At 61.1% G+C, this 54,448-nt stretch carries 56 protein-coding genes and 2 pseudogenes (2 of these 58 only partly in view); 32 read left to right on the forward strand and 26 right to left on the reverse strand.

Going from position 1 to position 54,448, the window contains the following annotated elements; translation table 11 throughout:
• Both PSV38_RS06760 and map read right to left on the reverse strand, forming a co-directional pair.
• Window positions 1–1,495: the 5' portion of a [protein-PII] uridylyltransferase gene (locus tag PSV38_RS06760; protein ID WP_300546115.1), read on the reverse strand. The gene continues 1,097 nt to the left of window position 1, outside the view; 1,495 of the gene's 2,592 nt are visible here — the first part of the coding sequence; its start codon is at window positions 1,493–1,495; the stop codon falls past the left edge of the window.
• Window positions 1,496–1,509: 14 nt separating this feature from the next.
• Window positions 1,510–2,319, reverse strand: a complete 810-nt coding sequence (gene map, locus PSV38_RS06765) for a type I methionyl aminopeptidase (RefSeq protein WP_300546116.1) — start codon at window positions 2,317–2,319, stop codon at window positions 1,510–1,512.
• 115 nt (window positions 2,320–2,434) lie between these two features.
• Here map and PSV38_RS06770 point away from each other — a divergent pair, with 115 nt between their 5' ends.
• Together PSV38_RS06770 and purL are read left to right on the forward strand one after the other, a co-directional pair.
• Window positions 2,435–3,175, forward strand: coding sequence for a hypothetical protein (locus tag PSV38_RS06770; protein ID WP_300546117.1), 741 nt, complete (start codon window positions 2,435–2,437; stop codon window positions 3,173–3,175).
• Between the two features lie 64 nt (window positions 3,176–3,239).
• The gene (purL, locus tag PSV38_RS06775) at window positions 3,240–7,271 is read left to right on the forward strand and encodes a phosphoribosylformylglycinamidine synthase (protein WP_300546119.1); all 4,032 of its coding nucleotides are present in this window, start codon (window positions 3,240–3,242) and stop codon (window positions 7,269–7,271) included.
• A 22-nt stretch (window positions 7,272–7,293) separates the two neighbouring features.
• On the opposite strand, the gene PSV38_RS06780 is transcribed toward purL, so the two are convergent.
• Complete coding sequence (locus tag PSV38_RS06780) at window positions 7,294–7,608, reverse strand: DUF2322 family protein (RefSeq protein ID WP_300546120.1); 315 nt, start codon at window positions 7,606–7,608, stop codon at window positions 7,294–7,296.
• A gap of 160 nt (window positions 7,609–7,768) precedes the next feature.
• Between PSV38_RS06780 and PSV38_RS06785 the strand changes: the two genes are divergently transcribed.
• The 6 genes from PSV38_RS06785 to PSV38_RS06810 all read left to right on the forward strand — a co-directional run bounded on the left by PSV38_RS06785 (window position 7,769) and on the right by PSV38_RS06810 (window position 13,299).
• Window positions 7,769–9,427 carry a CTP synthase gene (locus PSV38_RS06785; RefSeq protein WP_300546121.1) on the forward strand — a complete coding sequence of 553 codons (1,659 nt, stop codon included), beginning with the start codon at window positions 7,769–7,771 and terminating at the stop codon, window positions 9,425–9,427.
• On the forward strand, window positions 9,424–10,278 hold the full coding sequence (gene kdsA / locus PSV38_RS06790; RefSeq protein WP_300546122.1) for a 3-deoxy-8-phosphooctulonate synthase: 855 nt from the start codon (window positions 9,424–9,426) through the stop codon (window positions 10,276–10,278). Before PSV38_RS06785 ends, kdsA begins: the two co-directional genes overlap by 4 nt.
• A gap of 51 nt (window positions 10,279–10,329) precedes the next feature.
• On the forward strand, window positions 10,330–11,613 hold the full coding sequence (gene eno / locus PSV38_RS06795; protein WP_300546123.1) for a phosphopyruvate hydratase: 1,284 nt from the start codon (window positions 10,330–10,332) through the stop codon (window positions 11,611–11,613).
• 63 nt (window positions 11,614–11,676) lie between these two features.
• Window positions 11,677–12,006 carry a cell division protein FtsB gene (gene ftsB, locus PSV38_RS06800; RefSeq protein WP_300546124.1) on the forward strand — a complete coding sequence of 110 codons (330 nt, stop codon included), beginning with the start codon at window positions 11,677–11,679 and terminating at the stop codon, window positions 12,004–12,006.
• Window positions 12,006–12,665, forward strand: a complete 660-nt coding sequence (gene pnuC / locus PSV38_RS06805; RefSeq protein ID WP_300546398.1) for a nicotinamide riboside transporter PnuC — start codon at window positions 12,006–12,008, stop codon at window positions 12,663–12,665. The genes ftsB and pnuC overlap by 1 nt, the downstream gene beginning before the upstream one ends.
• Window positions 12,637–13,299 carry an ATP-binding protein gene (locus PSV38_RS06810; protein WP_300546125.1) on the forward strand — a complete coding sequence of 221 codons (663 nt, stop codon included), beginning with the start codon at window positions 12,637–12,639 and terminating at the stop codon, window positions 13,297–13,299. The genes pnuC and PSV38_RS06810 overlap by 29 nt, the downstream gene beginning before the upstream one ends.
• 12 nt (window positions 13,300–13,311) lie before the next feature.
• Here PSV38_RS06810 and PSV38_RS06815 read toward each other — a convergent pair whose 3' ends face one another.
• Together PSV38_RS06815 and PSV38_RS06820 are read right to left on the reverse strand one after the other, a co-directional pair.
• Window positions 13,312–14,304 carry an Hsp33 family molecular chaperone HslO gene (locus tag PSV38_RS06815; RefSeq protein ID WP_300546126.1) on the reverse strand — a complete coding sequence of 331 codons (993 nt, stop codon included), beginning with the start codon at window positions 14,302–14,304 and terminating at the stop codon, window positions 13,312–13,314.
• A 5-nt stretch (window positions 14,305–14,309) separates the two neighbouring features.
• Window positions 14,310–14,849 carry a gamma carbonic anhydrase family protein gene (locus PSV38_RS06820; protein ID WP_300546127.1) on the reverse strand — a complete coding sequence of 180 codons (540 nt, stop codon included), beginning with the start codon at window positions 14,847–14,849 and terminating at the stop codon, window positions 14,310–14,312.
• A 104-nt stretch (window positions 14,850–14,953) separates the two neighbouring features.
• Between PSV38_RS06820 and yaaA the strand changes: the two genes are divergently transcribed.
• The 3 genes from yaaA (at window position 14,954) to PSV38_RS06835 (ending at window position 16,919) form a co-directional block, all read left to right on the forward strand.
• Window positions 14,954–15,730 (forward strand): peroxide stress protein YaaA, encoded by a 777-nt coding sequence (gene yaaA, locus PSV38_RS06825; protein WP_300546399.1) that lies wholly within the window; start codon window positions 14,954–14,956, stop codon window positions 15,728–15,730.
• A gap of 18 nt (window positions 15,731–15,748) precedes the next feature.
• Window positions 15,749–16,585 carry a 2OG-Fe(II) oxygenase gene (locus PSV38_RS06830; RefSeq protein WP_300546128.1) on the forward strand — a complete coding sequence of 279 codons (837 nt, stop codon included), beginning with the start codon at window positions 15,749–15,751 and terminating at the stop codon, window positions 16,583–16,585.
• Between the two features lie 133 nt (window positions 16,586–16,718).
• Window positions 16,719–16,919 carry a hypothetical protein gene (locus tag PSV38_RS06835; RefSeq protein WP_300546400.1) on the forward strand — a complete coding sequence of 67 codons (201 nt, stop codon included), beginning with the start codon at window positions 16,719–16,721 and terminating at the stop codon, window positions 16,917–16,919.
• Between the two features lie 69 nt (window positions 16,920–16,988).
• On the opposite strand, the gene PSV38_RS06840 is transcribed toward PSV38_RS06835, so the two are convergent.
• Window positions 16,989–18,371, reverse strand: coding sequence for a DEAD/DEAH box helicase (locus PSV38_RS06840; protein WP_300546129.1), 1,383 nt, complete (start codon window positions 18,369–18,371; stop codon window positions 16,989–16,991).
• A 285-nt stretch (window positions 18,372–18,656) separates the two neighbouring features.
• Here PSV38_RS06840 and dnaX point away from each other — a divergent pair, with 285 nt between their 5' ends.
• Genes dnaX through PSV38_RS06860 form a run of 4 tightly spaced genes read left to right on the forward strand, consistent with a single transcriptional unit; the run spans window position 18,657 to window position 21,945 of the window.
• Window positions 18,657–20,510, forward strand: a complete 1,854-nt coding sequence (dnaX, locus tag PSV38_RS06845; RefSeq protein WP_300546130.1) for a DNA polymerase III subunit gamma/tau — start codon at window positions 18,657–18,659, stop codon at window positions 20,508–20,510.
• A 53-nt stretch (window positions 20,511–20,563) separates the two neighbouring features.
• Window positions 20,564–20,890, forward strand: coding sequence for a YbaB/EbfC family nucleoid-associated protein (locus PSV38_RS06850; RefSeq protein ID WP_230180824.1), 327 nt, complete (start codon window positions 20,564–20,566; stop codon window positions 20,888–20,890).
• A gap of 16 nt (window positions 20,891–20,906) precedes the next feature.
• On the forward strand, window positions 20,907–21,494 hold the full coding sequence (gene recR / locus PSV38_RS06855) for a recombination mediator RecR (protein ID WP_300546131.1): 588 nt from the start codon (window positions 20,907–20,909) through the stop codon (window positions 21,492–21,494).
• A 55-nt stretch (window positions 21,495–21,549) separates the two neighbouring features.
• Window positions 21,550–21,945 carry an MAPEG family protein gene (locus PSV38_RS06860; protein ID WP_300546132.1) on the forward strand — a complete coding sequence of 132 codons (396 nt, stop codon included), beginning with the start codon at window positions 21,550–21,552 and terminating at the stop codon, window positions 21,943–21,945.
• A 22-nt stretch (window positions 21,946–21,967) separates the two neighbouring features.
• Here PSV38_RS06860 and PSV38_RS06865 read toward each other — a convergent pair whose 3' ends face one another.
• Together PSV38_RS06865 and gloB are read right to left on the reverse strand one after the other, a co-directional pair.
• Window positions 21,968–23,617, reverse strand: coding sequence for a transglycosylase SLT domain-containing protein (locus PSV38_RS06865; protein WP_300546133.1), 1,650 nt, complete (start codon window positions 23,615–23,617; stop codon window positions 21,968–21,970).
• Window positions 23,614–24,399, reverse strand: a complete 786-nt coding sequence (gene gloB / locus PSV38_RS06870) for a hydroxyacylglutathione hydrolase (protein ID WP_300546134.1) — start codon at window positions 24,397–24,399, stop codon at window positions 23,614–23,616. The genes PSV38_RS06865 and gloB overlap by 4 nt, the downstream gene beginning before the upstream one ends.
• Between gloB and PSV38_RS06875 the strand changes: the two genes are divergently transcribed.
• Entirely contained in the window at window positions 24,398–25,222 is an 825-nt protein-coding gene (locus PSV38_RS06875) for a class I SAM-dependent methyltransferase (protein ID WP_300546135.1), read from the forward strand. The two genes, gloB and PSV38_RS06875, sit on opposite strands and share 2 nt — an antisense overlap.
• On the forward strand, window positions 25,215–25,664 hold the full coding sequence (gene rnhA, locus PSV38_RS06880) for a ribonuclease HI (protein ID WP_300546136.1): 450 nt from the start codon (window positions 25,215–25,217) through the stop codon (window positions 25,662–25,664). The genes PSV38_RS06875 and rnhA overlap by 8 nt, the downstream gene beginning before the upstream one ends.
• A 7-nt stretch (window positions 25,665–25,671) precedes the next feature.
• Here the strand turns inward: rnhA and PSV38_RS06885 are convergent, their stop codons facing one another.
• From PSV38_RS06885 to PSV38_RS06905, 5 genes are all read right to left on the reverse strand, one after another.
• Complete coding sequence (locus PSV38_RS06885) at window positions 25,672–26,223, reverse strand: GNAT family N-acetyltransferase (protein WP_300546137.1); 552 nt, start codon at window positions 26,221–26,223, stop codon at window positions 25,672–25,674.
• A complete protein-coding gene (mobA, locus tag PSV38_RS06890) occupies window positions 26,210–26,839 on the reverse strand; it encodes a molybdenum cofactor guanylyltransferase MobA (protein ID WP_300546138.1) in 630 nt (209 codons plus the stop codon). The genes PSV38_RS06885 and mobA overlap by 14 nt, the downstream gene beginning before the upstream one ends.
• Window positions 26,832–27,959, reverse strand: coding sequence for a GTP 3',8-cyclase MoaA (gene moaA / locus PSV38_RS06895; protein ID WP_300546139.1), 1,128 nt, complete (start codon window positions 27,957–27,959; stop codon window positions 26,832–26,834). The genes mobA and moaA overlap by 8 nt, the downstream gene beginning before the upstream one ends.
• Before the next feature lie 82 nt (window positions 27,960–28,041).
• Window positions 28,042–28,800 carry a C40 family peptidase gene (locus PSV38_RS06900; protein WP_366526645.1) on the reverse strand — a complete coding sequence of 253 codons (759 nt, stop codon included), beginning with the start codon at window positions 28,798–28,800 and terminating at the stop codon, window positions 28,042–28,044.
• A 121-nt stretch (window positions 28,801–28,921) separates the two neighbouring features.
• Window positions 28,922–29,344, reverse strand: coding sequence for an organic hydroperoxide resistance protein (locus tag PSV38_RS06905; protein WP_300546140.1), 423 nt, complete (start codon window positions 29,342–29,344; stop codon window positions 28,922–28,924).
• Window positions 29,345–29,536: 192 nt separating this feature from the next.
• Between PSV38_RS06905 and PSV38_RS06910 the strand changes: the two genes are divergently transcribed.
• Window positions 29,537–29,845, forward strand: coding sequence for a hypothetical protein (locus PSV38_RS06910; RefSeq protein WP_300546142.1), 309 nt, complete (start codon window positions 29,537–29,539; stop codon window positions 29,843–29,845).
• A gap of 13 nt (window positions 29,846–29,858) precedes the next feature.
• On the opposite strand, the gene PSV38_RS06915 is transcribed toward PSV38_RS06910, so the two are convergent.
• The 3 genes from PSV38_RS06915 to PSV38_RS06925 are packed head-to-tail and all read right to left on the reverse strand — an operon-like array spanning window position 29,859 to window position 33,168.
• On the reverse strand, window positions 29,859–30,683 hold the full coding sequence (locus PSV38_RS06915) for a crotonase/enoyl-CoA hydratase family protein (RefSeq protein WP_300546144.1): 825 nt from the start codon (window positions 30,681–30,683) through the stop codon (window positions 29,859–29,861).
• Entirely contained in the window at window positions 30,680–31,117 is a 438-nt protein-coding gene (locus PSV38_RS06920) for a nuclear transport factor 2 family protein (protein WP_300546146.1), read from the reverse strand. Before PSV38_RS06920 ends, PSV38_RS06915 begins: the two co-directional genes overlap by 4 nt.
• A gap of 26 nt (window positions 31,118–31,143) precedes the next feature.
• On the reverse strand, window positions 31,144–33,168 hold the full coding sequence (locus PSV38_RS06925; protein ID WP_300546147.1) for an NADPH-dependent 2,4-dienoyl-CoA reductase: 2,025 nt from the start codon (window positions 33,166–33,168) through the stop codon (window positions 31,144–31,146).
• 859 nt (window positions 33,169–34,027) lie between these two features.
• Here PSV38_RS06925 and PSV38_RS06930 point away from each other — a divergent pair.
• From PSV38_RS06930 to PSV38_RS06960, 7 genes are all read left to right on the forward strand, one after another.
• A complete protein-coding gene (locus PSV38_RS06930; RefSeq protein WP_300546149.1) occupies window positions 34,028–34,294 on the forward strand; it encodes a hypothetical protein in 267 nt (88 codons plus the stop codon).
• Entirely contained in the window at window positions 34,291–34,608 is a 318-nt protein-coding gene (locus PSV38_RS06935) for a hypothetical protein (protein ID WP_300546150.1), read from the forward strand. Before PSV38_RS06930 ends, PSV38_RS06935 begins: the two co-directional genes overlap by 4 nt.
• Window positions 34,609–34,786: 178 nt before the next feature.
• On the forward strand, window positions 34,787–36,355 hold the full coding sequence (locus PSV38_RS06940; protein WP_300546151.1) for a DUF262 domain-containing protein: 1,569 nt from the start codon (window positions 34,787–34,789) through the stop codon (window positions 36,353–36,355).
• A 97-nt stretch (window positions 36,356–36,452) separates the two neighbouring features.
• A complete protein-coding gene (locus PSV38_RS06945; protein ID WP_300546152.1) occupies window positions 36,453–37,679 on the forward strand; it encodes a hypothetical protein in 1,227 nt (408 codons plus the stop codon).
• Window positions 37,680–37,742: 63 nt separating this feature from the next.
• Window positions 37,743–38,420 (forward strand): hypothetical protein, encoded by a 678-nt coding sequence (locus tag PSV38_RS06950; protein WP_300546153.1) that lies wholly within the window; start codon window positions 37,743–37,745, stop codon window positions 38,418–38,420.
• Window positions 38,421–38,582: 162 nt separating this feature from the next.
• On the forward strand, window positions 38,583–39,128 hold the full coding sequence (locus tag PSV38_RS06955) for a DUF4256 domain-containing protein (RefSeq protein WP_300546154.1): 546 nt from the start codon (window positions 38,583–38,585) through the stop codon (window positions 39,126–39,128).
• Window positions 39,129–39,221: 93 nt separating this feature from the next.
• The gene (locus PSV38_RS06960) at window positions 39,222–39,512 is read left to right on the forward strand and encodes a type II toxin-antitoxin system ParD family antitoxin (protein ID WP_300546155.1); all 291 of its coding nucleotides are present in this window, start codon (window positions 39,222–39,224) and stop codon (window positions 39,510–39,512) included.
• A 130-nt stretch (window positions 39,513–39,642) separates the two neighbouring features.
• On the opposite strand, the pseudogene PSV38_RS06965 reads toward PSV38_RS06960, so the two are convergent.
• The 3 genes and pseudogenes from PSV38_RS06965 to PSV38_RS06975 form a co-directional block, all read right to left on the reverse strand.
• Window positions 39,643–40,098, reverse strand: a pseudogene (locus tag PSV38_RS06965) (YbaK/EbsC family protein); the annotation flags it as partial.
• A 56-nt stretch (window positions 40,099–40,154) separates the two neighbouring features.
• Complete coding sequence (locus tag PSV38_RS06970) at window positions 40,155–41,174, reverse strand: transferrin-binding protein-like solute binding protein (protein WP_300546157.1); 1,020 nt, start codon at window positions 41,172–41,174, stop codon at window positions 40,155–40,157.
• Window positions 41,175–41,267: 93 nt separating this feature from the next.
• Window positions 41,268–41,732, reverse strand: a complete 465-nt coding sequence (locus tag PSV38_RS06975; RefSeq protein WP_300546158.1) for a PACE efflux transporter — start codon at window positions 41,730–41,732, stop codon at window positions 41,268–41,270.
• Between the two features lie 65 nt (window positions 41,733–41,797).
• On the opposite strand from PSV38_RS06975, the gene PSV38_RS06980 reads away from it, so the two are divergent.
• Together PSV38_RS06980 and PSV38_RS06985 are read left to right on the forward strand one after the other, a co-directional pair.
• Window positions 41,798–42,709 (forward strand): LysR family transcriptional regulator, encoded by a 912-nt coding sequence (locus PSV38_RS06980; protein WP_300546160.1) that lies wholly within the window; start codon window positions 41,798–41,800, stop codon window positions 42,707–42,709.
• A 162-nt stretch (window positions 42,710–42,871) separates the two neighbouring features.
• Window positions 42,872–43,570 carry a DUF642 domain-containing protein gene (locus PSV38_RS06985; protein ID WP_300546161.1) on the forward strand — a complete coding sequence of 233 codons (699 nt, stop codon included), beginning with the start codon at window positions 42,872–42,874 and terminating at the stop codon, window positions 43,568–43,570.
• Here the strand turns inward: PSV38_RS06985 and PSV38_RS06990 are convergent.
• Window positions 43,539–43,859 (reverse strand): annotated as a pseudogene (locus PSV38_RS06990) (YbaN family protein); the annotation flags it as partial. The gene PSV38_RS06985 and the pseudogene PSV38_RS06990 sit on opposite strands and share 32 nt — an antisense overlap.
• Window positions 43,860–43,902: 43 nt before the next feature.
• On the opposite strand from PSV38_RS06990, the gene PSV38_RS06995 reads away from it, so the two are divergent.
• Window positions 43,903–44,490: a PadR family transcriptional regulator gene (locus PSV38_RS06995; protein ID WP_300546162.1), complete on the forward strand. Its 588-nt coding sequence runs from the start codon at window positions 43,903–43,905 to the stop codon at window positions 44,488–44,490.
• Here PSV38_RS06995 and PSV38_RS07000 read toward each other — a convergent pair.
• A complete protein-coding gene (locus tag PSV38_RS07000; protein WP_300546164.1) occupies window positions 44,428–45,678 on the reverse strand; it encodes an MFS transporter in 1,251 nt (416 codons plus the stop codon). The genes PSV38_RS06995 and PSV38_RS07000 overlap by 63 nt on opposite strands.
• A gap of 108 nt (window positions 45,679–45,786) precedes the next feature.
• Here PSV38_RS07000 and PSV38_RS07005 point away from each other — a divergent pair, with 108 nt between their 5' ends.
• The 4 genes from PSV38_RS07005 to PSV38_RS07020 are packed head-to-tail and all read left to right on the forward strand — an operon-like array spanning window position 45,787 to window position 49,215.
• Complete coding sequence (locus tag PSV38_RS07005) at window positions 45,787–46,530, forward strand: 1-acylglycerol-3-phosphate O-acyltransferase (protein ID WP_300546165.1); 744 nt, start codon at window positions 45,787–45,789, stop codon at window positions 46,528–46,530.
• Window positions 46,531–46,572: 42 nt separating this feature from the next.
• A complete protein-coding gene (ada, locus tag PSV38_RS07010) occupies window positions 46,573–47,616 on the forward strand; it encodes a bifunctional DNA-binding transcriptional regulator/O6-methylguanine-DNA methyltransferase Ada (protein ID WP_300546167.1) in 1,044 nt (347 codons plus the stop codon).
• A gap of 29 nt (window positions 47,617–47,645) precedes the next feature.
• The gene (locus PSV38_RS07015) at window positions 47,646–48,326 is read left to right on the forward strand and encodes a 2OG-Fe(II) oxygenase (protein WP_300546402.1); all 681 of its coding nucleotides are present in this window, start codon (window positions 47,646–47,648) and stop codon (window positions 48,324–48,326) included.
• On the forward strand, window positions 48,313–49,215 hold the full coding sequence (locus PSV38_RS07020; protein WP_300546169.1) for a 3-methyladenine DNA glycosylase 2: 903 nt from the start codon (window positions 48,313–48,315) through the stop codon (window positions 49,213–49,215). The genes PSV38_RS07015 and PSV38_RS07020 overlap by 14 nt, the downstream gene beginning before the upstream one ends.
• Here the strand turns inward: PSV38_RS07020 and alkB are convergent.
• The 5 genes from alkB to PSV38_RS07045 form a co-directional block, all read right to left on the reverse strand.
• Window positions 49,192–49,827, reverse strand: coding sequence for a DNA oxidative demethylase AlkB (alkB, locus tag PSV38_RS07025; protein ID WP_300546170.1), 636 nt, complete (start codon window positions 49,825–49,827; stop codon window positions 49,192–49,194). The two genes, PSV38_RS07020 and alkB, sit on opposite strands and share 24 nt — an antisense overlap.
• A 52-nt stretch (window positions 49,828–49,879) precedes the next feature.
• On the reverse strand, window positions 49,880–50,146 hold the full coding sequence (locus tag PSV38_RS07030) for a hypothetical protein (RefSeq protein ID WP_300546172.1): 267 nt from the start codon (window positions 50,144–50,146) through the stop codon (window positions 49,880–49,882).
• A 129-nt stretch (window positions 50,147–50,275) separates the two neighbouring features.
• Window positions 50,276–50,734, reverse strand: coding sequence for a MarR family transcriptional regulator (locus PSV38_RS07035; protein ID WP_300546174.1), 459 nt, complete (start codon window positions 50,732–50,734; stop codon window positions 50,276–50,278).
• Between the two features lie 22 nt (window positions 50,735–50,756).
• Window positions 50,757–52,736, reverse strand: coding sequence for an ATP-binding cassette domain-containing protein (locus PSV38_RS07040; RefSeq protein ID WP_300546175.1), 1,980 nt, complete (start codon window positions 52,734–52,736; stop codon window positions 50,757–50,759).
• Window positions 52,737–53,382: 646 nt separating this feature from the next.
• Window positions 53,383–54,448, reverse strand: partial view of an efflux transporter outer membrane subunit gene (locus PSV38_RS07045; RefSeq protein ID WP_300546177.1) — the 3' portion only. It continues 434 nt past the right edge of the window; the window shows 1,066 of its 1,500 coding nt (coding positions 435–1,500); the start codon falls outside the window, past its right edge; the stop codon is at window positions 53,383–53,385.

The following is a 54,448-nucleotide window of genomic DNA, read 5'->3' on the forward strand; positions in this document are numbered from 1 at the left end:
CGCCCCCGCGCCCCTTGGCCACGTCGTGGAACAGCGCGGCGATGTACAGGATCCAGGGCTTGTCCCATTCGGCGGCCAGCTGGGTGCAGAACGGGTACTCGTGCGCGTGCTCCGGGATGAAGAAGCGGCGCACATTGCGCACCACCATGAGGATGTGCTGGTCCACGGTGTAGACGTGGAACAGATCGTGCTGCATCTGCCCGACGATGCGGCGGAACACCCACAGGTAACGACCCAGCACCGAGGTCTGGTTCAGCAGCCGCATCACGCGCGTCAGGCCTTGTGGCTCCTTCAGGATGGCCATGAAGGTTTGCCGATTGACGGGGTCACGGCGGAACTCCGCGTCCATCAGGTCGCGGCCGTTGTACAGCGCCCGCAAGGTGCGGGCAGACAGGCCCTTCATGGTGTTGTCGTGCTGCAGCACCAGGAAGGTTTCCAGGATGGCATGACGGTCGCGCTGGTAGAGGTCATCGCTGACCACTTCCAGGAAGCCGCCCCGATCCAGGAACTTGTCATTGATCGGGCGCATGGGCGCGTCTTGCGAGCCCAGGATGCGCTCTTCAATGTTCAGCATCAGGATCTGGTTGAGCTGCGTGACGGCTTTGGCGGCCCAGTAGTAGCGGCGCATCAGGGCTTCGCTGGCGCGCAGGGCGGGCGTGTTCACATAGCCGAAGGTTTCGGCCACGCCAGCTTGCAGGTCGAACACCAGGCGGTCTTCGCGGCGTCCGGCCACCTGGTGAAGTCGGGCGCGAATCAGCTTGAGCAGGCCTTCATTGCGTTGCAGCTGGCGGGCCTCGAAGGCCGTCAGCAGGCCCTTGACCGCCAACTCGTGCCAGTTTTTACCGAAGCCGGCAGCGCGGGCCACCCACAACACCACCTGCAGGTCACGCAGCCCGCCCGGGCTTTCCTTGCAGTTGGGCTCGAGGGCGTACGGCGTGTCTTCGTACTTGTGATGGCGTTGGCGCAACTCCAGGGTCTTGGCCCGCATGAAAGCGGGCGCATCCATGTGCTGCAGCGTGGCTTCTTTCAGTTCTTCGAAGTGAGCTTTGGAGCCACACAGAAATCGGGCTTCCAACAAGGCGGTCTGGACGGTGACATCCCGCTGGGCTTCCTCGCTGCACTCTTCAACGCTTCGCACGCTGGAGCCGATCTCCAGGCCGATGTCCCAGCAAGCGCTGATGAAGCTTTCAACGCTTTGGGTCAGGCCCTCGTCGCCGGCCACCGAGGGGGAGACCGGCAACAGCACCAGAACATCGATGTCGGAGTGCGGGAACAGTTCACCCCGGCCATAGCCACCCACGGCCACCAGGGCCGCGCCTTTGGGCATGTGGTGGGCCTCCCAGAGCAGTGTCAGGCTGCGGTCCACGGCCTTGGCCGTGTTGTGCAACAGTCGTGTGGCAGAGGCCGCGATGGGACGGGCGTTGGCGAACTGAGTCAGCAGGTCGGTTTTGGCGTTGCGAAGCTGCGTGCGTAACGCCGGGATGTCCAGAGGCATGGGGTAAAACCGCTTCAGGCCTGGGCCGTGATGAATGCTGGGGGGGGCGGGCTGCCAGCGGACACAGTGAGCACTTCGTAGCCGGTCTCGGTGACGAGCACGGTGTGCTCCCATTGGGCCGACAGGGAGTGGTCCTTGGTGACGATGGTCCAGCCATCGGGCAGCGCCTTGATGTCGCGCTTGCCAGCGTTGACCATGGGCTCAATGGTGAAGGTCATGCCGGGCTTCAACTCTTCAAGCGTGCCCGCCCGGCCGTAGTGCAGCACTTGGGGGTCTTCGTGGAAGCGTTGCCCGATGCCGTGACCGCAGTATTCGCGCACCACCGAAAAGCCCTGGTTCTCCACAAAGGTCTGGATGGCGTTGCCAATGTCGCCCAGGCGGATGCCGGGTTTGACTTTGGCGATGCCGCGCCACATGGCTTCGTAGGTCAGGTTGCACAGGCGCTTGGCCGCGATCGAGCCTTCGCCGACGACGAACATGCGGCTGGTGTCGCCATGCCAGCCATCCCTGATGACGGTGATGTCCAGATTGACGATGTCGCCTTGCTTGAGCGCGCGCTCGTTGGGGATCCCGTGGCAGATGGTGTGGTTGACCGAGGTGCAGATGGACTTGGGGTAGGGCGCGTGGCCGCCCGGGGCGTAATTCAAGGGCGCGGGGATGGTGCCTTGTACCTCGACCATGTAGTCGTGGGCCAGCTTGTCCAGCTGTTCCGTGGTCACGCCCGGCTTGACGAAAGGAGTGATGTAGTCCAGAACCTCAGAGGCGAGGCGGCCAGCGAGGCGCATGGCGTCGATTTCGGCGCCGGTTTTGATGGTGATGCTCATGGGCAGGATTATCCGGGTTTCCAGCGCAGCCTGCCACGCCAGGCAAACACGCTGATGACGCTTTGAATTTAACGGGTTTAATGCAGTCTTCACGGTTCAAAAAATGGGCGCGCGGATGAAGTTGCGTCGATTCAATGTCATGGGCTGGATTGGCCCTGTGTTTTTTGGTTTTGCGGCGCTGGGCAGCGCTCATGCCCAGCAGGCCTTGTCGGCGTACAAGGTGGGCGCCACGCTGGCGATGCCTTCCGGTGCCTTGAACAACCTGGGGCAGGTGGCGGGTTTCACGCACAAGCTGGGTGGCTACTGGCCGTCCACGGGTGGTGTTGACGTCTGGTTCGGTGTGACGCTGCCGATCCTGACCACCAGCCGGTCCGAGAAAATCCAGCCGGTCATCTGGAAGAACGGCAAGCCCACACTTTTGCCGCGGTATTGGGGGCTGTATGACGCGCTGGCTTACCAAGTGTCGGACAACGGCTGGGTGGTGGGCACTTCGAGGCCCGAAGACCAGTTGTACGGCCTGAGGACGGTGTTCACCTACAAGGATGGTGTGATTCGCGTGATGCCGGATGTCAACGCGCTGGTCCCGGGCAGTTTTTTGAGGCTGGTCTCGGTGGCGGATGGCGGTGCGGTTTTGTTCTACTGGACGGTGTTTGGCCGAGGCCAAGAGGTGCCGATGCTCTGGCAGGGCGATACCGTGGCCACGGTGGCGTCACTGCTGCCGGTGGGCACGTCGAAGTTCCCGGACGGCTCGCCAGGTCCGGTCGAGGCGTATGACATGAACGACAAGGGACAGATCCTGGCTCAGATCATTTCAGCGGGACAGAAAAACGTGATCTTGAATCCGGTGGCGCCCTGATTCTTGAAACTGGGGCGTTTAAAATGCCGGGTCTTTACCCATGGAGGCCTCCCGGCCTGCCCCGATGTCCAAGCTGATGCATTTCGAGGGCGGCAACGCCCAGGCCCCTCACCAAGTTCAGGCTTTGCTGCCCAAACTGCAGGCCATCAATCCCAAAATCACCGGGGTGCATGCACGTCACGTGCACTGGGTGTCGTCCGACCACAGCCTGTCGGCCAACGAAACGGACACGCTCTCGGGCCTGCTCACTTACGGCGATCCTTACCAAGGGCCGGTGGACGGCGAACTGATCGTGGTCATGCCCCGCCTGGGCACCGTCTCGCCCTGGGCTTCCAAAGCTACAGACATTGCGCACAACTGCGGTTTGAAGATCCGCCGGGTCGAGAGGGTGACTGAATTCCGCCTGACGCTCAAGACGGGCCTGCTTGGGGCGATCACGGGTGGCAGCAAGCCTTTGACGTCCGCCGAGCTGAACACGGCCGCTGCGGTGCTCCACGACCGGATGACCGAAAGCGTGGCCCTGGTCCGCGACGAGGCCACCCATTTGTTCGACGAGAAGCCCGGTCAACCCATGGAGCACGTTGATGTGCTGGGCCAGGGGCGCGGCGCTTTGGAGTCGGCCAACAAGACCTTTGGCCTGGCTTTGTCGGATGACGAAATCGACTACCTGGTCAATGCCTTCACGGGCCTGAAGCGCAACCCGACCGATGTCGAGTTGATGATGTTCGCGCAGGCCAACAGCGAACACTGCCGCCACAAGATCTTCAACGCCCAATTCACCATCGATGGGCAGGCGCAGGATTTGTCGATGTTCGGCATGATCCGCAACACCGAAAAGCTCAACCCGCAACACACGGTGGTGGCTTATTCCGACAATGCTTCGGTGATGGAAGGCCACCAGATCGAGCGCTGGATGCCGGCTGGCTACACCAACGCCCCGCAGTACCAGGCCACGTCCGAATTGGCCCACGTACTGATGAAGGTTGAAACCCACAACCACCCCACGGCGATTTCGCCTTACCCTGGCGCTTCAACAGGTGCTGGTGGTGAGATCCGCGACGAAGGCGCCACCGGCCGGGGTTCGAAGCCCAAGGCAGGTCTGACCGGTTTCTCGGTGTCCAACCTCCACCTCCCCGGCACCGATGAGCCCTGGGAGAAGAACCCGGTTGGCAAGCCTGAGCACATCGCCAGCCCGCTGCAGATCATGATCGAGGGCCCCCTGGGTGGCGCTGCCTTCAACAATGAGTTCGGTCGACCGAATTTGGCGGGCTATTTCCGCGTGTACGAGCAGACCGTGGGCGAGGGCGCACAAGCCATCCGCCGCGGTTACCACAAGCCGATCATGATCGCGGGCGGCCTGGGCACCATCGCGTCCACGCAGACCCACAAGATTCAGTTTCCGGCAGGAACGCTGTTGATTCAACTCAGTGGCCCCGGCATGCGCATTGGCATGGGTGGCAGCGCGGCCAGCTCGATGGCGGCTGGCACCAACGCGGCCGACCTGGACTTTGATTCGGTGCAACGCGGCAACCCCGAGATCCAGCGCCGGGCGCAAGAGGTCATCAACCATTGCTGGCACCTGGGCGCGAACAACCCCATTTTGGCCATTCACGACGTGGGCGCGGGCGGCATCTCCAACGCCTTCCCTGAGCTGGTGGACGGTGCGGGCAAGGGCGCCCGGTTCGATTTGAGCAAGGTGCCTCTGGAAGAGTCGGGCCTGGCCCCCAAAGAGATTTGGTGCAACGAAAGCCAGGAGCGCTACGTCCTGGCCATCGCGCCCGAAAGCCTGCCCATCTTCACCGCCATGTGCGAGCGCGAGCGTTGCCCCTTCGGCGTGGTCGGCGTGACCACCGAAGAATGCCAATTGGTCCTCGAAGACACTACCGCCGCCAACCCCGGTGCAGACCGTCCTATCGACATGCCGATGGACGTGCTGCTGGGCAAGCCGCCCAAGATGCACCGCGACGTCAAGAGCGTGGTGCGCGATGGTGGCGAGGTCCGCCTCACCGGCGTGGCCTTGAGCCAGGTCGCGCTGGACGTGCTGCGCCACCCCACCGTGGCCAGCAAGCGTTTTTTGATCACCATCGGCGACCGCACCGTGGGCGGCCTGAACCACCGCGATCAGATGATCGGGCCCTGGCAAGTGCCCGTGGCCGACTGCGCCGTCACGTTGGCCGACTTCAAGGGCTTCGCGGGCGAAGCCATGAGCTTGGGCGAGCGCACGCCATTGGCTTCTGTCAACGCGCCAGCCTCGGGCCGCATGGCCGTGGCCGAGGCCATCACCAACCTGCTGGCCGCGCCGATTGAGCTGAGCCGCGTCAAGCTGTCCGCCAACTGGATGGCCGCTTGCGGTGAAGCGGGTGAAGACGCTGCCCTGTTTGAGACCGTGCGTGCCGTGGGCATGGAGCTTTGCCCCGCGCTGGGTGTGTCCATCCCCGTGGGCAAGGACTCCTTGTCGATGCGCACCCGTTGGTCTTCGGAACAAGGCGAAACCAAACAGGTCACGGCACCAGTCTCGCTGATCGTGACCGCCTTCGCGTCCATCCCCGACGTGCGCCCCACGCTCACGCCGCAACTGATCACGACCGAGGCTGGTCAAGCGCTGGACACCTCGTTGATCCTGGTCGATTTGGGGCAAGGCCAAGGCCGAATGGGCGGCTCGATCCTGTCGCAGGTGCTGAACCAGTTTGGCAATGCCGTGCCTGATCTGGACAGCCCTGAGTTGCTCAAGCAACTGGTGTCTGCCGTGAACGCCTTGCGCGCTCAGGGCAAGCTGCTGGCCTACCACGACCGCGCCGACGGCGGCCTGTGGGCCACGGCCTGCGAAATGGCTTTTGCAGGCCACACCGGCGTCAGCCTGAACGTGGACATGTTGGTCACCGAGGGCGATGGCATCAGCGACAGCCGTGCCGACATGGGCGACTCGAAGAACTGGGCCGACCAGGTGGGCGAGCGCCGCAAGGAACTGACCTTGAAAGCCTTGTTCAACGAAGAACTGGGTGTGGTGCTGCAAGTTCGCACTGCCGATCGCTATGCCGTGCTGCAGACCTTGCGCGAGCATGGCCTGTCCAAGCACAGCCATGTGATCGGCAAGCCCAACACCAAGGGCGTGGTCGAGGTCTGGCGTGATGCCAAGACCGTGTTCAGCGCGCCGCTGGAGCAGTTGCACAAGACCTGGGACGAGGTCAGCTGGCGCATTGCACAGTTGCGTGACAACCCGGTCTGCGCCGACAGCGAACACGCTGCCGTGGGCTTGACCAGCGACCCGGGCTTGCACGTCAAGCTCAGCTTCGATCCTGCAGAAAACGTGGCCGCGCCCTTCATCAACCACACTCGTCCCAAGGTCGCCATCTTGCGCGAGCAGGGCGTCAACAGCCACCTGGAAATGGCCTACGCCATGCACCTGGGTGGCTTCGACACCTTCGACGTGCACATGAGCGACCTGCAGGCTGGCCGCGCCCGGCTTGATCAGTTCCAGGGCTTCGTCGCCTGCGGGGGCTTCAGCTATGGCGACACGCTCGGAGCCGGTGAAGGCTGGGCTCGTTCGATCATGTTCAACGCCTTGCTGGCCGAACAGTTCGCGGCCTTCTTTGGCCGAACCGACACCTTTGCCCTGGGCATCTGCAATGGTTGCCAGATGCTGGCGGCACTCAGTCCCATCATCCCCGGCGCGCAGGACTGGCCCAAGTTCACGCACAACCAGAGCACGCGCTTCGAAGCACGCCTGAGCTTGGTCGAAGTGATCGAGAGTCCATCCTTGTTTTTCACGGGCATGGTCGGCAGCCGCCTCCCGATCGCCGTGGCGCACGGTGAAGGATTTGCCGACTTCTCGCAGCGCGGCAACGCTCAGCAAGTCAAGCAAGCCATGCGCTTCGTGGACAACATGGGCGCGGCCACCGAGGCCTATCCCTTCAACCCGAACGGCAGCCCCGGCGGCTTGACGGCTGTGACCACGGCCGATGGGCGCTTCACAGCCATGATGCCGCACCCGGAACGCGTCTTCCGCAACGTGCAGATGAGTTGGACCAGTGGTGACAAGAGCGCGCACAGCCCCTGGCTGCGCCTGTTCCAGAACGCCCGCCGCTGGGTGGGCTGAGGCGCTTTCCCTCAGCGGCAGGTCAGGCTGGCAACAGCTTGACCGCCCATTGGCCACCTTGCTCGATCAGGGTGATCAAACGGTCAATGTTGGGGTGCTTGCCGGGGTTGGCTCGGGCATCCCCGGTGTGTTCGGCATAGAGGTCCAGACCGCGTGAGGCGGCTTCGGCATTGATCACGCCGGAGGCGTCGGCCAATGAGGCATAGACGGCCAGCGAACCCGCCTGACCCGGTTTGTTGTCGATCGTGGCCGCCACCGCGCCTGATGCGTCGATCAAATGCAGTCCAGACAGATGAGAGACGGGTGGAAGTTGCTTGAGGTTGTCGCTGAAAGCCATGTTGCTCGTCGGTTGAAAAAATCAGGGAGCCATTGTCTGCGAAGCGATCCGCATTCCCAAGGCAACCGACGCCTTCCTCGCGTATGAGGTATCTCGCATACGCCTATAATGCCGCTTTACCACCGCAGCGTTTGGCGTAATGAGCCAACGCTACAGCGCAATGACCAAGTTTGTCTTCGTCACGGGCGGTGTGGTGTCCTCGCTTGGCAAGGGCATCTCAGCCGCTTCTTTGGCCGCCATTCTCGAATCGCGTGGCCTCTCCGTGACCCTCATAAAGCTCGACCCGTACATCAACGTGGACCCGGGCACCATGTCGCCGTTTCAACATGGCGAGGTGTTCGTGACCGATGACGGGGCCGAAACTGACCTCGACCTGGGTCACTACGAGCGTTTCATCACCAGCCGGATGAGGCGCAGCAACAGTTTTTCTGCGGGCCAGATCTACAAAAGCGTCCTTGAAAAAGAGCGCCGCGGCGAGTACTTGGGCAAGACCGTCCAGGTCATTCCCCACATCACCAACGAGATTCAGGATTTCATCCGCAGGGGCGCACGCTTTGGCCTGCCTGACGCGGTTGATGTGGCCATCGTCGAAATCGGCGGCACCGTCGGCGACATCGAATCCTTGCCCTTCCTGGAAGCCGTGCGCCAGATGAGCCTGAAAATGGGCCCTGGCAACACCGCTTTCGTGCACCTGACCTACGTGCCCTTCATCGCCGCCGCTGGCGAGTTGAAGACCAAGCCCACGCAGCACACCGTGCAAAAGATGCGCGAAATCGGCATCCAACCCGATGCCTTGCTGTGCCGTGCCGACCGCGCCATCCCGAAGGACGAAGCCGAGAAAATCTCGCTCTTCACCAACGTGCCCGAATCTGGCGTGATCTCGGTGTGGGACGCCGACAGCATCTACAAGGTGCCCCGCATGCTGCACGAGCAGGGCCTGGATGACCTCATCTGCGCCAAGCTGCAACTGAGCACCAAGCCTGCCGACCTGTCGCGCTGGGATACGCTGGTCCATGAAGTCGAGCACCCCAAGAGCGCCGTCACCATCGCCATGTGCGGCAAGTACACCGACCTGTCGGACTCGTACAAATCCCTCAATGAGGCGCTGCGCCACGCCGGCATCCACAACCATGCCCGCGTCAACATCGAGTACGTGGACTCCGAAACGCTCACGCCCGAAACGGCCGACACCCTGGCCAAATACGATGCCATCCTGGTGCCTGGCGGCTTCGGCAAGCGCGGTGTTGAGGGCAAAATCATCGCGGCGCAATACGCCCGTGAACACCGCATCCCTTACCTGGGCATCTGCCTTGGCATGCAGGTGGCCACGATTGAGTACGCGCGCCACATGGCTGGCTTGACGGGTGCGAACAGCACCGAGTTCGACCCTGAAAGCCCGCACCCCGTCATCGCCTTGATCGATGAGTGGCTGGACGCCGACGGCACCGTGCAAAAGCGCGATGCGCAGTCCGATCTGGGTGGCACCATGCGCCTTGGTGCGCAAAGCTCCGACGTCAAGCCCGGCACCATCGCGCACGAAATTTACGGCCCCGTCGTGACCGAGCGCCACCGCCACCGCTACGAAGCCAACGAGCGTTACCTCGATCGCCTGCAAGAGGCTGGCTTGGTCATCTCCGCCATCACCCAGCGCGAAAAACTCACTGAAATGGTCGAGTTGCCCAAGTCGGTTCACCCCTGGTACGTCGGCGTGCAATTCCACCCTGAGTTCAAGTCGACCCCGTGGGATGGCCACCCGCTGTTCATCGGCTACATCAAGGCAGCGTTGGAACACCATCAAGCCCAGAAAGGCACGGCATGAAGCTTTGCGGATTCGACGTTGGCCTCGACCACCCCTTCTTCCTGATCGCTGGCCCTTGCGTGGTCGAGTCCGAGCAGCTTCAGATGGACACGGCCGGTGCCCTCAAGGAAATCTGCCTTGAGCTGGGCGTGCCCTTCATCTTCAAGTCTAGCTATGACAAGGCCAACCGCTCGTCAGGCACGTCTTTCCGTGGCCCGGGCATGGAAAAGGGCCTCGAGATCCTGGCCAAGGTCAGGCGCGAACTGAACGTGCCCATCCTGACCGACGTGCACACCGAGGCCGAAGTGCCTTTGGTGGCCTCGGTGGTCGATGTACTGCAAACGCCCGCGTTTTTGAGCCGCCAGACGGATTTCATACGCGCTGTGGCCCAGAGCGGCAAGCCCGCCAACATCAAGAAGGGCCAGTTTCTGGCCCCTGGTGACATGAAGAACGTCATCGACAAGGCCCGTGCCGCCGCGCGCGAAAAGGGCCTGCCCGACGACGTGTTCATGGCCTGCGAGCGTGGTGTCAGCTTTGGCTACAACAACCTCGTGTCCGACATGCGTTCGCTCGCCATCATGCGCGAAACCAACGCGCCAATCGTGTTCGACGCGACCCACTCGGTGCAGTTGCCGGGCGGGCAGGGCACCAGCTCTGGCGGCCAACGTGAATTCGTCCCCGTGCTGGCGCGCGCGGCCGTGGCGGTGGGCATCTCCGGTCTGTTCATGGAGACCCACCCGGATCCCGCCCATGCCATGAGCGACGGCCCCAACGCCGTGCCGCTCAAGCACATGAAGGCCTTGCTCGCCACCTTGGTCGAGCTGGATCGCATCACCAAGAAGAACGGCTTCCTGGAAACCAATTTCAATTGACCAGGTCAGTCTCTTAAATTTTCAACAACAAACCGCTTTGAGGATCACTGGATGAGTGCCATCGTTGACATCATCGGCCGCGAAATCATCGACAGCCGAGGAAACCCCACCGTCGAATGCGACGTGCTGCTGGAAAGCGGCGTCATGGGCCGTGCCGCCGTGCCTTCGGGCGCGTCCACCGGTTCGCGTGAAGCCATTGAATTGCGCGATGGCGACAAGTCCCGCTACCTGGGCAAGGGCGTGCTCAAGGCCGTTGAACACATCAACACCGAAATCGCCGAAGCCGTGTTGGGCCTCGATGCTTCCGAGCAAGCCTTCCTGGATCAGACCCTTATCGACCTCGACGGCACTGAGAACAAGGGCCGCCTGGGCGCCAACGCCATGCTGGCGGTCTCGATGGCCGTGGCTCGCGCTGCCGCTGAAGAGTCCGGCCTGCCCCTGTACCGCTACTTTGGCGGCATGGGCGCCGTGCAATTGCCTGTGCCGATGATGAACGTCATCAACGGTGGCGCGCACGCCAACAACAACCTGGACATCCAGGAATTCATGATCCTGCCGGTGGGCGCGCCCACCTTCAAGGAAGCCATCCGCTACGGCGCCGAAGTCTTCCACGCGCTCAAGAAAATCATCCATGACAAGGGCATGAGTACCGCCGTGGGTGACGAGGGCGGTTTCGCCCCTAATGTGGCCAGCCATGAAGCCGCCATCCAGCTGATCCTGGAAGCCATCGACAAGGCTGGCTTCATCGCCGGCGAACAGATCGCCCTGGGCCTGGACTGCGCTGGCAGCGAGTTCTACAAGGACGGCAAGTACCACCTCGAAGGCGAAGGCCTGAGCCTCACCGCCGAAGAGTGGACTAGCATCTTGGCCACCTGGTGCGACAAGTACCCCATCATCTCGATCGAAGATGCCATGGCCGAAAATGACTGGGCTGGCTGGAAGCACTTGACCGAAGTGCTGGGCAAGAAGGTTCAGCTGGTGGGCGACGACCTGTTTGTCACCAACACCAAGATCCTGAAAGAAGGCATCGACAAGAACATCGCCAACTCGATCCTGATCAAGATCAACCAGATCGGCACGCTGACTGAAACGTTCGCCGCCATCGAGATGGCCAAGCGCGCGGGCTACACCGCCGTCATCAGCCACCGCTCGGGTGAAACCGAAGACAACACCATCGCCGACATCGCGGTGGGTTTGAACGCCGGCCAGATCAAGACCGGTTCGATGAGCCGCTCCGACCGCATCAGCAAGTACAACCAACTGCTGCGCATCGAAGAAGACCTGGGTGGCGTGGCCGTCTACCCCGGCCGCAGCGCGTTCTACAACCTGCGCTGATCCCCAAGAAACGAGGCCTGCGGGCCTCGTTTCGCATTCGATCCTGATTGATAATCCTGTTCCATGCGCGTCGCTACCATCGTCCTTCTGGCCCTTTTGGCCGTGGTGCATGCCGAACTCTGGTTTGGCAAAGGTGGTGTTCCGCGCGTCATGTCTTTGCGAGCCCAGGTGCAGCATCAACAAAAGCTCAACGACCAGGCCCAGGCCGTCAACGAGCAGTTGCTGGCGGAGGTCCGCGACCTGCAGGAGGGCTTGGAAATGGTCGAAGAAAAAGCCCGCACCGAACTGGGCATGATCAAGCCTGACGAGATTTACGTGCAGCTGACCACCACCAAGCAGCCGCCAGCTTCGGCATCGGCCACCGCTGGCGAGGCCTCCGCTGCCGCGCCTTGATGCTCAACAACGCGCCGCTGTCCGACCTGTTTGTCTGGGCTGATCCGTGGTTGGCGCCACTGTTCACCGCCTGGGGTGTGCCCGTCTCGCAGTTGGAGGTCTGGGCTTTCATGTTGTCCCTGGCCATGGTGCTGTTCAACCTGCGCGTCAATCCCTGGGGGTGGCCCTTGGCCATCGTCAGCTCCTTGCTCTATGGCGTGCTGTTCGCGCGCAACAAGCTGTATGGCGAGGCCACCTTGCAATTGGTTTTCGTGGCCTTGTCATGCTGGGGGTGGTGGCAGTGGTTGTGGGGGCGTGATCAATCCAACGCGACTCTGAGGCCGCAAGCCTTGGGCCGCCGCGGTCGCCAGTGTGCGCTGGGCGCGACATTGCTGATGTGGCCGCTGCTGGGTTGGCTGCTTGACCACGCCACCGACTCCGACGTGCCTTACCTTGATGCTCTGCCTACGGCCGCCAGCCTGTTGGGACAGTGGTTGCTGGGGCGCAAATACATCGAGAACTGGTCGACCTGGTTGGTGGTCAATATCGTGAGCATGGTCCTGTTCGGCCAAAAGGGCCTGTGGCTCACCGTCATCCTGTATGGCCTGTTCGCGGTGCTGTCGGTGGCTGGGTGGCAGCAATGGCGGCGCCATGTCGCGCCCATGGCCCAACGTGGTTGAGCAGGGCATTGTCATTGCCATCGTGGGGGCGGAGAGCACGGGCAAAACCACCCTGGCCTTCGGTCTGACCCAGGCCCTACTGGCCGAGGGTGTGAACGCGACGATGGTGCCGGAGGTTCTGCGCGAGTTTTGCGATGACCGTGGCCGCACGCCATACCCGCATGAACAGGTCGGCATCGCGAGGGATCAAACCCAGCGCCTGGTTCAGTCGACGCAAACGCATGACGTGGTGGTGGCCGACACGACCGCCTTGATGACCGCGGTCTACAGCGACCATTTGTTCAACGACCAGAGCCTGTACGCGCAAGCACTGATCGACCACGCTTTCGCCAACCTCACCTTGTTGACCGCCCTTGACCTGCCTTGGCAGGCTGATGGTCTGCAACGGGATGGCGCTCACGTCCGTGAACCGGTTGACGATCTGATTCGACAGCACTTATTGAACGCGGAGCTGCCTTTTTCAGTGGTGGCGGGGCAGGGCGTGCACCGCCTGGATCAGGCGTTGCTCGTGGTCAGGCAGTCGCTGTCGGCTACCCAGCGGGCTCAAGAAAATGCCGTTCGTCCCCGGTGGCGCTGGGTGTGCGAGAGGTGCGATGACGGCGACTGCGAGCAGCACTGGCTGCCCCGCGCCTGACGCTGCTGCCAATCATTGCAAGCTGGTGGAGCCCGGAGGGTGGTCGGTCGTGTCGGTGAACAACTCGGCGGCATCCACGGCATCAAACCGGTAATGCTCTCCGCAGAACTCACATCCCACGTCGATCTGGGCTTGCTCGGTCAGGATGCTTTCAACCTCTTCGCGGCCCAGGTTGCGCAACATGGTGGACACCCGCTCGCGTGAACAGGTGCAGGCGAAGTGCGGCCCTTCCAGGCCCTTCATCGGGTCGAAGCGGATGATGTCCTCTTCCCAGAAGAGCCTGCGCAAGATGGTGTCGGCGTCCAGGGTCAAGAGTTCTTCGCGCGTCAGGGTGGCGGCCAGGTAGGCGATGCGGTTGTACGCCTCGTTCAGGCCGATCTCGTCTTCGTCCAGTCGTTGTGGGCCACCGGCCAAGTTGCCCACGCCTTGCAGGGGCAGGCGCTGGATCAGCAGGCCTGCCGCGATGTTGTCATTGGACGCCAGGATCAGTTTGGTGTCCAGCTGCTCGGACTGCAGCATGTAGTGCTCCAGCACTTCGCTCAGTTGCAGCAAAGGCTCGCGCTGGTCGCCATGCAAAGGCACCACACCCTGGTAGGGCTGCTGGCCGGGCATGCGGTTTTGCGGGTCGAGCGTGATGGCGCAACGGCCTTCGCCGCCCACGTTGACCATCACGTCCAAGGGCAGGTGACCGGAGTCAGTCGATGGCAACTCGCCTACCACCTTGGCCGTGGTGCGAAAACCCAGGTCGGGCTGTACCTCGGCCACGGCCACCTTCACGGGCCCATCGCCAAAGATCTGCAGAACCACGGCCCCGTTGAACTTGATGTTGGCTTGCATGAGCACGCCAGCCGCAGCCATCTCGCCCAGTAACTGGCGCACGGGCTCTTCAAAGGCTTCGCTGGGATCTCGGCGTCGAAGCACTTCCTGCCAGGCGTCGGTCAGGCGAACCAGCATGCCGCGCACGGGCAAGCCCTCGAACAAAAATTTGTGCAGTTCCGTCGTCATCTCGTTCATTCTTGGGTGGTGTCAATGCGCACCAGATCTGTTTTGAACTCGCCCGCTTTTTGCACATACATGGCGGTGCCGATGCTCATGCGGGCCAGTTCCATCTCGGTCAGGGGCCGCACGACCTTGGCAGGGCTGCCCAGTATCAGCATGCCTTCGGTGTCAAAAACCTTGCCTTCGGTGACCAGGGCGCCAGCGCCCACCAGGCATTTCTTGCCAATGACCGCGCCATTGAGCACCACGGCCTGGATGCCTATCAGAGCGCCATCGCCGATGGTGCAACCGTGCAGCATCACCTGGTGGCCGATCGTCACGTCGGCGCCGACTGTCAGCGCAAAGCCGATGTCGGTGTGCAGCACGGATGATTCCTGGACATTTGAACGGGCGCCGATGCGGATGGGCTCGTTATCGCCCCGCAAGGTGGCCTGGGACCACACGCTGCTGCCTTCGGCCAAGTGCACCTCGCCGATCACGTCGGCCGATTCGGCAACGTAGGCGGAGGGGTGGGGTTGCGGACGCTTGTCCTTGATGCTGTAAAGGGCCATGGGCTCAATGTGGGGACGAGGTGGCCGTATTCTAGGGCGGCGGTGATCTGCGGCGCTTTATCATGCCCTCAGTCATGGGTTTCATGCCCGCCAATTACACCCACATGCTCATCCTGCTGTCCCCCGCCAAAAGCCTCGATTTCGAGACCGCCCCCACCACCGACCAACACACCTTGCCGGTGTTCGCCAAGGAGGCCGCGCAACTGATTGACGTGCTACGTCCTTACACGCCCCAGCAAATTGCCTCCCTCATGGATTTGAGCGATGCTTTGGCGGCGCTCAATGTGGCGCGCTTCGGGGCTTGGCGCCCCAGGTTCACCGCCAAGAACAGCAAGCAGGCGGTTCTTGCCTTCAATGGCGACGTCTATGGCGGGCTGGATGCCCCCAGCCTCAAGCGCGAGGACCTGGACTGGGCGCAAGACCATGTGGCCATGTTGAGTGGCCTGTATGGGGTGCTGCGGCCCTTGGACTGGATGCAGCCTTACCGGCTCGAAATGAGCACCAAGCTGGCCAACCCTCGTGGCAAGGATTTGTATGCCTGGTGGGGTGACACTTTGGCACTGCATTTGAATGAACGTTTGGCTCAACAGCCCGACAAGCTCATCATCAACTTGGCATCGCAGGAATATTTCAAGGCTGTCAAACGCAAGGCGCTCTCCGGGCGTGTGGTGGACTGTGTGTTCGAGGATTGGAAGTCCGGCAACTGGAAGATCATCAGTTTTCACGCCAAGCGTGCGAGGGGTTTGATGGCCCGTCATGCCATCGTTCACCGGGCCAAAACCCTGAAGGATTTGCGCAGCTTCGTTGCCGAAGGCTACTGCTACGCGGAAGACGCCTCCGAGCCCGACCGCCTGGTCTTCAGGCGTCGATTGGCATCCTGACTGACCACAGAGGGCAACATGCCAGAGCAGGTCATCACACCCGAGTTACGGCAGTGGATCATTGATCAGGTTGCCGCGGGGCACAGCGTGGAGTCGGTGCTCAACGCCATGAAGGCCAGTGGATGGCGCGACGACACCGCGCTGGCGGCGCTTGAGAACACGCTGAAAGAACAAGCCTTGCCTTTGATCGAGGCGAGTCGCCCGTTGCCTGAGGTGGTGATAGGTGAGGGCGGCACGACCGTGTGGGCGCATGACCGCGAGGTGAGCGTGTTGGCCAGCATGGCCCGTCCCCGCGTGCTGGTGCTGGGCGGCCTGCTGTCGGCCGAGGAGTGCCAGGAGATGATCGAGCTGGCGCAGCCCCGGCTGGCCCGTTCGGAAACGGTGGTCAACGCGACAGGCGGCAGTGAAATCAACGTGGCACGCACCAGCCAAGGCATGTTCTTCGCACGGGCGGAGAACGAGTTATGCCAGCGTGTCGAGGCGCGCATTGCCGCTTTGTTGAATTGGCCTGTGGAGCGCGGTGAGGGGCTGCAGATCTTGCGCTACGGCCCTGGTGCCGAGTACAAACCGCATTACGACTACTTCGATCCCAGCCAACCTGGCACTCCGGCTGTTTTGCGCCGGGGAGGGCAACGTGTGGCCACCTTGGTCACTTACTTGAACACCCCAGCCTCCGGCGGCGCCACCATATTTCCAGACATTGGTTTTCAGGTCAGCGCAGTGGCGGGCAATGCGGTGTTTTTCAGTTACGCCCTGCCTCACCCGATGACCCAAACGCTCCATGGCGGTGCTCCGGTGTTGACGGGCGAGAAATGGGTGGCCACCAAATGGCTGCGCGAACAGCGTTTTGAATAACGCGTGTTCAGAAAAACTTTTTGAAAATTCAGGAGGGGCTGTCAACCGGGGTAATTCCGCCCGCGTTGAGCATCTACAGATTCGGGCCTTTGAATCTGAAGACCAACCTTATTCAAATCATTTGGAGTTTTTAATGAAGAAACTGATCGCCGCTTTGATCGCTTCGATGTTTGCCGTGGGCGCTTTCGCCGCTGATGCAGCTCCTGCTGCTGCCGCTCCTGAAGCTTCGGCTGCTGCTTCCAAGCCTGCCAAGAAGGTCAAGCACCACGCCAAGAAGAAGGCTGCTCACAAGGCTGAAGCTGCTTCCGCTGCTGCGCCCGCTGCTTCGAAGTAATTTTCGTCGAGCCCAACAAAAAACCCGGCCATGCCGGGTTTTTTGTGGTCCAAACCAGAGGCTGCTGGGTCAGCGTGTGCGATCACGCGCAACCGGAGCGGAACCACGATTAGCACCGCCGCCACCACGTTTGTCACCATTGCCCCGTGAGTCTCCACCGCGGGGTGAACCGCTGTTTCGGGGCGCAGCACGGCCGCCACCACCACCACCACCACCAGGTCGGCCACCACCACTGGCTCCGCCACGGCCACCGCCGCCGGGTGCACCATGCAAGGTGCGGCGACCCAATTGAATGGGCTCGGCCTTGGCGTTAGGGTCTGGCTCGAAGCCCTGGACCACTTCACGCGCGATGGGCCGTTTAATCAGCTTCTCGATGTCGGCCAGGAAGCCTTCTTCGTCCACACACACCAACGAGATCGCTTCGCCTTCAGCGCCAGCACGACCGGTGCGGCCAATGCGGTGCACGTAGTCTTCGGCCACATTGGGCAACTCGTAGTTGATGACGTGAGGCAGTTGATCAATATCGATGCCGCGTGCCGCGATGTCCGTGGCCACCAGCACCTGTAAGTCACCCGCCTTGAACTCGGCCAAAGCGCGCGTGCGGGCGCTTTGGCTCTTGTTGCCATGGATGGCCATGGCGGTGATGCCTTGCTTTTCCAGGTACTCGACCAGGCGGTTGGCGCCGTGTTTCATGCGCGTGAACACCAGCACTTGATGCCAGTTCTGCGACTTGATAAGGTGCGTCAGCAGCTCCTTCTTCTGATCGCGGTCAACCGGGTGGATCTTTTGCGAGATGGTCTCGGCCGTCGTGTTGCGGCGGGCCACTTCGATCATCTGCGGGGCGTTGAGCAAGCGATCTGCCAGCGCCTTGATCTCGTCTGAGAAGGTGGCCGAGAACAGCAGGCTTTGCTTCTTGGGGGGGACGATGGCCAGCACGCGGCGGATGTCATGGATGAAGCCCATGTCCAACATGCGGTCGGCCTCGTCCAGCACGAAGTACTCGACGTGGCCGAGGTCCAGCGTGCCTTGCTGATGGTGATCAAGCAGGCGGCCGGGGGTGGCGACCAGGATGTCAACGCCACGGCGCAAGGCGTCGATCTGCGGCTTCATGCCGACGCCGCCGAACATGACCATGGAGCGCAGCGGCAGGTACTTGCCATACACGCGCACGCTTTCTTCGACCTGTGCCGCGAGTTCGCGGGTGGGGGTCAGGATCAGCGCACGGATGTGGCGCTTGGCACCTTGAGGTGCCGGGTTGACGGCCAATTTGTGCAGCAAGGGCAAGGTGAAACCGGCGGTTTTGCCAGTTCCGGTTTGCGCGCCTGCCAGCAGGTCACCACCACTGAGCACGGCCGGAATGGCCTGTGCCTGGATGGGTGTTGGGATGGTGTAGCCGGCTTCGGCGATTGCTTTCAGCAACGGTTCGGCCAACCCCAATGATTCAAACGACATAAAACAGGCCCAAGAAAGGTTATACGGCGACTGCACTCGTTTTTTCCGGGCCTGGAATAGACGAGTCAACCGGTGGTGCGTGGGCAACCTGACATGATGACATGTAAGTAAAGGTTGCTTGAATTCACCAACGTTAAATTGTAGGGTGTAGCGTGAATATTGCATAGCCTGTCCCAAATCTTAGGGGCGTGTTGACGATCTATGGGCGTCAACTTGTATCGATCGGGCTGCAAACTGGCCTGAAAGTGTTGAAATAACGCGCGTGGTGGCCCGTAAAATCGCGCGATGAGTTCAATGGTTCTTGCCCGTAAATACCGTCCCCACAGTTTCGAGGCCATGGTTGGCCAGGGGCATGTGGTTCAGGCTTTGAGCAATGCGCTCACCCAGCAGCGTTTACACCACGCGTATTTGTTCACCGGAACTCGGGGTGTGGGTAAAACCACGGTGTCCCGCATCCTGGCCAAGTCGCTCAATTGCGTGGGGTTGGATGGCACGGGGGGCATCACGGCGCGTCCCTGCGGCCAATGCCAGCCTTGCCGCGACATCGATTCGGGGCGCTTCGTGGATTACGTCGAGCTGGATGCCGCGTCCAACCGCGGTGTTGAAGAGATCTCCCAATTGCTGGATCAGTCGGTTTACAAGCCAGTGGTGGGGCGCTTCAAGGTCTACATGATCGACGAAGTGCACATGCTGACCAACCACGCCTTCAATGCCATGTTGAAGACGCTGGAGGAGCCGCCTGATTACCTGAAGTTCGTGCTCGCCACGACCGATCCTCAGAAGGTGCCGGTGACCGTGCTGTCGCGCTGTCTGCAGTTCAATTTGCGCCCGATGGCCATGCAGACCGTGCAGGATCACTTGCAGCAGGTGATGGCCTCCGAGGCGATCAGCGCTGAATCCGGGGCGCTCAGCTTGCTGGCCCGCGCAGCGCGTGGCTCCATGCGCGATGCCTTGTCGCTGACCGACCAGGCCATCGCCTTTGGTGGTGGCAGCTTGCTCGAGGCCAATGTGCGGCAAATGCTGGGCGCTGTGGACCGGCAACACATTCAGAAGATCATTGAATCGGTGTCGGCCGGTGACGGCGTCGGCCTGGTGGCCGCAGTCGATACTTTGCGCGAACTGGGGCTGTCGGCCTCGGGCACCTTGGAGGAGTTGGCCACGGCCTTGCAACGCATGGCGGTCATCCAGGTGGTGCCGCAGGCAGCGGATTCCTCTGATCCGGATGGGGCTTTGTGGCAGGCCTTGGCCCGCATGTTGGCGCCGGATGAAACACAGTTGTTTTACAGCTTGGCCTTGCAAGGGCGTGCCGAACTGGCTTTGGCGCCGGATGAGTACAGCGGCCTGCTGATGCTGCTGTTGCGTTTGCTGGCTTTCAAGCCCGCGCAGACCGAACAACACGCGGGAGACCGGGCTGCCCCCAGCCCAAAAGCTGAGGGCTCGGAGGCAGCCAACAAGCCTGCCTCCGAGCCAGCAGTGCAAGAGGCCGTTCAGGCGGTCGTGCAAACGGCCAGGGCGGCAATTGAGCCGCCCGCCACTCAGCCGGTGGCGGTGACGCCCAAGGCTATGTCGGCGCGGGCGCCTCAGGTGTCTCAGGGCATTCCACCGTGGGAGGTTTTGCCCGATCAGGCTTACGAGGCGGGCAATGCAGAACCGGACTCGGCGCCCGCAGAAGCCCCAGCCTTGACCGAACCGCCTGCGCCTGCTGTCCAGCTGGTCGTGGCTGCGGCCTTGCCGGAGGATCCTTTGGCCGACCGCTGGGCGCAGTTGGTGGCGCAAATGGCCGCCCGCAACAGCATCACGGCTCTGGTCCGTGAGTTGGCCATGCAGGCCCAGTGTGTGGCCACCATGGAAGAGGGCGACGGCAGCCGTTGGCGCTTGCGCGTCGAGCGTGAAAGCCTGCGAGGCGACATGCACCGCGAACGCCTGGCCCAAGCCTTGTCACAGCTGCTGGAGCACACGGCCACCATCGAACTGGAAGGCGGCTCGGCGGTGAACACCCCGGCTCAGCGCGACCAGGCTGCCCGAGAACGCCGCCAGCGCGCGGCCGAGGATCTGATCCAGCGCGATCCCCTGGTGATCTCGGCCTTGGCCCGGTATCCGGGTGCGCGCATCGTGGCCGGATCCATCCGCCCGGTCTGAAGCCTATGTTCCAGGCGACAATCGTGGTTTGCGTTAGAAGATAAGGAATCGTCATGCTCAAAGGACAACTCGCCGGCTTGATGAAGCAAGCCCAGCAAATGCAGGACAACCTGAAGAAGGCCCAGGACGAACTGGGCTTGATCGAGGTTGAAGGCCAATCTGGCGCTGGCTTGGTCAAAGTGCTGATGACCTGCAAGAACGACGTCAAGCGCGTCACCATCGATCCCAGCCTGCTGGCCGATGACAAAGACATGCTGGAAGACCTGGTGGCCGCCGCTTTCAACGACGCGGTTCGCCGCGCTGAAGCCACCTCGCAGGAGAAGATGGGCAAGCTGACCGCTGGCATGCCCATGCCTCCCGGCATGAAGCTGCCTTTCTGAGCGCTGCGACGACAACATGGCCGATCCGGCTTTAGAGGTCCTGATCGATGCTCTGCGCTGCCTGCCCGGGGTTGGGCAGAAGTCGGCGCAGCGCATGGCGTTTCACCTGCTGCAGCATGACCGTGTCGGGGCCATGAAACTGTCGCAAGCGCTGGCCGCGTCCATCGAAGAGATCGGGCATTGCGAGCGTTGCCACACTTTCAGCCGTGCCCCTGTGTGTGACGTGTGCCAGGACGAGTCGCGTGACCAAAGCCTGCTGTGCGTGGTTGAAAGTCCGGCCGACCAGGCCACCTTCGAGCGCACGGGCAGCTACCACGGCCTGTACTTTGTGTTGCTGGGGCGGCTCAGCCCGCTCGATGGCATCGGTGTGCACGACATTGGCCTGACCGCCTTGCTGCAACGCGCGGTTGATGGGCTGGTCACTGAGGTGATCCTGGCCACCAATTTCAATGCCGAAGGCGAGGCCACAGCCCACGTCATCGGCGAGGCTTTGCGTCAGCGTGGCTTAAAAGTGACGCGCCTGGCGAGAGGTGTTCCCGTGGGCAGCGAGTTGGAGTATGTAGACCTGGGTACCATTGCGCACGCCTTCATGGATCGACGTTGATCCCTGGGTGTGCATTTCCAAACAGACATGGGTCCGAGAGACCGAGGAGATTTTGATGACGATTGCCAAATGGACAGTCTTGGCTGCTTTCATGCTGCCTGTGTTGACCGTGGGCATGGCCAAGGCCGCCACGATCAAGCTGGGTCGCCGCAATGGCGGTTATGACAACAACAATCCGCGCGAGTGGGCGGGCAAGTTGTCAGGTTGGCACCAACGTGCCCACGCCGCGCAGATCAACGGCTTTGAAGGTTTGCCGCTGTTCGCGGCGGCAGTGCTTTTTGCTCAGATGGCTCAGGCCGATCAGGCGCGCATCGACATGCTGGCACTGGCCTACATCGGCATTCGACTGGTGTATGTGGCCATGTACCTGGCCAATCTGGGTTCGCTGCGCACCTTGGTGTGGACCGCCGGCCTGGCCACCAACGTCGCATTGCTGATGATGGCGGCCTGAAAACGTTTGATGTGCGGGGAGGTCAGCGAGCGCTGGCCACCCGCACTCGGCTGGCGCGGCTGGTTGTCGAGCGACCCTTCACGGCACGGTTGCCAGTGCGGGATGCGCTGGCCACCTTGACCGTGGCTTTGCTGGATGCCCTTGCCAGGGTGCGGGTGCTTTTCTGCACCTTCTTGCCTGCAGGCACATAGACCACCACGCTCTGGCCACGTTTGAACTTGGACGAGGCCGAAACGCGATTCCATTGGGCCACCTGCTCTGCTGACACTCGGTAGCGGCGAGCCAGGCTGGCCACAGAATCACCCTTGCCAGCGCGCAAAGTCATGCGGCGCAAAGGGGGCAGGTCGGGGGCCAGGGCCATCATGGCGTTGTCGGCCACGGTTTCAGACACGTCTTGCTCGCGGTGTTGGCTGCGGGGCACCAGCAGGGTCGAGCCGACCTTGACCAGCATCTTGGGTGGAATGCGGTTGATGTCGCGCAGCGTGGCCTCGCTCATGCCGACTTGCTTGGCGGCCTCGGCCGGGCGCATGGTGCGCGGCACGGTCCAGGCGGTCCAGGTGGCCAGCAAGCCCTTGTGCTGGCCGAGGTTGTGCACGAACTGGCTGGCGTTGTCGTAGGGCAAAAGCACCTGGGGCGTGCCGGCGGCCAGGATCACCGGTTTGTTCATCGAGGGGTTGAGGTCCTTGAACGCATCGGTGGACAAGCCCGCCAGTTTGGCGGCCAGGGACACGTCCATGTCACGCTGGATGGGCACGCTGACGAAGTAAGGGTGGTTCTCGATGGGCGTCAGGATCAGGCCGAAGCTGTCCGGGCGCTGCACGATGTTGCGCACGGCGTGCAGCTTGGGCACGTAGTTGCGGGTCTCGGCCGGCATGTTCAGGCTGAGGTAGTCAGTTGGCAGGCCAGCCTTGATGTTGCGGTTGATGGCCTTTTGCACATTGCCTTCACCCCAGTTGTAGGCGGCCAGGGCGAGATGCCAGTCGCCGAACTGGCGGTTCAGGCGCTGCAGGTAGTCAAGTGCGGCGCGGGTGGAGGCCAGCACGTCGCGGCGGTCATCGCGAAACACGTTTTGCTTGAGCCTGAAGTCTTTGCCGGTGGCGGGCATGAATTGCCAGATGCCGGAGGCGCGGGCTGAAGATTGGGCCTGCGGGTTGAAGGCGCTTTCGATGAAGGGCAGCAAGGCCAGCTCGGTGGGCATCTGGCGGCGCTCGATTTCTTCGAGCACGTGGAACAGGTAGCGACTGGAGCGCTCGGTCATGCGTTGCACGTAGTCGGGGCGGCTGCTGTACCAGCGCTCGTGGTCGCCAACCAAGGCGATGTCCAGTTCAGGCAGGCCGAAGCCACGGCGAACGCGGGCCCACAAGTCCTGGTTGGCGGCCACGTCATCCAGGTTCAAGGTGGTGTCTGGTCGCAGCGGGTCGGTGGGCGTGCCAACGGCTTCGCGGGCATCATCCTGCAAAGCGTCAGCTTGCGTGGTCTGGGATTTGGCGGTAGGAGCCGATGGCGTCACGGCGGCCATGGCAGAGGCCGTGGTGGCACGGGCCAGTTTGCTGGCACCGTCTTGGTCGGACTGGCTGGTGGTGAAGTCCAGACTGGAGCAGCCGGCGAACAGCAGCGCGCTGAGCAATGCAGCGCACAGGGCGATGGGGCGAAGGGTGGGCTTGATGCTCATGCTTTGAAGTTGTTCTTCCATTGGCGCAGGGCGGTGAAAACCGCCGAGCCGGAGCTGTCCTGCGCGCCGTGTTGCTGGGCGCTGGCGATCACCTGAGGTTGGGCGCAGCGCATGAATGGGTTGATGGCCATCTCGGTGGCGATCGTGGTCGGCAAAGTCGGTTTGCCAAGTTGCCTCAAGTTCAGGCAATCGAGTTCGTAGGCCACAGTGTCGGTGTTGTGCGGTTCCACAGCGCGGGCAAAACGCAGGTTATCCAGGGTGTATTCGTGGGTGCAGCACACGGTGGTGTTGCCGGGCAGGGTGCTGAATCGACTCACGGCCTGGAACAGTTGTTCGGCCGTGCCGTCATAAAGACGGCCGCATCCAGCGCTGAAAAGGGTGTCGCCGCAAAACAGCAAGGGCGGCTGGCCGGGTTGAGTGAGGTCGGAACGCACCAAATAGGTGATGTGGTCCGCAGTGTGGCCGGGGGTGTCCCACACGTCAACCCTCAGGCCCTGAAAATCTATGTAAACGCCTTCGCCCACCTTGATGTCCACGCCATCAATGTCGGAGTTGGTGGGGCCATAGACCGGGCCTTTCAGGTGGGGCCGCAAGGCTGCCAGGCCGCCCACATGGTCCAGGTGGCGATGGGTCACTAGAATGAGCGCCAGTTCAAGGCCCAGGCTTTGCATGGCCTGCAGCACAGGCGTCGAGTCTCCCGGATCCACAACGAGGGCTTTTTGGCCATCGTGAAGCATCCAGATGTAGTTGTCAGTGAAGGCGGGTAGGGCAAGCAGATTCATGACTAAAGTCGCGCCGATTATAGAGTTGCACCCCTGGTTGGCCTTCGCGCCAGGCCAAGCTTTGCTGGAGTGGGAGCAATGCCAGATCGATCGGCTGGTGGCCGACGTTTTCGGTTTTCACGCCATGCAATTGGGCCTGCCGGAACTGGATGGTTTGCGCACCAACCGCATGCCCCATCGCTGGTTGGCCCTGGACACAGCCTACCAGGGCTGGACCCCGCCCCCCGAGAAAGGCCCCGTGACGCTGGAGCAGGGGGCGCCTTTGAGTTTGCGCTGTGATTTCGAGGCGCTGCCGTTTCCGAGCAATAGCCTGGACCTGGTGGTGTTGCCCCACGCTTTGGAGCTGGCGCGCGACCCCCACCACACCTTGCGCGAGGTGGAGCGCGTGCTGGTGCCCGAGGGGCGCGTGGTGATCGCCGGGTTCAACCCCGCCAGCCTGTGGGGCGTGTGGCAACGCATGGGCACCTGGGGGATTGATCGGGCCACGGTGCTGCCGCAGGGTGAGTTCATCGCTTACTGGCGTTTGCGCGATTGGCTCCGCCTGCTCGACCTGGAGGTCGAGGCTGGCAGCTTCGGCTGCTACCGCCCCATGATCAACAGTGAAACATGGTGGAATCGCCTTGAATGGATGGACCGCGCGGGCGACCGATGGTGGCCGGTGCTGGGTGCCGTGTACTTCGTGGTGGCTGTGAAGCGGGCGCGAAGCATGCGGTTGGTGGGCAAGGTGCGTAAGGCGCGCGTGCCACACACGGCCGCGGCGCCTGCCGCCGTGACGAGCCGCCAGCATAGAAAAGCCATTTTCAACAAGGACCAGAATGAGTGAGACGGAACAGCCCGTGGTGGTCTACACCGACGGTGCTTGCAAAGGCAACCCGGGGCCAGGCGGCTGGGGCGTGTGGATGGTGAGCGGTCAGCATCAAAAAGAGATGTGGGGCGGTGAAACCTTGACGACCAACAACCGCATGGAGCTGATGGCGGTGATCCAAGCCCTGACGGCGCTCAAACGGCGCTGCTCGGTCATCATCTACACCGACAGCCAGTACGTGCGCAAGGGCATCACGGAGTGGATCATGGGGTGGAAGCGCAAGGGCTGGAAAACGGCTGACAACAAGCCGGTTAAAAACGCCGACCTGTGGCAAAAGCTGGAGTTGGCCGCCGCCGAGCACCAGGTGGATTGGCGCTGGGTGAAGGGCCACGCCGGAGACCCCGGCAATGAGCGCGCCGATGGTCTGGCCAACCGGGGCGCGGCCGAAGCGGTGATGTGATCCTGGCTTACAGGATCATGACCATGGTCAGCTTGTCGAAATAGCGGACCTGTCCGGGCCCGTCGATCAGCTTGATCACGTGGGGCACCACACCACAGGCCTGGAAGCCCGCGCGCTCGTAGAGGCGGATGGCGGCCGTGCTAGAGGTGCTGACGCGCAGGGTGATCTGCTCCAGGCCAATGGCCTTGCGGGCCTCGGTGAGGCAGGCCGTCATGAGCAAGTCGCCCAGGCCTTCGCCCATGTGCGAGGGGCTCACCATCATGCTGTTGAGTTCGGCGCTGTGGCGCAGCTTCTGCAGGGATTGGCGCTCCAGCCCGATGGTGCCGACCAGCTTGCGGTCGTGCCAGGCCCCCAGCAAAAACGTGCCACCCAAGGTGTCGTTCAGGCCAAGCCTGCCGATGTAGCCCTCGGGTGGGCGCGCATGCTCGCTTTCGATGTCGTTGTCGAAGGCATCGATGTGCAGGCGCAGGCCCTCGTCGCGCAAAGCCTTGTAGGCGCTCAGATCAGCGGGGCCGATGCGGGCTATTCGGACGCTGGATGGTTGCTCAGACGGGTCCATGCAGTGTCTCCGGGGTATTGATGTTGATGAAAGCTGCAGGGTCGTCGAAGGATACGCCGATCCAGGCGCCAGACTTGACCCACTGGCCAACGCGGCGCTCGCCTTGGGCCAAGGCAGCCTCCAGCGATGCCAGCGTGCGGGCGTGGATCAGGGCGCAGGTCCAGTGGTGGCGGGTTTCACCATGGGCGTCGCGGGTCACCGGCACAGCGATGTCGGCGTGGTGGGCCATGGCCTGTTGGCCGAGTTGCTCGACCAGCGTTGAGGGCAGGCCCGGGGTGTCGCAGGCGGCCACCATCAACCATGGTGTGGCCACCTGGCGCAGGCCCGTCAGGATCCCGGCCAAGGGGCCGAGTGAGGTGTTGATGTCCGGCGAGTCTGGCCAGACTTGGCCGCTGGCCGAGGCCGCTTTTTCAAGCAATGTCGCATAGCCATCCAGATCGCGGTTGGCATTGATGTGCAAGGTGCCGACCTGGGGCAGCAAGGCATGGATCACCCAGCTTGCCAAAGCCTGGCCTTGGCAGGGCTGCAGCCCTTTGTTGGCACCGCCCATGCGACGACCTTCACCGCCTGCCAAGATCCAGCCAGTCACCTCTGACTGAAGCACGTGGTCAGCCACCGATGTAGCTCATCTCAATGCGGTGCTCGGGCGCCACGCCTTGGGCACGCAGTTGCGAGTATTGGTCTTCACGCTGAGACCAAAGGTGGCGCAGGCCGGCGGCGATGTCGCCATCTGAGTGGCCCTGGTCCGCGCGCAGCAGGGTGCGCAGGTCGTGCCCCCGGCTGGCGAACAGGCAGGTGAACAGTTGCCCGTCGGTGGACAAGCGCAGGCGGTTGCAATCACCGCAAAAAGCCTTGGTGACGCTGGAGATGAAGCCCACCGAGCCTTGGCCATCGGCATATGACCACCGCTCCGCCGTTTCACCTGGGCGATGGCCGGTGGCGGCTTGCAAGGGAAACTGCTCGTGGATACGCTGGCGCACCTCGCTGGACGGCAGCACCTGCGCCATTTGCCAGGCGTTGGTGTTGCCCACGTCCATGAACTCGATGAAGCGCAACTCGATGCCGGTGCCGCGGAAGTAGCGCGCCATGGGCAGGATCTGATCGTCGTTGACGCCGCGCTGCACCACCATGTTGACCTTGATCGGCCCCAATCCCGCAGCCTGCGCGGCCTCAATGCCGGTGAGCACATCGGCCACCGGGAAGTCGGCATCGTTCATGCGCTTGAACACGGCGTCGTCCAAGGCGTCCAGGCTCACCGTGAGGCGGTGCAGCCCCGCGTCTTTCAGCGCCTGGGCTTTGCGGGCCAGGATTGATCCGTTGGTGGTGAGGGTCAGCTCGGGCGCCTCGCCCTCCAGCGTGCGCAATTGCGCCAACTGCTCCACCAGGCGCTCCAGGTGCCGGCGCAATAAAGGCTCGCCACCCGTCAGTCGCAGCTTGCGCACGCCCAGGCCCAGGAAGATGCGGGCGGTGCGCGTGATCTCTTCAAAGGACAGCAATTGCGGCTGCGGCAGGAAAGGGTGGTCGCTGCCAAACACATCGCGCGGCATGCAATAGCCGCAGCGGAAGTTGCAGCGGTCGGTCACCGAGATGCGCAGGTCGCGCAGGGGGCGGCCCAGCCTGTCCATGGGCTCGTGTGCCGCCGACGGGGAACCTTGAAGGGGAAGGATGGGGCTGGTGCGGGGCGAACGCAGTTGCTCTCGCAAGCGTTGCAGGGGGACCAGCGTGGACTCACTCATGGCCGCCATTGTGCGGCAGCACGGTCGATGTTGGCGGCGCCTTCACCACGTGACCCGGGGGGATGTCAGGTTGTTGGCGCGGTCAGGGCGTGGTGGGGGCGGCTGCCTCGACCTTGGGCGCGCGGCGGGCGCCGTCAAAGCGCTTTTGCCAGTAGGACAGGCGCATGTCTTCTACCCGAACCTCGCCACCAGCGCGGGGCGAGTGGATGAACTTGTTGTCGCCGATGTAGATCCCGACGTGCGAGAAAGTGTGGCGCAAGGTGTTGAAGAACACCAGGTCGCCGGGCTTGAGTTCAGCCTGTTTGACCGACACCAGGTCGGGCGAATTGGCTTGCTCGGAGGCGCGTCGCGGCAGGATCAGGCCCACGCTATTTTCAAACACATGGCGGGTGAAGCCGCTGCAGTCGAAACCGCTTTCAGAAGACTGGCCGCCGCGTTTGTAGGGCACGCCCAGAAAATTCATGGCCGACAGCACGAGTTCAGACGCCACGTTGGTGGCTTTGTCGCGAACTTGCTGGGCCAGTTGGGTTACCGGCCTGGTGTTGAGCAGGCCTTTGTCCGACAGAAACCGGCTGATCGGGTCGCCGGTGTTTTCGGTAGGGGCGGGTGCGGTGTTGGCCGCCGGGGCTTGGCCGGTGAGCGCGGCGATGGCCGCCACCGCATCAGCGCTGAGGGTTTGCTGCTGCTGGCCAGAGGTCTGAGCCCTGGCCGATGAGACCGAAAATGCCAGGCAAACCGCCAAAATGCCGACCACGGCGCGCCCAGCGTTCAAAGTCTGGCTCAGCGGGGCGCTGGCGACTTTGGCAAAAGCTGGGTTGCTGCGGCAAAACTCAAAAGGCATGGGGCGCAAGCTTAAGTTGACTTCGCAATGGACGTCAACCCGAAAAACACGGTCAAAACATCACGTTATCACCGATTCCTCAAGAAACTTGCGCCCATTTGTGCCCTTATGTGCTTGCGGGTTACAGCACGTTCAAGGTCACGGTGATGTTGTTGCGCGTGGCGTTGGAGTAAGGACAGACGATGTGGGCCGCATCGACCAAAGCCTTGGCTTCGTCAGCGGGCATGCCGGGCAAGGTGATGTTCAAGGTGGCCTGGATGCCGAAACCCGTGGGAATGGGGCCAATCGACACATCGCCTTGCACGCTGGTGCCATCGGGCAGCTTTTTCTTTTGCTGGCCAGCCACGAAGCCCATGGCGCCCATGAAACAGGCCGAGTAGCCCGCAGCGAACAGTTGCTCCGGGTTGGTGCCTTGGCCATTGCCGCCCATTTCTTTGGGCAGCGCCAGGTAGACGTCGAGCAGGTTGTCAGAAGATACGGCGCGGCCTTCGCGGCCCCCGGTGGCGGTGGCGTGGGCGGTGTAGACGATTTTTTCAAGCGACATGGTGTGCTCCAGACAGTAGTGGTGGTGGGTCAATTAAATTGTGCGCAATTTAATTTTAAAACAAATGCGCCCATAACATCGGGGCGGCTCAATGGCCCTGGCAGGTTTGGGGGCTCTGTACACCACGTTGGAGGGGGGGACGGCGGCGGCCTAATTCGTTAGGATGGAGGCCAGGATGGATGGATACGAGCAATGTCTCTGATCGAAAAATCGATAGCCCTGACGATTGCCGCCGCGTGCTTGGTCATGCTGGTGCGGCTGATGATTGGCGCCCGACGCCGCAACCGGCTTGACAGCACCGTGCTGGGCAACTGGCATCGTGCCAGCACCTGGGTGGTCAAAACCTGGCGTTGGCGCGTGTCCAGTAAAAAAGCAGCCAAAGAAGCCCAGGCCGTGATCAACCGGGCCCGCACCCGGGGCGACTGGGATGGCAATGTGTTCCGCCCCAAGTCCTTTCAAAAGCCGGACAACAAGCCCCGCAAGCCGGTTGACCGGGATTGACAAGGCTTTTGCTTCAGTCCAGAAACTCGGGCGTCTGCTTGCTCATCTGCGCCATCATGGCCGCCTGCAGGTCGCTGGACATCAGCATGGCGGCGTTCCACGTGGCGATGTAGTTCAGGCCATCGGCCACGCTGTGATCGCGGGCGTACAGGATCATTTCCTTGGTGCCACGGATTGACAACGGCGACTTGGCCGCGATGGTAGCCGCCATCTCGCGCACACCATCGCGCAAAGCCTGGGGCGTGTCGAACACGCGGTTGACCAGGCCGATCTCTTTGGCCTCGGTGGCCAGCAACTTGCGGCCGGTGTAGGCCAGTTCGCGTGCCATGCCATCGCTGATCAGCTTGGGCAGGCGCTGCAGGGTGCCCACGTCGGCCGTCATGCCGATGTCGATCTCTTTGATGGTGAAGTAGGCCTCGGCACTGCAGTAGCGCATGTCGGTGCAGGTGATCAGATCAACCCCGCCGCCCACGCAGGCGCCATGGATGGAGGCCAGCACGGGTTTGCGGCAGCGCTCGATGCTGCTCAAGGTGTCTTGCAAGTCGAGGATCATGCGGCGCAGGTTTTCGCGGGTGCGGCCATCGCAATCGCTTTTGATTTGGGCTTGCAGGCCCATCATCATGGTCAGGTCAATGCCCGAGGTGAAGTGCTTGCCTTCGCCTTCGATGATGGCCACGCGGGCCTCGGGCGTGGTGTCGATCCACTGAAAGGCCTGGCGGATCTCGTGCCACATGGCCAGGTTCATGGCGTTGGCTTTGTCGGGCCGGTTCAAGCGCACGGTGGCGATGTGGTCGGCCAGGGTGACGGTGAGGGTTTCGTAAGCCATGGGGGTGCTCATGAGGCTTTGCTTTCTTTGTACGCGGGCAGGTAGGCCGCCAGGCGGGCGCCCATCTCGGCGCCCAGGGCCTGCAAGGCGTTGAAGGGGCGCACCATCACCTCAAAATCCACGATCAGGCCGGCTTCGTCAAAGCGGATCAGGTCAATGCCTTTGAGCGATTTGCCATCCACCACGGCGCTGAACTCCAGCACCACGTTCAGGCCGTCCTCGGACACCAGTTGGCGGTGGTATTCAAACTGGGTGAACACCTTCATCACGGTGTTGAGGATGAGGTTGACGGCCGCTGCACTCACATACGGCTTGAAAGCCATGGGCGAGCGGAATGCGGCGTTGTCATTGAGGATGGTGGGCAGCCTGCCCATGTCTTGAAGGGACACCATCTCGTGCCACAAGGCCAGGGAGGCGGCTGCGGCGGGTTGAAGTTGGTTGGTCATGAAATGCTCCTGGGCGTGCAACGAGGTCAGATGGCGGCGGCCAGTTCGGCGCCTTGCTTGATGGCGCGCTTGGCATCCAGCTCAGCGGCCACGTCGGCGCCCCCAATCAAGTGCACCTTGCAGCCAGCGGCTTGCAAATCGGCCTGCAGTTCGCGCAAGGGGTCTTGGCCCGCGCACAGTATCACCGTGTCGGCGGGGATGAGCTTGGGCTCGCCACCCACGGTGATGTGCAGGCCGGCGTCGTCCACCTTGTCATACGTGACGCCCGCGATCATGTGCACGGCGCGGTTCTTCAAACCCGTGCGGTGGATCCAGCCCGTGGTCTTGCCCAGGCCGTCGCCCACCTTGCTGGTCTTGCGCTGCAGCAGGTAGACCTGCTTGGGTGACTTTTCCAGATCAGCGGGCTTGATGCCGCCACGGCCGGCGTAGCTGGTGTCGATGCCCCACTCGGCGTAGAACTTGGCCGGGTTGAGGCTGGCGCTTTCGCCGGCGTGCGTGAGGTACTCGGCCACGTCGAAGCCGATGCCGCCCGCGCCGATGATGGCCACGGTGTTGCCCACGGGCTTGCCATCGCGCAGCACATCGAGGTAGCTCAGCACCTTGGGATGGGTGATGCCTTCGATGGGCGGCGTGCGGGGCGAGACGCCCGTGGCCAGCACCACTTCGTCAAACTGACCGTCGATCAACTCTTGCGCGGTGACGCGCTGGTTGAAGCGCGTTGTCACGCCCGTGAGCTGCAACTGCTTGCGGAAGTAGCGCAGGGTTTCATAAAACTCTTCTTTGCCCGGCACCTTCTTGGCCACATTGAACTGGCCGCCCACATCGGGGCCGGATTCGAACAAGGTGACATCGTGGCCGCGCTCAGCCGAGTAGGTGGCGAAGCTCAGGCCGGCCGGGCCTGCGCCGACCACGGCGATGCGCTTGGCTTGCGTCGTGGGCACGAAGTTCAGCAAGGTCTCGTGGCAGGCACGTGGGTTGACCAGGCAGGAGGTGATCTTGCCGCCGAAGGTGTGGTCCAGGCAGGCCTGGTTGCAACCGATGCAGGTGTTGATCTCGTCGGCGCGGCCTTCGGCGGCCTTTTGCACGAAGAAGGCGTCGGCCAGCAGCGGGCGCGCCATCGAGACCATGTCGCAAAAGCCATCGGCCAGCAGTTGCTCGCCCACCTCGGGCGTGTTGATGCGGTTGGTGGCGATCAGCGGGATCTTGACGTGGCCCTTCATCTTCTGCGTAACCCACGCAAAGGCCGCGCGCGGCACCTTGGTGGCGATGGTGGGGATGCGCGCTTCGTGCCAGCCCACGCCCGTGTTGATGATGGTGGCGCCGGCGGCTTCAACCGCCTTGGCCAGTTGCACCACCTCGTCAAACGTGGATCCGCCTTCAACCAGATCCAACATGGACAGGCGGTAGATGATGATGAAGTTGGGGCCCACGCGTTCGCGCGTGCGCTTGACGATCTCGATGGGGAAGCGGGTGCGGTTTTCGTAACTACCGCCCCATTCGTCGTCGCGCTGGTTGGTGCGGGCGGCGATGAACTCGTTGATCAGGTAGCCCTCGGAGCCCATGACCTCGACGCCGTCGTAACCGGCCGATTGGGCCAGGGCGGCGCAGCGCACGTAGTCGCTGATGGTTTGCTCGACCTCATCAGCCGTGAGGGCGCGCGGCGCGACGGGGCTGATGGGTGCCTTGATGGCGCTGGGGCCGACCAGGCCGGGGTGGTAGGCGTAGCGGCCGAAGTGCAGGATCTGCAGCGCGATCTTGCCGCCTTCGCGGTGCACGGCCTCGGTCACGACCTTGTGGTGGTCGGCCTCTTCTTGCGTGGTGAGGCGCGAGCCGCCGGGGAAGGGCGCGCCTTGGTCATTGGGGGCGATGCCGCCGGTCACGATCAGACCCACGCCGCCGCGTGCGCGCTCGGCGTAGAAGGCGGCCATGCGGTTGAAGCCGTCCTTGGCCTCTTCCAGGCCCACGTGCATGGAGCCCATGAGGACGCGGTTGGGCAGGATGGTGAAGCCGAGGTCGAGGGGTTGCAGGAGGTGGGGGTAGGGCGTGGACATGTGTGGGGGCCTTGCAAGCGAGAGGGGTTATGCAATTGGTTGCATGACTGTAGGGGAAGAGGGGTTTTTATGCAACTGGTTGCATAAGAGGGTGGTGGGTGAGCCTTTTTGGGGCGTGCGCAAGGATGTGGAGCCTTGCGCGCAAGGGTTTGAGGGTGGTGGGCGGGTGTTTGAGAGCGGAGCGCGGGGCTTTTGGGCTTGCGGGGTGGGGCTTTGAGGGTTGCGCGCAAGGCATCGGAGCCTTGCGCGCAAGGGTTTGAGGGCGACGCGCCGGGGTTGGAGGGTTGCGTGCGAGGCTGTATGGGCGGGGCGGGCGAGTCTTTTTGGGGCGTGCGCAAGGTTTAGAGCCTTGTGCGCAACGGCTTTAGGGTTGCGCGCCGAGTGTTGAAGGCTTGCGCGCGAGGACTTTGGGGCTGGAACGTGGGGCTTTTTGAGAGTTGCGTCGGGCTATTTGGGTCGTGCCCGCCAGGATTGGACAGTGGGGCTTGAGTGTTTTAGGGCGGCGCGCCACATTTAAAGGGCCGCGAGTGAGGTTGGTGGCGCCAAGAATTGACCTGTAACAGGACGTGGTCTATGCTGAATGCGCTCCGTTTGTGACGAATTGCTCACGGCGGCGAATAGGGAGCCCGTTGAGATGTTTTAGATCACTACGCTTGCCGGGAGGCATGGATTGGCGTATCAAGGCCGCAATTGGTGTATTCATCAAAGTTGGCGCGTATCTCGATAGCCGAAATTAATGCATGCATTTTTGACGTCCTAAGTATAGTTAGGTGGCGCATAAGAAGGCCATGGCAGTTATTTAAACCGCCAAAGTCGCCTGGAAATTCACCGGTTAACTATTCCTCAACAGTAGATAAGAATGAACAAGCGACAGACAACAAAAAAGGTGCCGCAAGGCCCTGCGAGGAAGAAGCCAGCTGCAAAGCGAGTTCTCGTTCAAGGAAAAGTGACGCAAAGCAAGCAGACGATTGTCACCCCCGGCGACAAGAATGCCCAAGTGCTTGCGGCCACGGTTGGCGGTGTTGTTGTAGGCAATATGATTATCCCAGGAGTTGGTGGCGTGCTTCTTGGAGGGATCCTCGGCGCACTTCTTGGGGGTAGCTCATCCAAGGGGTCAAAGAAATGAGCAACCCCAATCTAGTCGGCCTCTACATAGGCACAGCGGCGGGCGCGTTGTTTTTTATATATAGCTATTTTGCCTGCAATAAAGTACCCGAACTCAACCAAGTTGCAGTGGTTCTTTTGGCTTGGACCGGGGCGGTCGTTGGCTTTCACCTCGGTTATATTGCATTAACCGCGGACGATCTTACGCTCGGAAAGCTATCAGATCAGCGCGTTGCAATTGTTCTCGGCGCTTTGGCTGTAGTTTGGACGGCAGCAGAATCATTTTTTGCCTCAATCAAGGCTGTAAAGGCACAAATTGAACAATCCACCCAATAGTTTGCAGCGTTCTTCGGATGTACATGCCGCAAAAGTAAGTTGTTGCATAACTGGGCGTTTAATGTAGATGCCAAAACTGGCCACGGCCAGTTTTGGTGCCCTCCGCACTTCGTGCTCTTGCGCCGGTTAACTGGGCATTAGAACTCTCTACCCTGGCTCACGCCTTCAATTAAAAATCATGGATCAACTAACAATTCGCGAAATCCTTGACACCGTAATACGAGGGCAAATCAGAATACCAGCATTTCAACGAGGATTCGTCTGGGAGCCGGAGCGCGTTGCCTACTTAATGGACAGTATATATAAAGGATTTCCATTTGGATCACTACTTTTTTGGCGAACAAAAGAGCAGTTAAAATCCGAAAACAAACTTGGTCCTTTTGATTTGCCTCAGCCAGCAGAAGACTATCCAGTCGATTATGTTCTCGACGGGCAGCAACGAATTACTTCAATTTTTGGCGTATTTCAAACGCAACTAACGGGCTCGCCAACGGAAGCTTGGCAGGGGATTTACTTCGATTTTGCTGCCGATAAGAATGCCCAAGAGTCTCAATTTTTAGCCTTGTTGCCGAATGAAGTCGATCCAAAGCGGCATTTTGCGCTAAAGACTCTCTTTGATACAACAGCCTATAGAAAAGCAACATCCGGATTTGACGAGGCGCTTGCCAGGAAAATCGATGAAATGCAAACAGTTTTCAAAGAGGCCAGAATACCCGTTCAATTGTTTAAAACAGAGGATAAAGCAACCGTTGCGATTATCTTCGAGAGAGTAAATAGACAAGGTGTGCCACTTGATACCTTGCAACTTCTTTCAGCTTGGACGTGGAGTGACGATTTCCAACTTCAAGCGCAATTTTCGGATCTCGCCGAACAGCTAGAACCGTTCGGCTTTGGCGGCATGGCCGATGACTCAAACTTAATTCTTCGCTGTTGCTCTGCAATTCTAGGTAGCGATGCATCACCTGAATCGTTAATGAGTCTCAGCGGAGCAACGGTGCGGGCTCGATTTACTGAGGTGCTGAACGGAATCAGAGGCGCAGTCGACTTCGTAAGAACAAATTTTTCTGTCCAGTCTCTGGAGAACCTTCCATTTGCCAACCTATTAGTACCTCTGTCTGCATTCTTTGCCGTGCCTGGGAATAGTGAAATAAAGTACACAGACGAACAACGCAAGGTTATTGTCAAATGGTTTTGGCGTGCATGCTTCGGAAAGCGATATAGCAGCGGCCTTCTCAGAAATTTGAACAGCGACATCGAGGAAATGCGAAAGCTGCGCGAAGGCAAGCCATCAGCGCTTGGCGGCTTTCCAATCACAATTACTGAAGATTATTTCACATCCAATATTTTTACAATTGGAACGGTCAACACGAATACATTTATCTTGCTTCTTGCGCAGCAAACACCGTTGAGCTTTATTTCTGGCGCTCCGATCGATTTGGCAGAGAAACTAAGGCAAAGCAATCGCGCCGAATTTCACCATCTCATGCCAAAAGCTTTTCTGCAAATCACAAAACAAGAGAGCCATAGCCCAAACTGTTTGGCCAACTTCGCCTTCATATCAAGAGCCGACAACCGAGCTCTTGGCGGGGCGGCTCCAAGCTCATATAAAAGCCATATGCCAAGCAATGCCGATTCTATACTTGGTTTTGCGCTATGCACAACCGCATTATTCAACGACGATTTCAAGGAATTCATCAAAGATCGGACGGAAATACTAAAGATTGCTGCCGAAGCATTGTGCGTCTAAGCGGCAGGTTCTAATTGGTGGTCCAACTCGGCCCTCTATTCAATACTCGCTTAGGCAAGGCCAGGCGGGCGACCCTTACCTCGGGCGTTAGCAATCTATGAGCATCTACGAACACATCGCCCAACGGTTGCGGACACTTGGCGTTGAGGCCGAAGTAAGGCAAGACCGCTGCCTATATACCACCGTAGAAGGCATTACAACAAAGTTCAGAGGCGACGAAGAGTGGGAAACATCATTCATCCAATACCGACGAGCTCGTAGTTCAAATTTTGACTCAAAAGATTGGGGGCACGCTCTAAACAACTCCATTGAAATCCCCCTGGCCAGGCTTGATCCCGACATATACAGGGAGCCTGAGGAAACAACCTTTGAGGACTCAAAAGGAAACACCGTAGTCATAAGCAGGGCATCACTGCCCTATTCTTTAGCGCACTTCGATTCCGATGACTATGCGCGATACTTTCTAGCGTTGGTAAAAATTCGAGTCACGCGACCAACGACAAGTAGTTCTGGTAGACCAATCGCAATCCTCTTTAGGAAACCGCTTACTGCGACCTACAGTGTCCGAGGTCGACGCACGCCTACAAATTTGAAAGAAATAGCGATCGCACAAATTAAGTCCTGCCTTTTCAAGCTTGCGGTGGAGCGTCATACCTGCTATGAGATAGCGTCCCCGAAGGAGTCGAAAGCACTCTTTGAACTTGATTCGCCCGCAGAGTCAGACTGGATTATGCCAAGAGTGAGCTACGAAGAAAATCTGGTGAATTACTATAAAGTGGCCAGAAGTAGCCCATTTTCAAGCCAAAGCTTTCTTGCTTACTATCACGTCCTTGAATACTATTTCTTGCGCGTAGCTGAAGACAATCTCCACCATCAACTTAAAACGGTACTCAATGGCGCAAGTTTTCAAACAAGCACTGACGGGCTCGACAGAGTAATTTCCTTGATTCGCAAACAGGCGTCCCAAGATGATGAAACAGAAATGCTCAGAAAGGTACTGCAGCGATTCTCAGCAGAAGACGCATTTATAGCTCACGTAAACAAGCTCGAGGCACTACATGGTGAGAAAATCTACACAAGGAAGAGAGCTATATTTGGTGAGCAGTTGGAAATATCAGCCAAGGAAGGGCATGCGTTATCCAATGCTGCAAAATTTCTCAAGCATGTACGTAACGCAATTGTGCACTCAAGTGACAAATACAAGCGTGACGAGTGCCACATACCTCTCACAGCAACCGAACGTATTATTGAGGAATTCATTCCAATAATTAAGTATTTTGCAGAGCAAGTCATATTTGGAACTGCCATTCCGCATCTAAATTAACAAGAGATTTCTAACTGTCGGATCAACGCCCTTTAACTTTGGCGCTATACGGACTAAGACCAAATGAAAAAAGATGCCGATCTCGACCGCCTTATTCATCGGGCAACAAAATTCCCAGATCCAACGCCACGATTAAGCGCGTTGAAAGAGGCACTTAAAGCTACAGAAGAGTCAATTGAGCATCTTATTGATCAATACCCAACTCGATCTGGCCGAATTTTGGCCCAAAAAAGAATGCATCAAGACGATGTCGACCTGGAAATACTAATCCTGCAAAAAAATACAGAAGAGTTATTTCCCAGAGTCTTTCGTGGTGGATTTTTGGTGTCTTTATGGGCTGTATTTGAGTCGGGTATAAAAGATTTGGCCGAATACACAAGAAATCAGAGGAATTTACCTTTCGGACTGCAAGACCTTAGGGGTGGAGATTTTCTTGAGCAATCAGAGAGGTTTTTTAGGGCCACACTTCAAATTGAACCGTTTCCTGAAAAAGGAATTAGAAAGAGAATTGAGTATCTGAAAGGCTTTAGAAATGCAATCGCGCATCATGACGGTAACATATTGGAAATGCCAAAATATTTTACTCAAAATGGCAGACATTTCTACCAAGAATTTTCGGATTTCCACCATACTTTTGCGGTCCCAACATTTGAATACAACGCGGAATGCATCAAGATTACTTCACAGGTCTCAAGCAAGCTTGCAGAAGCAGTCTATGAGCGCCTCCATCCAGTCGTATAACTGCTGGTTAACCACAGTGTTATCTTTTCTTCGACTCAAGGTGTTTGACTATGAATTTTCAAGTGTTTGGTGGATTGGATTTTCCAACTGATCAGCGACTTGTCGACAACAGCGCGTATAGGAAGACCCCCGTCACGAAAGCGTGAGTTCATTCTTTAAATCATGAAACCGCAAGATCGCAAAGAATTTCTTCTGACCCTGAAAGTCCGCTTCGAGCAAAACATGCCCCGGCATGTCGGCATCGATTGGGCCGACGTGGCCACCAGGCTCGAAGCCAACCCTGCCGCCTTCGAATCGCTGCAAGCCATGGAATCCACAGGCGGCGAACCCGACGTCATCGGCCAAGACCCCCAGTCCGGCCAATTCACCTTCTGCGACTGCGCCCCAGAAAGCCCCACCGGCCGCAGAAGCACCTGTTATGACGGCGAAGCCCGAGCCGCCCGAAAAGAGAACAAGCCCGACCACAGCGCCGTCGAAATGGCCGCCGCCATGGGCGTCGACCTGCTGACCGAAGCGCAATACCGCGCCCTGCAAAAGCTCGGCGACTTCGACTTGAAGACCTCCAGCTGGATCAACACGCCACCCGAGGTGAGGGCCCTCGGCGGCGCCCTGTTCTGTGACCGGCGCTATGGCCAAGTCTTCGTTTATCACAATGGCGTGCAGTCGTACTACGCCGCAAGAGGCTTCCGGGGCTTGCTCCGGGTCTGAGTTGCCTCAGCAGACGGCTCCGCCCTGTGTTACTTGGCACAGCTATCAATCCTTGATAGCCTGAGTTCTGGTTTAAACGCAGGAGGCAAGGTCATGCCATCAAGCTACGTCATTGGCGATCACTTCGAGTCCTTCATCAAATCGCAGATTCAGCAAGGGCGCTACGCCAGCGCCAGTGAAGTCATCCGCGATGCACTGCGTGTTCTTGAAGACCGAGAAAAATTCCGCGCCGTCAAACTCGAAGCCCTGAGGGCAGATATTCAAAAAGGTGCTGACAGCGGGGAAGGCATTGACGCCGACGCCGTTGTTGCTGGCGTTCGCGAACGGAACTCAGCCAAGGGGTCAGGTGCTTCCCATAGCTGCGCCAGGGCGCTTGATTGGTGAGTCGGACTGGTGGCCGTTACAGAGGCTCGGCCTTGCGCCGCTTGGTTTCGCCATGAACAGGCGCGATCAAGTCGGCACGCGCTTGGTCAGACAGCAATAACTGCTTCAAGGAAGGGGCCTCCTCAGGCAGTTGCGCCACATCCACCCAATCGGCCTGTACCACTTGCGCCAGGCGTTCAGGTGAAATCCGCACCGCCGCGTTGATGGCCCCGGCGGCTGGCAACACCACCTCAAACCGCCGCAACGACACATCCGCGAACACCCGCAGCGGATGCGGCAAGCCAAACGGGCACACCCCGCCCACCGGATGGCTGGTCCACTGCACCACCTCTTCGGCATTCAGCATCTTGCCCTTGCTGCCAAAGTGTTCCTTGAAGCGCCGGTTGTCCAGGCGGCAATCACCGCCCATCACCAGCAGGATCACCTCGTCCTTCAGCCACAGCGACAGCGTCTTGGCGATCTGCGCGGGCGCCACGCCATGCACCCGAGCCGCGTCAAACACGGTGGCGGTGGGCTCCGGCGTTTGCAGGATGGTGATGTCGGGCGCGTGTTGATCGAGGAAGGCTTGGACGGATTGAAGGGTCATGTGTGCATTGTGGCCCGACCGCTCGAAACGCCCAGGCAACACTCAAACCGGTGCGCTCAGGGAGCTTGGGCAGCAACAAATCCGCCAGCAATAGTTTGATTACCGTAGCTGCTCAAAACATAAGTACCAGCGACTTCTGTTCCGGTTGGGCCAAAAAGCTTTCCATTGATGTTGCCGGACAATGCCTGGCCTGCAACAGCGCATGAAAAATGATTAGTTGTTGTGTCAATGGTGCCAGAGCAACTAATATCGTAGATGGCGGTTTCAGGATAGTTGCGCTGCATGAAACTTGTAATCACTGATTTTTCGTTATTGTTGTTTCCCCAGTCTTGATTTCTCGTGAGTGAAATCTGCACTGTTTTACTTGAGAAATCAATATAAATATTTGCTCTCATTGTGGCTTGGTTAAATGAATAATTGTAACTGCTGCCTCCCGCTTCAACTGCACCTTGGGCGACGCCATTATATTCTCTGGAAGCGGAGGTTGGAAGTGTACCTTCAGGCGTTGTTTTTCCAAATATGAAGCTGCCAACCGCTATCTTTTGACCAGACCAATAACCTGATTGCCTGTCCCCAACGTATTTCCAATTACCCATGCCGGCATGCTTAAATCTAGCGTTGCTGGGTATTTGCAATGCGGCGTCAAAATATTGGATGGCCCCAGAGGTCGAGATCATGCCACCTGCTTTGAATTGAATGGTGGGCTCGCCATTGATTTCAATCGTTTTTGATGAAAATGGAATGGGTATTGTGGGCTGAAACACAAGGGGCGTCCCAAAAACGCCATTGCCAACACTGCCGCCATTTATTTTAATAGAGCTTGGTTTTCCAACAAGATCGGCAGCAATCAAGGTAGAAATAGAAGGTCCGTCAATGGTGTCCATATGGCTTGAATCCAGCAGTGACACTGTTGTCTGTGTTTCAAGATCTATGGAGAATGACCGTGCGGATTGGTCTGACTGCTCAGCCAAAGGCTTTACTGAAGGGGGTGGCTCATTGTTGGCGTCCCCGCCTCCACCGCATGCGGTGATGAAAATAGAAGCGGCAGATATTGCCAACATTTTTATATACTTCATGATCCTCCCAATGTGGCATATTTATAACATTTTCGAGAAATGAAAAAAACCCCCGATTTCGGGGTTTGGATTGTTGCGTTGACCGTCACGTGACTAGGTGCGGCCGTGGCATGGATCTGCAACAGCCATTGGCGCAGGCATTGCCGACGCCGGCAACCCAAACACATGGTCAAACCCCAGATTGAACAGGAAGGTGTAGACCATGAAAAACACCATCAGTCCCAGGTCGTAGACAAAGGCATCCCACAGGCTCAGCCCCAGCAGCGCTGCGAACAGTGGCACCAGCAGCACGACCAGCCCCAGCTCGAAGCCCAAGGCGTGCACCGCACGGCGCAGCAGCCCGCGGCCTTTCTTGGCCTGCCGCGCCTCCCAGTACTCGAACGCCGAGGTATAGATCAGGTTCCACACCAGCGCGATGGCCGATGAGGCCACGGCCGCCATGCCGGCGTACACGAGCGAATCGCGCGTGGAGATGAGCGCCAGCAGCGTGCTGCTCATGCAGATGGCGATCAGCTCGAAAAGGGTGACGTAGATAAGTTTGCGTTTGAGACCTTGCATGGCGCTCACTGTATGTCTGAATTCTTGAAAACAAAAGTCAGCATGTTTCAGTTAAATTGATAGGCATGAAGACCGGATTCGACAGCGACAACGTGAACCTCTTCCTGGCTGTGCTGGACCAAGGCTCGTTCTCGGCCGCCGCACGCACACTGGGCCGAGTGCCTTCGGCCGTGAGCATGGCCATCGCCCAGCTGGAGGCCGAGCTGGACCTGGTCTTGTTTGACCGCACGGGCCGCGAGCCCACGGCCACCGAGGCGGCCAAGGCGCTGGAGCCCGCTGCACGGCAACTGGCCCACCAACTGCGCATGCTGCAAGGCCACGCCTTGTCATTGCACCGGGGGCTTGAGCGGCGCCTGAGCATGGCCATCGCGCCCGAGTTGCTGACCGCTGCGTGGCAGGCGCCGTTGGCGGTGCTGGCGCAAGAGTTCCCGGCGTTGGAGGTCGAGATCCTGACCGCGCCGCAGGCCGACGCCTTGCAGATGCTGCACAGCGGCAGCGTGCAACTGGCCCTGGTGTTCGAGCGCACGGCCATCGACGAAAAGGAAGGCTTTCAGGAGTTCAGCAGTGAAACGCTCACTGCCGTGATCGCGCCGCCCTTGCTGGCCACGCTGAGCGCTGCCAACCAGCGCCTGCGCCCGGCCGACTTGCTGGATCTGCGCCAGATGGTGGTGGTGGGCCGCGACGAGGAGCAGATCGACCCGCGCCTGCTGCTGTCCCGCCAGGTCTGGCGCACCGACAACCCGCAGACGGCGCTGAGCCTGGTGCAGTCGGGTCTGGGCTGGGCTTACCTGCCGCGCTCGCTCACCACGCCGCACATGGGGCCGAGCACGCTGGTGGAGATTGGCTTTGCCAACATGTCGAACGAGGTGCGGTTGTGGGCCGATGTGGTGTGGATCAAGGAGCGGCCGCTGGGGCTGGGCGCGCAGCGCTACATTGATTTGATGCGCCAAGCCCACCCACGACCTTCACAGCCATGACCACCAACCCATTCACCCCACCCAGCGGCTGGCACGACCAGCTCGCGGGAACCTTGGTGGTCAAGCGCTGACGTCCAGACCAACGGAGGTGCCAAATTAGGGGTGTCGGTCTACGTACCAAGATGACAAACTGTGTGGCCGAACCATCCACAGGGGATTCAAATGTCATCGCATCTCAAAACGACTGCCATCGGACTGGCTTGCTTGGTCTGTAGCGCTGCTCATGCCAACCTGATCACCAATGGTAGTTTTGAGTCCGGCACGTTCGTGCCGCAAGGCAGCCAGACGATGACGCTCAGTCCCGGGGCGAGCAACATCGCTGGATGGCAAATCGTGAATGATTCGCTGGCCTGGATTGGGGTTGGGGATCCGTGGGGGCTGGATGCGCAAGACGGCAGCTTTTTTCTGGACCTGTCCGACTACGCCGCCGGACCGCCATTCAGCGGTTTGCAGCAGACGCTGACCACCACGCCTGGCCATGAATACACCGTGGAGTTTTACCTGGGCAGTTCGAACCGCTGGGGGCGCCCCTCGGCGGTGACCGTGAGCGCCGCCGGACAATCGGCCACCTTCACGAGCCCGACCACGGGCACCAACAACGACTGGCAGCTCTCTTCTTTTGTCTTTGTCGCCAACGCTTCGACGACCCCGCTCACCTTCATTGGGTCCAAAGGGGCGAACTACATCGGGCTGGACAATGTGAGCGCCACGGCCACCGCTGTGCCTGAACCCCTCAGTGTGGCGTTGTTGCTGGCCGGGGGGGCGGTGCTGGCCGTGTGCACAACCACAGGCCCACGACCAAAAAAGTGCCATACACGCCCCAGCGCAGCCAGTCGGGGATGGGCAGAAACCACAGCATGATGGCGCTGCACGACATCATCGAGCAGGCCAGCCATTTGGCCTTGCGGGGCACGGCGCCATGGTCACGCCAATGAAGGATGTGTGGACCGAACGTGGGGTGATTCAGCAAGTGCGCTTCAAGCGCGGGCCAGCCTTTGCCGGCGGCCCAGGCCGCTGCCAGCACGAAGGGCACCGTGGGCATCACCGGCAGGACCGCACCAATCACACCCAGGGCGAGGCACAGCACCGCCAGCCCTCGCCATAGCCACCGGCGTGTCTCACTGAGCAAAGAGGTCTCCAAAATTGGCATGCATGGGCCAAAGTCTACCTCTGTGGCGTCTTAGACTAAGAAGATGTCCCTGTCCCATGCCTTGATGACCTCCCTGCTTGAAAAGTCCTCGTCGGGCTACGACCTGGCCCGGCGCTTCGACAAGTCGATCGGATTTTTCTGGCACGCCACCCACCAGCAGATCTACCGTGAGCTGGCCCGCATGGAAAAGGCGGGCTGGATCGCTTCTGAAGCGGCCCCCGGTGGTGGCAAAACCCGCAAGCGCATTTACCGCGTACTGAGCGATGGTGAGCAGGAGTTGCAGCGTTGGGCGCGCGAGCCTGCCGCGCCCATGGACATGCGGGACGAGTTGATGGTGCGCTTGCGCGCCGATGCCGTGGTGGGCCCCTTGGGGCTGGACATCGAACTGGAGCGCAGGCTGGCTTTGCACCAGGCCAAGCTGCAGGCCTACCGCGCCATTGAGCAGCGTGACTTTGGGGCGGACAAGCAGCCGCTGGCGCGCGAGGCTCAGATCCAACACATGATCCTGAAGACCGGGATCATGTACGAAGAAAGCTGGATCACCTGGTCGCGTGAGGCGATCGCGGTGTTACGCCAAAGCGGGCCGGTTGGCGGTGCCACGGGCCATGCGCAGGCCGACCAAGCTGGCTGAGGCGATGCCCAACACCAGCACGAACGACGCCCCATAGAAGATGCCGCTGGGGTGCCCGTGGTCTAGCATGGCGCCGAAGATGGGCGCGGCCACGGCAAAGCCCAAATCCAGCCCCGAGTAAACGGTGCCGTAGACGCGGCCTGTGGCGCCGGGAGGCGATGCGCGCTTGATGAGCATGTCCCGGGAGGGCCCGGCCAGGCCGGTGCCAAAGCCCGCCAATGCCGCCACGCCAGCCGCGAGGTAGGGCGGCAGCCAGCCAGTCGCGGTTAAAAGCAGCAGCAGGGCGGCCATGGTCATGGCGGCGGCGATGGTGCGCTCAAGCCGTTCGACCCTGGCGACCAGGAAACCACCCAGCACCATGCCCACCGCTCCGCACAGCATGTAGCCGGTGACCACGAAGGCGGTGGTCGACACCGGCAGGCCATACATGCTGCCCAGGGCCGGGCTGGCGAAACTTTGGATGGCGCTGAGCGCGGCCGTGGTCCAGAAAAAGAAGGAGAAGCACAGCCACACCGAGGGCAGCTTCAAAAAGGCCATCGGGTGCTCGCTGGCGACCTGTTGCCCCGAAGTGGCCGCGTGTTCATGGCCCCAACTGCCTTGGCGGTCGTCGATGGCATCGCGGTTGAGCAGCAGCAGCGCCAGCACGGCCAGGCCGATCAAGGCGGTGCCCAGGTAGGCGGCCCGCCAGTCGCCCGCCCAGGTGCTGATGCCGATCAAAAACACGGGCGCCAAAGCCCAGCCAAAATTGCCCGAAATACCGTGGATGGAGAAGGCGTGGCCCAGGCGAGGCGCTGACACACGCTTGTTGAGGATGGTGAAGTCGGCGGGGTGGAAGGGCGCATTGCCCAGGCCGGCCAGGGCCGAGGCCAGCATCAGGCCGTGATAACTGTGCGCGGCAGCGGCGGCGAGCGAAGCTGCCACAAAGCAAGCCATCGCCGCCAACAGCACGGGGCGGGCACCCACGCGGTCCACCAGAAAACCCGCCAGCGCTTGGCCCACGCCCGAGATGACAAAAAACAGGGTGACCAACAAGCCCAGCTGGGAGTAGTTCAAGCCGAAGTCACGGATGAACAGCGGGAACAGCGGCGGCAGCAGCATGTGGTGGAAATGCGAGGTGCCATGGGCCAGACCGATGAGGCCGATGGTCCGGAAATCCTGGGTGGGTTGGAGGGTGGTCGCGCTGCTCATGCGCAATTTTACGGGTGGGAACAAAACCGGTGCTCGCGCGGGGCCGCGTACACTTTGCGCCACTACTTGATGGGCGACCTGATGCTTTATTCCGTGCGAATGCTTTTGATGTTTGTGCACTTTTTGGTGTCGGGCGTTCTGGGCATGCTGATCGGCGTATGCAGGCCATTCAACCCAGACAACAGCCGCTTGTGCGCGCGCATTTATTCGGTGCCTGCCTTGCGCATCCTGGGCCTGAAGCTGGAGATGGATGCCCAAGGTTTGATGCAGCATCAACGCTCGTGCGTGATCGTGGCCAACCACCAGTCCAACTACGACCTGTTTGTGCTGGGCAGCCTGGTGCCCGAGCGCACCGTGACCATCGGCAAAAAGAGCCTGAAGTGGGTGCCGCTGTTTGGCCAGATCTACTGGCTCGCGGGCAATGTGCTGATCAACCGCGCCAATGCGGAGCAGGCCAAACAGGCCATGCTGATGACCACCGAGACCTTGCAGCACAAGGACACCTCGATCTGGGTGTTTGCCGAGGGCACGCGCAACCTGGGCAAGGGTTTGCTGCCCTTCAAGAAGGGGGCGTTTCAAATGGCCATCAATGCGGGTGTGCCGATCATTCCCCTGTGCGCCAGCAACTACAAAAACCACATGCACCTGAACCGCTGGCACAGTGGCACGGTGAAGGTTCGTTCGCTGCCCGCCATCCCGACCGCAGGGCTGAGCCTGGATGACATGCCCGCGCTGATCGAGCGGTGCCGTGCCCAAATGCAAGAATGCATCCAGGGCATGGACCGCGAGATCGCGGCGGCTGATGATGATGCGAATTTGAAAGCAAGAGGCGGAGTGCGCGGGCAGCATTGAGCGCGAATACTGAGGCCTTCTGATCAACGATGGGGTGTTGTCATGGAGGATGAAGCGCGTTGGGCCGCCGTGTTGGCCAAAGACAAGCGACTGGATGGCGAGTTCGTTTTCGCGGTGAAGACCACCGGCATCTATTGCCGACCTTCCTGCCCGGCCAGGCCCGCCAAACGACAGAACGTTGAATTTTTTGACACCACGGTCAAGGCCGCCAGCGCGGGCTACCGGGCCTGCAAACGTTGCAAGCCCGATGGGATGTCGCAAGAGCATGCGCGCCACGAGCTGGTGCTGCAGGCTTGCCAGGCCATGGCGCAAAGTGAGTCCGGGTTGTCGCTGGACGACCTGGCCACCGAGGTGGGCCTGAGCCCCCACCATTTCCACCGCATTTTCAAAGCGGCCACCGGGCTGACGCCCAAGCAGTACCAACAGGCGGTGCAGGCCAAGCGGGTGAGCTCGGCTTTGAAGGACGCGCCATCCGTGACCGAGGCCCTGTATGACGCGGGCTTCAGTTCCTCCGGCCGTTTTTACGAGGGCGCCGGTGCAAACCTGGGCATGTCGCCGAGCAGCTTTCGGCAAGGCGGGGCGAACGAGCACATCCGGCACACGATTGAGCCTTGCTCTCTGGGGATGATGTTGGTGGCAGCCACCCCGCGTGGGGTTTGCGCGATCGAATTTGGCGACACCGAGCAAGCCCTGCTGGAGCGCTTGGAGTCGCGCTTTCCGAAAGCGACGCTGCAGGCTGGCGACGGGCTTTTCAAACAGTGGGTGACTCAGATCCTGAGCTACCTGGCCCACCCCGCGGGTTCGCTGGACTTGCCTCTGGATGTGCAGGGCACGGTGTTCCAGCGGCGCGTGTGGCAGGCGCTGCAAAGCATCCCTTGTGGGCAGACCGTGAGTTACACCGAGCTGGCGCAACGCCTGGGGCAGCCGACGGCGGTTCGGGCCGTGGCCTCGGCCTGCGCCAACAACCAGATCGCGGTGGCCATTCCCTGCCACCGCGTGGTTCGCACGGGTGGCGCGCTGGCAGGCTACCGCTGGGGCCTGGCACGCAAGGCTGAACTGTTGCGCCGTGAAGGTGGTGAGTCTTGAACGCGGCACTGCAAGCGCGCGTGGCGGCGCTGGATTGGGAGCAAATCCACCTTGCGCTCGACCAACGCGGCTTCGCACGGACCGGGCCCTTGCTGGGTGCCGAGGAGTGCGCCGCTTTGGCTGGCTGCTATGACGATGAGGCCTTGTTCCGCAGCCGTGTGCTCATGGGCCGCCACGGTTTTGGGCAAGGCGAATACAAGTACTTTGATTACCCCTTGCCTGAGGTGATCGCCACATTGCGTGAAGCCTTGTATCCACTGCTGGTGCATGTGGCCAACCACTGGAACGAGTTGATGGGCATCACAACGCGTTACCCCAAGGACCTGGCATCCATGCTGGCACGTTGCCATGAGGCCGGCCAGACGCGGCCCACGCCCTTGATCCTGAAATACGAGGTGGGCGACTACAACTGCTTGCACCAGGATCTGTATGGCGAGCATGTGTTCCCCCTGCAAGTGGCTTTCTTGCTGTCGCGGCCCGGCCTTGACTTTGAGGGCGGCGAATTCGTGCTGGTGGAGCAGCGGCCACGCATGCAAAGCCGACCTCATGTGGTGCCCCTGGGGCAGGGCGAGGGCGTCATCTTTGCGGTGCATCATCGGCCGGTGCAGGGCACGCGCGGCAGCTATCGCGTCAACCTGCGGCATGGGGTGAGCGAGCTGACCATGGGCCAGCGCTTCACCACTGGGGTGATTTTTCATGATGCCACTTGAGTGCGTGATTCCATTGCCGGCCAACTATCGGCAGGCTGATGTGCTGGCTTTTCATGGGCGTGATGCGCAGTCCTCGGCGGAATCTGTACAGGGGGCACACCTTAGCAAAGGCATCGTGCTGCGGGGCTTTCCTGTCGTGGTCGAGCTCAAGCTGTCACCCGCTGAGGCGTGGTGCAGTTTGTCTGTCGATGGGCCCGTGGGCAGCGCATCGGTGTTGGAGCTTGAAGACCTGGCCAGGCGGCTGCTGGGCCTTCGCATGGATGTAGATGCTTTCGAGGCCCTGCATGTCGCTCATCCGGAGTTGGGCGCGTTGGTGCTGGCCCAAAGCGGCTTGCGGGTGCCCATGGCCGCCACGCCTTTTGAAGCCTTGATCTGGGCGGTGACGGGCCAGCAGATCAACGTGGGCGTGGCCTCGCAGTTGCGCCGCAGGCTGATTCTGTTGGGTGGGCGGCAACACTCCAGCGGCTTGTGGTGCCACCCTGATGCGCAGGGCGTGGCGCAACTCCATGCGGATCAACTGCGCGAGGCCCGGTTCTCTGTGGCCAAGACCCAGACCATCCTGACCATCAGTCGGCTGGCCAGCGAGGGCCGCTTGCCTCTGGATGACTGGATGGCCGTGCCACTGGCGGTGCCCGCCATGGAGGCCGCGCTTTTGGCCATCAAGGGAGTGGGGCCCTGGACCGTCAACTACACCTTGCTGCGGGGCTTTGGGCACGCGGATGGATCGCTTCACGGCGATGTGGCCGTGCGCAATGCCTTGCAGCGCCTGCTGGGCCAGGCCGACAAGGTGAGCGCCGCGCAGACCGAGGCCTGGCTCAAGCAGTTCGCGCCCTGGCGCTCGCTCGTGGCGGCGCACCTGTGGGGCTCACTTCGCTTTTCGGAAGGTTAGATTGTGGCGAGTGTCCGGCCCGCCTGCCGTGGGTTTGAGCGCCTTGACGCCATGAAAGCGCAGGCGCGATGGGCCGCCCCACACCAGCACGTCGCCGTCATGAAGCGGCAATGAGCGCAAGGACTCGGAGCGCTTGAGACCGCCCAGCTGGAAGGTTGCTGTCGCACCGATGGAGACCGAGACTATGGGTTGCCCCAGGTCGCGCTCGTCCCGGTCCTGGTGAACGCCCAACGCGGCACCGCGGGCATAGCGGTTGATGAGGCAGGCGTCGGGCTCGAAATCGTCAAACCCTGCCGCTGCCGCCGCGGCTTGGGCCAAGGCCATGAAGCTGGGGGGCATGCTCGGCCAGGGGCGCTGGGTCAGCGGGTCGGTGTGGCTGTATTGGTAGCCTGAGCTTGAAGATGTCCAGCCCCAGGGGCCGCAGTTGCTCATGGCGACCGACATGTGCTTGCCGCCGCCCACCTGCATGTGCCTGAACATCGCCTCGGTCGCGATCAACTCGATCTGCGCCAGCAGTGGCGCAGTGTCAATGAAGGCCGACAGCATGAAGAAGCCTTCGGCCAGTTCCACGCAGGTCTGGTCGGTGTCAAACAGAGGCGCTTGCGGGTCCATCCAAAGATGCTATCAAGTTTACGCGCTTGAGTTGCACCTTGACGAAGAGTGCTTACTGAAAGCCGTCCAGCGGCATGCTTTCCGTGCGCCGTTCCTTGCGCTTTTCCCATTCGTCGCGAACGCTGGGCGACATCGCTTTCGGGGCGTCATCTTGAGGACGGTAGCGCCACAAGGTGGTCAGCACTGAAGCCGCCAGCAGCAAGATGGCGCTGACCATGCTTGGTCCGCTGAAACCAAAGATGGGAATCAGGGCTGCGCCGACCAGGGCGTAGACAAAGGGCAGCAGTTTGTAAAGCGAGTCGGGGATCCACATATGCATTGCCACGATTGGCTCATTGGTAACAATATGTTCATGTTGTCAGAAGTCATTGGACATCGGTGATGCGGAACCCCCTCATGCACGTGGGCGGGGCGAACTTCCGGAGCATTAACGTGGGTATGTCACGCTTCAAGTGGGGTTCAAACGGTCGCGCAAGTGGCTCAGGGTGGTGCGCAAGGACACCAACTCTTGGCTCTTCATGTCCAGTTGGCAGCCGACAGCCAGGGGAATGCCCTGAGCCTGTTCTTTCAACGTCTGGCCTGTTGCGGTGAGCGTGATGCGCACCCGGCGCTCGTCTTCCTGATCGCGCTGGCGTTTGACCAGGCCCGCGGCCTCCAGCCGCTTGAGCAGGGGGGTGAGGGTGCCCGAATCCAGCTGCAATCGCTTGCCCAGGTCATTGACGGTGAGGTCTGCGTGCTCCCACAGCACCATCATCACCAAGTACTGGGGGTAGGTCAGGCCCAGGGGCGCCAGCAGCGGCTTGTAAAGCTTGGTCATCGCCAGCGATGCCGAGTACAAGGCAAAGCAAAGCTGGCGATCCAGGCTCAGCAGGTCGTCCGGTGGGCTGGTGGGGGATGCATCAGGCATGACGCGATGTTAGCGGCCCAGCTTAAGCCGCGTCGGGATTGAGCTTTTCGATGGATTCGCTCAGTTCGATCCAGCGGTGCTCCAGGGCCTCGACTTGGTCGCTGACGATCTTGAGGCGCTTGCCTTGATCGACGCGGGCCGTGGCCGACAGCTTGGCATCACCCAGTGCCGTGGAGAGGTCATCGCGCTCGGTGGTCAGGGTGGCCATTTGCTGTTCAACCTTTTTGAGGTCGTTCTTCAGGGGCTTGGCTTGTTCGAGCAGCTTTTGGCGGCTCAGTTGTGCGGCCTTGCGCTCGTCGCCTGCGGACTCCTTGACCTGAGGCTTGGCTTGCTGCTCCTTGGCGGCCTTTTTGCCCTGGTCGCGCGCCTTCTTGGCGGCTTGGGCCACCTGCTTGCTTTGGTCTTGCAACCACTTTTGGTAGTCGTCCAAGTCGCCATCGAAAGGCTGGACCCCGCCATGGGTGACCAGCCAGAATTCGTCGCACACTTCGCGCAGCAGGGCGCGGTCGTGGCTGACCAGCATGACGGTGCCTTCAAAGCCGTTGAGCGCCATGCTCAAGGCCTCGCGGGTTGTCAAGTCCAGGTGGTTGGTGGGTTCATCAAGCAGCAGGAGGTTGGGGCGTTGCCACACAACCAGGGCCAGCACCAGGCGGGCTTTCTCGCCGCCGCTCATCAGGCCAACGGCCTGGTTGACCATGTCGCCGGTGAAGCGGAAGCTGCCCAGGAAGTCGCGCAGTTCTTGTTCGCGGCCAGCGGGGCCCAGGGTGCGGGCAAGGCGCACCATGTGCTCCAGCGGGCCTTCGTCCAGGCGCAGCACGTCCAGCTCTTGCTGGGCGAAGTAGCCGATGCTCAGGCCCTTGCCTTCGGTGATGGTGCCCGAGATGGGGGGCTGCATGTGGGCCAGCGTCTTGACCAGCGTGGACTTGCCTTGGCCGTTGGCACCCAGGATGCCGATGCGCTGGCCGGGCATGACCGAGCGGTTGATGTCATGCACGATGACCGTGTCTTTGCCTTCTTCCGATCGGTAGCCGCAGACCAGGTCGGACAAAGCCAGCATGGGGTTGGGCAGGCTTTGCGGCTCGCGGAACTCGAAGTCAAAATCGGCGGCGCCCAGCACGGGGGCGATCTTCTCCATGCGTTCCAGCGCCTTGACGCGGCTTTGTGCCTGCTTGGCTTTGGAGGCTTTGGCCTTGAAGCGCGCGATGAACTTGCTCAAATGCGCGATGCGGTCCTGCTGCTTAGAGAACGCGGCGGACTGCTGGTTCATGCGTTCAGCGCGCATGAATTCAAAGGCCGTGTAGCCGCCGGTGTAGCGGGTGAGTTTGGCCTCGTCCAGGTGCAGGGTGACCTTGGTGATGGCGTCAAGAAATTCGCGGTCGTGGCTGATGACAATCATCGTGCCTTCGTAGCGCTGCAGCCAGGCCTCCAGCCAGACCAGGGCGTCCAAGTCCAAGTGATTGGTGGGTTCGTCAAGCAGCAGCAGTTGCGAGGGGCACATCAGTGCGCGGGCCAACTGCAGGCGCATGCGCCAACCGCCGGAGAAGCTGTTGACCGGGGCTTCGAGCTGTTCAACCGCGAAACCCAGGCCCAGCAGGAGGGCTTGGGCGCGGGCGGGGGCGTCGAAGGCGCCGCATTCGGCCAGCATGGCGTGTGCTTCGCCGATGGCATTGCCGTCTTCCGATTGCTCGGCGAAGTCCAGCGCGGCACGGGCTTCCATGAGGCGGGCGTCGCCCTGCAGCACGTATTCGGTGGCGGGGTCTTCGGTTTCGGGCATGTTCTGGGCCACTTCGGCCAGACCACCGGGCCTGAGCCAGGCCGCGGGGATGTCGACATCCCCGGCGTCGGGCTGAAGGCGTCCGGCCAGCAATGAAAACAAGGAGGACTTGCCGGCGCCGTTGCGGCCGATGAGGCCCACTTTCTCGCCAGGGTGCAAGGTGGCATTGGCCTGCTGTAAAACGACTTTGGTGCCACGCAGCAGGGTAATGTTCTTGATGACGATCATGTAAGCGGGAACTCGGAATTCGGCCAAGGCGGCGCGGGAGTGTAACAAGTGGGGTTTTTGGGGAGGCTTTGATGGGGCTTTTGATGGGTGCGCGAGGTGGGGATGAGGCGGTGGCTGGCAGGGCTCCTGCTGAGGCGGTCCACCGCGTTGCGGCGGACTGCTCTGCGGTGCTCGCCCGGGGCGGGGATCGTCCGAAACTCGCCCTTTCAGGGCTCAGACAGCGGACGATCCTTGTCCGCCCCGGGCTGTGCTCCTCGACGCCTCAGAAGTCGCCCAGCCAGCCTCCGCCTCATCCCTGATCACCTCGCTGGTGGCGTGCGCGAAGGCCGTGGCATGCCATCAGTGCGCGCACCGCGCGCTGGGTCGTGCCACGCCACCAGCGGGGCGAAAAAGGGGCTGGGGCGGTATCCGGCGGGGCGCCTGGGTGGGTGCTTCGAAGCGCAGGGCCGAGGTGGGCACGCGCAGCGTGCTTCGTCATCTGACCGGCCGTGGTTGTTTGAACGCAGCGGCCGCAGGCCGCGCAGTGAGTTCCACGGCCCCACCTCGGCCCGAGCATTCGAAGGCAGTCCCGCAACGCGGGACCACCCACCTGAAGCCCGGCCGGATACCGCCCCAGCCCCCGCCCCGCGCTCCTAGGACAAAGCACTCAGCCCTTGCCAGCCACGGCCGAAACCGTTCCAGCAGGCGCCCAAGACCCACCCAATGCGCGGATCAATCCCACGGTCGAGGTGGCCCAAGACCCCCGCAGCTGCACCGCCTGCCGCTCAATCGCCAGCAAGCTGCGCTGCGTGTCGATCAAGGTCAGGTAGCTGTCCTCACCCGCGCGGTAACGCTTGTCGGCCAGATCAGCCGAACGCCGAGCCGAGACCACGGCGTTGTCCAAAGCTTCGGCCTGGCCGCGCACGGCAGACAGGCTGGACAGCTTGTCTTCGACATCGCCAAAAGCCGCGAGCACCGTCTGGCGGTAGCTCGCCACCGACTCCTCCAGCGAGGCTTCCGCCCGCGTGATGTTGGCTTTGTTGCGGCCGCCATCGAACAGAGGCATGGACAGCACGGCGTTGACCAACCAGGTGCGGGCGTTCCACTTGAACAGGTCCGACAGCTCGTAGGAGGCGTAGCCGCCATTGGCCGTCAGGCTCAAAGCCGGGAAGATGGCGGAGCGGGCCAGGCCGACGCGGGCCGTGGACGCCATCATCTGGGCCTGGGCGGCGGCCACATCGGGACGGCGCTCCAACAGCGCAGAAGGCAGACCCGCAGGCACAGCAGGCACGGCGGATTCAGACGTCAAAGGCGCGGAGGGCGCCGTGAAGGCGGCGGGCGCCTGACCCAGCAACAGGGCCAAAGCGTGCTCGACTTGGGCACGGGTGCCCTTCAAGCCACGCGCCTCGGCCAGCGTGGTGTTGTACTCGGTGCGCGCCCGGGCGGTGTCGAACTCGGAAATGTCGCCCGACTTGTAGCGCTTCTCGGTCAACTGCAGGTTCTCGTTGCGCAAGCCCAAGGTGCGGTCGAGCAGCGCGACTTCGGCGTCGAGCGTTCTCAATTGGAAATAGGTCTGGGCCACATCGGCCTGCAGGGCGAGCAGCACTGAGCAGTAGGCCGCTTCGGTGGCGGCGGCATCGGCCGTGGCCGCATCGATGCTGTTGCTCACGCGTTGGAAAAAATCCACTTCGTAACTTGCTGTCAGGCCCGAGCGCCAGGCGGTGACTGGCGGG

Origin of the sequence: Aquabacterium sp., assembly GCF_029946005.1 — a bacterium.
GTDB lineage: Bacteria > Pseudomonadota > Gammaproteobacteria > Burkholderiales > Burkholderiaceae_C > Aquabacterium.

Excerpts from the sequence above, each read along its gene's own strand:
- map (WP_300546116.1), bottom strand. The coding sequence starts at position 2,319 with ATGAGCATCACCATCAAAACCGGCGCCGAAATCGACGCCATGCGCCTC.
- PSV38_RS06770 (WP_300546117.1), top strand. The coding sequence starts at position 2,435 with ATGAAGTTGCGTCGATTCAATGTCATGGGCTGGATTGGCCCTGTGTTT.
- purL (WP_300546119.1), top strand. The coding sequence starts at position 3,240 with ATGTCCAAGCTGATGCATTTCGAGGGCGGCAACGCCCAGGCCCCTCAC.
- PSV38_RS06780 (WP_300546120.1), bottom strand. The coding sequence starts at position 7,608 with ATGGCTTTCAGCGACAACCTCAAGCAACTTCCACCCGTCTCTCATCTG.
- PSV38_RS06785 (WP_300546121.1), top strand. The coding sequence starts at position 7,769 with ATGACCAAGTTTGTCTTCGTCACGGGCGGTGTGGTGTCCTCGCTTGGC.
- kdsA (WP_300546122.1), top strand. The coding sequence starts at position 9,424 with ATGAAGCTTTGCGGATTCGACGTTGGCCTCGACCACCCCTTCTTCCTG.
- eno (WP_300546123.1), top strand. The coding sequence starts at position 10,330 with ATGAGTGCCATCGTTGACATCATCGGCCGCGAAATCATCGACAGCCGA.
- ftsB (WP_300546124.1), top strand. The coding sequence starts at position 11,677 with ATGCGCGTCGCTACCATCGTCCTTCTGGCCCTTTTGGCCGTGGTGCAT.
- pnuC (WP_300546398.1), top strand. The coding sequence starts at position 12,006 with ATGCTCAACAACGCGCCGCTGTCCGACCTGTTTGTCTGGGCTGATCCG.
- PSV38_RS06810 (WP_300546125.1), top strand. The coding sequence starts at position 12,637 with ATGTCGCGCCCATGGCCCAACGTGGTTGAGCAGGGCATTGTCATTGCC.
- PSV38_RS06815 (WP_300546126.1), bottom strand. The coding sequence starts at position 14,304 with ATGACGACGGAACTGCACAAATTTTTGTTCGAGGGCTTGCCCGTGCGC.
- PSV38_RS06820 (WP_300546127.1), bottom strand. The coding sequence starts at position 14,849 with ATGGCCCTTTACAGCATCAAGGACAAGCGTCCGCAACCCCACCCCTCC.
- yaaA (WP_300546399.1), top strand. The coding sequence starts at position 14,954 with ATGCTCATCCTGCTGTCCCCCGCCAAAAGCCTCGATTTCGAGACCGCC.
- PSV38_RS06830 (WP_300546128.1), top strand. The coding sequence starts at position 15,749 with ATGCCAGAGCAGGTCATCACACCCGAGTTACGGCAGTGGATCATTGAT.
- PSV38_RS06835 (WP_300546400.1), top strand. The coding sequence starts at position 16,719 with ATGAAGAAACTGATCGCCGCTTTGATCGCTTCGATGTTTGCCGTGGGC.
- PSV38_RS06840 (WP_300546129.1), bottom strand. The coding sequence starts at position 18,371 with ATGTCGTTTGAATCATTGGGGTTGGCCGAACCGTTGCTGAAAGCAATC.
- dnaX (WP_300546130.1), top strand. The coding sequence starts at position 18,657 with ATGAGTTCAATGGTTCTTGCCCGTAAATACCGTCCCCACAGTTTCGAG.
- PSV38_RS06850 (WP_230180824.1), top strand. The coding sequence starts at position 20,564 with ATGCTCAAAGGACAACTCGCCGGCTTGATGAAGCAAGCCCAGCAAATG.
- recR (WP_300546131.1), top strand. The coding sequence starts at position 20,907 with ATGGCCGATCCGGCTTTAGAGGTCCTGATCGATGCTCTGCGCTGCCTG.
- PSV38_RS06860 (WP_300546132.1), top strand. The coding sequence starts at position 21,550 with ATGACGATTGCCAAATGGACAGTCTTGGCTGCTTTCATGCTGCCTGTG.
- PSV38_RS06865 (WP_300546133.1), bottom strand. The coding sequence starts at position 23,617 with ATGAGCATCAAGCCCACCCTTCGCCCCATCGCCCTGTGCGCTGCATTG.
- PSV38_RS06875 (WP_300546135.1), top strand. The coding sequence starts at position 24,398 with ATGACTAAAGTCGCGCCGATTATAGAGTTGCACCCCTGGTTGGCCTTC.
- gloB (WP_300546134.1), bottom strand. The coding sequence starts at position 24,399 with ATGAATCTGCTTGCCCTACCCGCCTTCACTGACAACTACATCTGGATG.
- rnhA (WP_300546136.1), top strand. The coding sequence starts at position 25,215 with ATGAGTGAGACGGAACAGCCCGTGGTGGTCTACACCGACGGTGCTTGC.
- PSV38_RS06885 (WP_300546137.1), bottom strand. The coding sequence starts at position 26,223 with ATGGACCCGTCTGAGCAACCATCCAGCGTCCGAATAGCCCGCATCGGC.
- moaA (WP_300546139.1), bottom strand. The coding sequence starts at position 27,959 with ATGAGTGAGTCCACGCTGGTCCCCCTGCAACGCTTGCGAGAGCAACTG.
- PSV38_RS06900 (WP_366526645.1), bottom strand. The coding sequence starts at position 28,800 with ATGCCTTTTGAGTTTTGCCGCAGCAACCCAGCTTTTGCCAAAGTCGCC.
- PSV38_RS06905 (WP_300546140.1), bottom strand. The coding sequence starts at position 29,344 with ATGTCGCTTGAAAAAATCGTCTACACCGCCCACGCCACCGCCACCGGG.
- PSV38_RS06910 (WP_300546142.1), top strand. The coding sequence starts at position 29,537 with ATGTCTCTGATCGAAAAATCGATAGCCCTGACGATTGCCGCCGCGTGC.
- PSV38_RS06915 (WP_300546144.1), bottom strand. The coding sequence starts at position 30,683 with ATGAGCACCCCCATGGCTTACGAAACCCTCACCGTCACCCTGGCCGAC.
- PSV38_RS06920 (WP_300546146.1), bottom strand. The coding sequence starts at position 31,117 with ATGACCAACCAACTTCAACCCGCCGCAGCCGCCTCCCTGGCCTTGTGG.
- PSV38_RS06925 (WP_300546147.1), bottom strand. The coding sequence starts at position 33,168 with ATGTCCACGCCCTACCCCCACCTCCTGCAACCCCTCGACCTCGGCTTC.
- PSV38_RS06930 (WP_300546149.1), top strand. The coding sequence starts at position 34,028 with ATGAACAAGCGACAGACAACAAAAAAGGTGCCGCAAGGCCCTGCGAGG.
- PSV38_RS06935 (WP_300546150.1), top strand. The coding sequence starts at position 34,291 with ATGAGCAACCCCAATCTAGTCGGCCTCTACATAGGCACAGCGGCGGGC.
- PSV38_RS06940 (WP_300546151.1), top strand. The coding sequence starts at position 34,787 with ATGGATCAACTAACAATTCGCGAAATCCTTGACACCGTAATACGAGGG.
- PSV38_RS06945 (WP_300546152.1), top strand. The coding sequence starts at position 36,453 with ATGAGCATCTACGAACACATCGCCCAACGGTTGCGGACACTTGGCGTT.
- PSV38_RS06950 (WP_300546153.1), top strand. The coding sequence starts at position 37,743 with ATGAAAAAAGATGCCGATCTCGACCGCCTTATTCATCGGGCAACAAAA.
- PSV38_RS06955 (WP_300546154.1), top strand. The coding sequence starts at position 38,583 with ATGAAACCGCAAGATCGCAAAGAATTTCTTCTGACCCTGAAAGTCCGC.
- PSV38_RS06960 (WP_300546155.1), top strand. The coding sequence starts at position 39,222 with ATGCCATCAAGCTACGTCATTGGCGATCACTTCGAGTCCTTCATCAAA.
- PSV38_RS06970 (WP_300546157.1), bottom strand. The coding sequence starts at position 41,174 with ATGAAGTATATAAAAATGTTGGCAATATCTGCCGCTTCTATTTTCATC.
- PSV38_RS06975 (WP_300546158.1), bottom strand. The coding sequence starts at position 41,732 with ATGCAAGGTCTCAAACGCAAACTTATCTACGTCACCCTTTTCGAGCTG.
- PSV38_RS06980 (WP_300546160.1), top strand. The coding sequence starts at position 41,798 with ATGAAGACCGGATTCGACAGCGACAACGTGAACCTCTTCCTGGCTGTG.
- PSV38_RS06985 (WP_300546161.1), top strand. The coding sequence starts at position 42,872 with ATGTCATCGCATCTCAAAACGACTGCCATCGGACTGGCTTGCTTGGTC.
- PSV38_RS06995 (WP_300546162.1), top strand. The coding sequence starts at position 43,903 with ATGTCCCTGTCCCATGCCTTGATGACCTCCCTGCTTGAAAAGTCCTCG.
- PSV38_RS07000 (WP_300546164.1), bottom strand. The coding sequence starts at position 45,678 with ATGAGCAGCGCGACCACCCTCCAACCCACCCAGGATTTCCGGACCATC.
- PSV38_RS07005 (WP_300546165.1), top strand. The coding sequence starts at position 45,787 with ATGTTTGTGCACTTTTTGGTGTCGGGCGTTCTGGGCATGCTGATCGGC.
- ada (WP_300546167.1), top strand. The coding sequence starts at position 46,573 with ATGGAGGATGAAGCGCGTTGGGCCGCCGTGTTGGCCAAAGACAAGCGA.
- PSV38_RS07020 (WP_300546169.1), top strand. The coding sequence starts at position 48,313 with ATGATGCCACTTGAGTGCGTGATTCCATTGCCGGCCAACTATCGGCAG.
- alkB (WP_300546170.1), bottom strand. The coding sequence starts at position 49,827 with ATGGACCCGCAAGCGCCTCTGTTTGACACCGACCAGACCTGCGTGGAA.
- PSV38_RS07030 (WP_300546172.1), bottom strand. The coding sequence starts at position 50,146 with ATGCATATGTGGATCCCCGACTCGCTTTACAAACTGCTGCCCTTTGTC.
- PSV38_RS07035 (WP_300546174.1), bottom strand. The coding sequence starts at position 50,734 with ATGCCTGATGCATCCCCCACCAGCCCACCGGACGACCTGCTGAGCCTG.
- PSV38_RS07040 (WP_300546175.1), bottom strand. The coding sequence starts at position 52,736 with ATGATCGTCATCAAGAACATTACCCTGCTGCGTGGCACCAAAGTCGTT.